The 57,671-nt window shown below is 63.1% G+C and carries 50 protein-coding genes (2 of these 50 running past the window's edge); 36 read left to right on the top strand and 14 right to left on the bottom strand.

What is annotated here, in order from left to right:
- A protein-coding gene (locus tag D7S86_RS23750; protein WP_121090030.1) for a tripartite tricarboxylate transporter permease crosses the window boundary here: on the top strand, positions 1 to 1,060 show its 3' portion. It extends 320 nt beyond the left edge of the window; 1,060 of the gene's 1,380 nt are visible here — the last part of the coding sequence; its start codon lies beyond the left edge, outside the window; it ends in the stop codon at positions 1,058 to 1,060.
- A 644-nt stretch (positions 1,061 to 1,704) separates the two neighbouring features.
- Positions 1,705 to 2,574 carry a spore germination YkwD domain-containing protein gene (locus D7S86_RS23745; protein ID WP_121090028.1) on the top strand — a complete coding sequence of 290 codons (870 nt, stop codon included), beginning with the start codon at positions 1,705 to 1,707 and terminating at the stop codon, positions 2,572 to 2,574.
- Positions 2,575 to 2,717: 143 nt separating this feature from the next.
- On the opposite strand, the gene D7S86_RS23740 is transcribed toward D7S86_RS23745, so the two are convergent.
- Positions 2,718 to 3,296 (bottom strand): YdeI/OmpD-associated family protein, encoded by a 579-nt coding sequence (locus tag D7S86_RS23740; protein ID WP_121090026.1) that lies wholly within the window; start codon positions 3,294 to 3,296, stop codon positions 2,718 to 2,720.
- A 508-nt stretch (positions 3,297 to 3,804) separates the two neighbouring features.
- Here D7S86_RS23740 and D7S86_RS23735 point away from each other — a divergent pair.
- The 3 genes from D7S86_RS23735 to D7S86_RS23725 are packed head-to-tail and all read left to right on the top strand — an operon-like array spanning position 3,805 to position 7,835.
- Positions 3,805 to 4,713 (top strand): hypothetical protein, encoded by a 909-nt coding sequence (locus D7S86_RS23735; RefSeq protein ID WP_121090024.1) that lies wholly within the window; start codon positions 3,805 to 3,807, stop codon positions 4,711 to 4,713.
- A gap of 48 nt (positions 4,714 to 4,761) precedes the next feature.
- On the top strand, positions 4,762 to 6,771 hold the full coding sequence (locus tag D7S86_RS23730) for a hypothetical protein (protein WP_121090021.1): 2,010 nt from the start codon (positions 4,762 to 4,764) through the stop codon (positions 6,769 to 6,771).
- Between the two features lie 44 nt (positions 6,772 to 6,815).
- Positions 6,816 to 7,835 carry a hypothetical protein gene (locus D7S86_RS23725; RefSeq protein WP_147432447.1) on the top strand — a complete coding sequence of 340 codons (1,020 nt, stop codon included), beginning with the start codon at positions 6,816 to 6,818 and terminating at the stop codon, positions 7,833 to 7,835.
- Between the two features lie 75 nt (positions 7,836 to 7,910).
- Here the strand turns inward: D7S86_RS23725 and D7S86_RS23720 are convergent, their stop codons facing one another.
- Positions 7,911 to 8,669, bottom strand: a complete 759-nt coding sequence (locus D7S86_RS23720) for an IclR family transcriptional regulator (RefSeq protein WP_240648378.1) — start codon at positions 8,667 to 8,669, stop codon at positions 7,911 to 7,913.
- 278 nt (positions 8,670 to 8,947) lie between these two features.
- Here D7S86_RS23720 and mhpA point away from each other — a divergent pair, with 278 nt between their 5' ends.
- The 3 genes from mhpA to D7S86_RS23705 all read left to right on the top strand — a co-directional run bounded on the left by mhpA (position 8,948) and on the right by D7S86_RS23705 (position 12,998).
- The gene (gene mhpA / locus D7S86_RS23715; RefSeq protein ID WP_121090090.1) at positions 8,948 to 10,462 is read left to right on the top strand and encodes a bifunctional 3-(3-hydroxy-phenyl)propionate/3-hydroxycinnamic acid hydroxylase MhpA; all 1,515 of its coding nucleotides are present in this window, start codon (positions 8,948 to 8,950) and stop codon (positions 10,460 to 10,462) included.
- Between the two features lie 183 nt (positions 10,463 to 10,645).
- Positions 10,646 to 11,989 carry an MFS transporter gene (locus tag D7S86_RS23710; RefSeq protein WP_121090017.1) on the top strand — a complete coding sequence of 448 codons (1,344 nt, stop codon included), beginning with the start codon at positions 10,646 to 10,648 and terminating at the stop codon, positions 11,987 to 11,989.
- A complete protein-coding gene (locus D7S86_RS23705; RefSeq protein ID WP_121090015.1) occupies positions 11,979 to 12,998 on the top strand; it encodes an NAD(P)H-quinone oxidoreductase in 1,020 nt (339 codons plus the stop codon). The genes D7S86_RS23710 and D7S86_RS23705 overlap by 11 nt, the downstream gene beginning before the upstream one ends.
- A gap of 153 nt (positions 12,999 to 13,151) precedes the next feature.
- Here D7S86_RS23705 and D7S86_RS23700 read toward each other — a convergent pair whose 3' ends face one another.
- On the bottom strand, positions 13,152 to 13,706 hold the full coding sequence (locus D7S86_RS23700; protein WP_121090013.1) for a VOC family protein: 555 nt from the start codon (positions 13,704 to 13,706) through the stop codon (positions 13,152 to 13,154).
- Positions 13,707 to 13,888: 182 nt separating this feature from the next.
- Between D7S86_RS23700 and D7S86_RS23695 the strand changes: the two genes are divergently transcribed.
- The 5 genes from D7S86_RS23695 (at position 13,889) to D7S86_RS23675 (ending at position 18,603) form a co-directional block, all read left to right on the top strand.
- Complete coding sequence (locus D7S86_RS23695) at positions 13,889 to 14,734, top strand: fumarylacetoacetate hydrolase family protein (RefSeq protein ID WP_121090011.1); 846 nt, start codon at positions 13,889 to 13,891, stop codon at positions 14,732 to 14,734.
- Positions 14,735 to 14,857: 123 nt separating this feature from the next.
- Positions 14,858 to 16,177 (top strand): MFS transporter, encoded by a 1,320-nt coding sequence (locus D7S86_RS23690; protein WP_338069198.1) that lies wholly within the window; start codon positions 14,858 to 14,860, stop codon positions 16,175 to 16,177.
- 194 nt (positions 16,178 to 16,371) lie between these two features.
- On the top strand, positions 16,372 to 17,154 hold the full coding sequence (locus D7S86_RS23685; protein ID WP_121090009.1) for an SDR family NAD(P)-dependent oxidoreductase: 783 nt from the start codon (positions 16,372 to 16,374) through the stop codon (positions 17,152 to 17,154).
- 63 nt (positions 17,155 to 17,217) lie between these two features.
- Entirely contained in the window at positions 17,218 to 17,967 is a 750-nt protein-coding gene (locus tag D7S86_RS23680; protein ID WP_121090007.1) for an IclR family transcriptional regulator, read from the top strand.
- Positions 17,968 to 18,054: 87 nt separating this feature from the next.
- A complete protein-coding gene (locus D7S86_RS23675) occupies positions 18,055 to 18,603 on the top strand; it encodes a hypothetical protein (protein WP_166444155.1) in 549 nt (182 codons plus the stop codon).
- A gap of 38 nt (positions 18,604 to 18,641) precedes the next feature.
- On the opposite strand, the gene D7S86_RS23670 is transcribed toward D7S86_RS23675, so the two are convergent.
- Positions 18,642 to 18,872, bottom strand: a complete 231-nt coding sequence (locus D7S86_RS23670) for a tautomerase family protein (protein ID WP_121090003.1) — start codon at positions 18,870 to 18,872, stop codon at positions 18,642 to 18,644.
- Positions 18,873 to 18,946: 74 nt separating this feature from the next.
- Here D7S86_RS23670 and D7S86_RS23665 point away from each other — a divergent pair, with 74 nt between their 5' ends.
- The gene (locus D7S86_RS23665) at positions 18,947 to 19,426 is read left to right on the top strand and encodes a winged helix-turn-helix transcriptional regulator (protein ID WP_158602072.1); all 480 of its coding nucleotides are present in this window, start codon (positions 18,947 to 18,949) and stop codon (positions 19,424 to 19,426) included.
- Between the two features lie 48 nt (positions 19,427 to 19,474).
- On the opposite strand, the gene D7S86_RS23660 is transcribed toward D7S86_RS23665, so the two are convergent.
- Positions 19,475 to 20,179, bottom strand: a complete 705-nt coding sequence (locus D7S86_RS23660) for a TetR/AcrR family transcriptional regulator (RefSeq protein WP_121089999.1) — start codon at positions 20,177 to 20,179, stop codon at positions 19,475 to 19,477.
- A 379-nt stretch (positions 20,180 to 20,558) separates the two neighbouring features.
- Between D7S86_RS23660 and D7S86_RS23655 the strand changes: the two genes are divergently transcribed.
- Positions 20,559 to 21,677, top strand: a complete 1,119-nt coding sequence (locus D7S86_RS23655; protein ID WP_121089997.1) for a porin — start codon at positions 20,559 to 20,561, stop codon at positions 21,675 to 21,677.
- A 180-nt stretch (positions 21,678 to 21,857) separates the two neighbouring features.
- Here the strand turns inward: D7S86_RS23655 and D7S86_RS23650 are convergent, their stop codons facing one another.
- Both D7S86_RS23650 and D7S86_RS23645 read right to left on the bottom strand, forming a co-directional pair.
- Positions 21,858 to 22,829, bottom strand: coding sequence for an alpha/beta hydrolase (locus D7S86_RS23650; protein ID WP_240648377.1), 972 nt, complete (start codon positions 22,827 to 22,829; stop codon positions 21,858 to 21,860).
- The gene (locus D7S86_RS23645) at positions 22,826 to 24,355 is read right to left on the bottom strand and encodes a flavin-containing monooxygenase (protein ID WP_121089995.1); all 1,530 of its coding nucleotides are present in this window, start codon (positions 24,353 to 24,355) and stop codon (positions 22,826 to 22,828) included. Before D7S86_RS23645 ends, D7S86_RS23650 begins: the two co-directional genes overlap by 4 nt.
- 96 nt (positions 24,356 to 24,451) lie before the next feature.
- Here D7S86_RS23645 and D7S86_RS23640 point away from each other — a divergent pair, with 96 nt between their 5' ends.
- A complete protein-coding gene (locus D7S86_RS23640) occupies positions 24,452 to 25,471 on the top strand; it encodes an AraC family transcriptional regulator (protein WP_121089993.1) in 1,020 nt (339 codons plus the stop codon).
- Between the two features lie 45 nt (positions 25,472 to 25,516).
- On the opposite strand, the gene D7S86_RS23635 is transcribed toward D7S86_RS23640, so the two are convergent.
- The 4 genes from D7S86_RS23635 to D7S86_RS23620 form a co-directional block, all read right to left on the bottom strand.
- Positions 25,517 to 26,869 (bottom strand): DUF1254 domain-containing protein, encoded by a 1,353-nt coding sequence (locus D7S86_RS23635; RefSeq protein ID WP_240648376.1) that lies wholly within the window; start codon positions 26,867 to 26,869, stop codon positions 25,517 to 25,519.
- A gap of 144 nt (positions 26,870 to 27,013) precedes the next feature.
- A complete protein-coding gene (locus D7S86_RS23630; RefSeq protein WP_147432446.1) occupies positions 27,014 to 27,793 on the bottom strand; it encodes a hypothetical protein in 780 nt (259 codons plus the stop codon).
- 110 nt (positions 27,794 to 27,903) lie between these two features.
- Positions 27,904 to 28,905, bottom strand: coding sequence for a DUF1254 domain-containing protein (locus tag D7S86_RS23625; RefSeq protein ID WP_240648375.1), 1,002 nt, complete (start codon positions 28,903 to 28,905; stop codon positions 27,904 to 27,906).
- A gap of 460 nt (positions 28,906 to 29,365) precedes the next feature.
- Positions 29,366 to 30,055 (bottom strand): Crp/Fnr family transcriptional regulator, encoded by a 690-nt coding sequence (locus D7S86_RS23620; protein WP_121089985.1) that lies wholly within the window; start codon positions 30,053 to 30,055, stop codon positions 29,366 to 29,368.
- Here D7S86_RS23620 and D7S86_RS29630 point away from each other — a divergent pair.
- The 8 genes from D7S86_RS29630 (at position 30,054) to D7S86_RS23585 (ending at position 39,523) form a co-directional block, all read left to right on the top strand.
- Positions 30,054 to 30,299, top strand: a complete 246-nt coding sequence (locus D7S86_RS29630; RefSeq protein ID WP_158602071.1) for a hypothetical protein — start codon at positions 30,054 to 30,056, stop codon at positions 30,297 to 30,299. The two genes, D7S86_RS23620 and D7S86_RS29630, sit on opposite strands and share 2 nt — an antisense overlap.
- A complete protein-coding gene (locus D7S86_RS23615) occupies positions 30,193 to 31,428 on the top strand; it encodes a transporter substrate-binding domain-containing protein (RefSeq protein ID WP_338069197.1) in 1,236 nt (411 codons plus the stop codon). The genes D7S86_RS29630 and D7S86_RS23615 overlap by 107 nt, the downstream gene beginning before the upstream one ends.
- Before the next feature lie 168 nt (positions 31,429 to 31,596).
- A complete protein-coding gene (locus D7S86_RS23610) occupies positions 31,597 to 33,288 on the top strand; it encodes a LuxR C-terminal-related transcriptional regulator (protein ID WP_121089981.1) in 1,692 nt (563 codons plus the stop codon).
- Positions 33,289 to 33,291: 3 nt separating this feature from the next.
- Positions 33,292 to 33,573, top strand: coding sequence for a YtcA family lipoprotein (locus D7S86_RS23605; protein ID WP_121089979.1), 282 nt, complete (start codon positions 33,292 to 33,294; stop codon positions 33,571 to 33,573).
- A gap of 2 nt (positions 33,574 to 33,575) precedes the next feature.
- Positions 33,576 to 34,664, top strand: a complete 1,089-nt coding sequence (gene mdtN / locus D7S86_RS23600; protein WP_121089977.1) for a multidrug transporter subunit MdtN — start codon at positions 33,576 to 33,578, stop codon at positions 34,662 to 34,664.
- Positions 34,661 to 36,805, top strand: coding sequence for an FUSC family protein (locus D7S86_RS23595; protein WP_121089975.1), 2,145 nt, complete (start codon positions 34,661 to 34,663; stop codon positions 36,803 to 36,805). Before mdtN ends, D7S86_RS23595 begins: the two co-directional genes overlap by 4 nt.
- Before the next feature lie 6 nt (positions 36,806 to 36,811).
- Positions 36,812 to 38,368: an MdtP family multidrug efflux transporter outer membrane subunit gene (locus D7S86_RS23590; protein WP_240648374.1), complete on the top strand. Its 1,557-nt coding sequence runs from the start codon at positions 36,812 to 36,814 to the stop codon at positions 38,366 to 38,368.
- 114 nt (positions 38,369 to 38,482) lie between these two features.
- Positions 38,483 to 39,523 carry a catalase family protein gene (locus D7S86_RS23585; RefSeq protein WP_147432445.1) on the top strand — a complete coding sequence of 347 codons (1,041 nt, stop codon included), beginning with the start codon at positions 38,483 to 38,485 and terminating at the stop codon, positions 39,521 to 39,523.
- Positions 39,524 to 39,632: 109 nt separating this feature from the next.
- Here the strand turns inward: D7S86_RS23585 and D7S86_RS23580 are convergent, their stop codons facing one another.
- On the bottom strand, positions 39,633 to 41,285 hold the full coding sequence (locus D7S86_RS23580) for an ATP-binding protein (protein WP_147432444.1): 1,653 nt from the start codon (positions 41,283 to 41,285) through the stop codon (positions 39,633 to 39,635).
- Between the two features lie 297 nt (positions 41,286 to 41,582).
- Between D7S86_RS23580 and D7S86_RS23575 the strand changes: the two genes are divergently transcribed.
- The 3 genes from D7S86_RS23575 to D7S86_RS23565 all read left to right on the top strand — a co-directional run bounded on the left by D7S86_RS23575 (position 41,583) and on the right by D7S86_RS23565 (position 45,178).
- The gene (locus D7S86_RS23575; RefSeq protein WP_158602069.1) at positions 41,583 to 42,800 is read left to right on the top strand and encodes an ABC transporter substrate-binding protein; all 1,218 of its coding nucleotides are present in this window, start codon (positions 41,583 to 41,585) and stop codon (positions 42,798 to 42,800) included.
- Between the two features lie 77 nt (positions 42,801 to 42,877).
- Positions 42,878 to 44,536, top strand: coding sequence for a histidine kinase (locus tag D7S86_RS23570; RefSeq protein ID WP_121089968.1), 1,659 nt, complete (start codon positions 42,878 to 42,880; stop codon positions 44,534 to 44,536).
- On the top strand, positions 44,537 to 45,178 hold the full coding sequence (locus D7S86_RS23565; RefSeq protein ID WP_121089966.1) for a response regulator: 642 nt from the start codon (positions 44,537 to 44,539) through the stop codon (positions 45,176 to 45,178).
- A gap of 55 nt (positions 45,179 to 45,233) precedes the next feature.
- On the opposite strand, the gene D7S86_RS23560 is transcribed toward D7S86_RS23565, so the two are convergent.
- Positions 45,234 to 46,943, bottom strand: coding sequence for a thiamine pyrophosphate-dependent enzyme (locus D7S86_RS23560; protein ID WP_121089964.1), 1,710 nt, complete (start codon positions 46,941 to 46,943; stop codon positions 45,234 to 45,236).
- 522 nt (positions 46,944 to 47,465) lie between these two features.
- Here D7S86_RS23560 and D7S86_RS23555 point away from each other — a divergent pair.
- On the top strand, positions 47,466 to 47,786 hold the full coding sequence (locus tag D7S86_RS23555) for a DUF3331 domain-containing protein (protein ID WP_158602068.1): 321 nt from the start codon (positions 47,466 to 47,468) through the stop codon (positions 47,784 to 47,786).
- A gap of 16 nt (positions 47,787 to 47,802) precedes the next feature.
- On the opposite strand, the gene D7S86_RS23550 is transcribed toward D7S86_RS23555, so the two are convergent.
- Positions 47,803 to 48,693: a LysR family transcriptional regulator gene (locus D7S86_RS23550; protein ID WP_121090082.1), complete on the bottom strand. Its 891-nt coding sequence runs from the start codon at positions 48,691 to 48,693 to the stop codon at positions 47,803 to 47,805.
- Positions 48,694 to 48,937: 244 nt separating this feature from the next.
- Here D7S86_RS23550 and D7S86_RS23545 point away from each other — a divergent pair, with 244 nt between their 5' ends.
- The 8 genes from D7S86_RS23545 to D7S86_RS23510 form a co-directional block, all read left to right on the top strand.
- Positions 48,938 to 49,864, top strand: coding sequence for a catechol 2,3-dioxygenase (locus tag D7S86_RS23545; protein ID WP_121089960.1), 927 nt, complete (start codon positions 48,938 to 48,940; stop codon positions 49,862 to 49,864).
- Positions 49,865 to 50,127: 263 nt separating this feature from the next.
- The gene (locus tag D7S86_RS23540; RefSeq protein ID WP_121089958.1) at positions 50,128 to 51,411 is read left to right on the top strand and encodes an ABC transporter substrate-binding protein; all 1,284 of its coding nucleotides are present in this window, start codon (positions 50,128 to 50,130) and stop codon (positions 51,409 to 51,411) included.
- A 32-nt stretch (positions 51,412 to 51,443) separates the two neighbouring features.
- Positions 51,444 to 52,175, top strand: a complete 732-nt coding sequence (locus tag D7S86_RS23535) for an ABC transporter ATP-binding protein (RefSeq protein WP_240648373.1) — start codon at positions 51,444 to 51,446, stop codon at positions 52,173 to 52,175.
- Positions 52,172 to 52,873, top strand: a complete 702-nt coding sequence (locus D7S86_RS23530) for an ABC transporter ATP-binding protein (protein ID WP_205962882.1) — start codon at positions 52,172 to 52,174, stop codon at positions 52,871 to 52,873. The genes D7S86_RS23535 and D7S86_RS23530 overlap by 4 nt, the downstream gene beginning before the upstream one ends.
- A gap of 4 nt (positions 52,874 to 52,877) precedes the next feature.
- Entirely contained in the window at positions 52,878 to 53,750 is an 873-nt protein-coding gene (locus D7S86_RS23525) for a branched-chain amino acid ABC transporter permease (RefSeq protein ID WP_121090078.1), read from the top strand.
- Positions 53,751 to 53,758: 8 nt separating this feature from the next.
- Entirely contained in the window at positions 53,759 to 54,877 is a 1,119-nt protein-coding gene (locus D7S86_RS23520; protein ID WP_121089954.1) for a branched-chain amino acid ABC transporter permease, read from the top strand.
- 334 nt (positions 54,878 to 55,211) lie between these two features.
- Entirely contained in the window at positions 55,212 to 56,210 is a 999-nt protein-coding gene (locus D7S86_RS23515; RefSeq protein WP_240648372.1) for a formylglycine-generating enzyme family protein, read from the top strand.
- Positions 56,211 to 56,294: 84 nt separating this feature from the next.
- Positions 56,295 to 57,671, top strand: the 5' portion of a protein-coding gene (locus tag D7S86_RS23510; RefSeq protein ID WP_121089952.1) for an arylsulfatase. The gene runs 135 nt beyond the window's last position; only the first 1,377 of its 1,512 coding nucleotides appear in the window; the start codon lies at positions 56,295 to 56,297; the stop codon falls past the right edge of the window.

Below are 57,671 nucleotides of genomic sequence, written 5' to 3'. Positions count from 1 at the left end.
GGTGTCGGGTGCGATCGTGGCCGCTTTCGTGGCCGTGCCGTTGGCCGTGTTGTTCGCCGTGCTGCTCGCACCGTTCGGCAGCGTCATCACGAAGGCCGCGCCGTGGGTGTTTCTCGCGGCTGCCGTCGGTATCGCATGGTTTTCCGCGGGCCGTTGGGCGTCGGTTCTGCTGCTTGTGCCGTTCGTGTTGCTGATCGTCGGCTTGCAGGCATTGACGGGCCATTACGGCGTCAAGCTGAGCGTCAGCTATTTCCTCGGCATCGCGATCGGTCCGTTGATCGCCGATCTGTTCGCGGTGCTCTCGCCGGTCGAGCGCCGTCGTATGCGTCGCGAGCAGCGTTCGACGTTTTCGCTGGCGCCCGATGTGAAGGGCTGGAAGGGGACCTTCCCGAACCCGCTGCGTGTGCTCGATCGGCAACAGGCGGCTTGGACCGTCGGCACTGCCGCGATCTCCAGCGCGACATTCGTGTTCAGTCCGGTGGCGACGACCGTCGTGATGGGCGAAATCGTCGGGGCGCGCATCAAACACGCGTATCAACGTCTGACGACGGTCATTGCCGCGCGCAATGGCGTGACTGAAGCGACCTATATCGCCGAAGCGCTTATTCCGCTCATCGCGTTCGGCTTGCCGTTGAGCCCGGTCTCGGCAGGACCCGCGGCCCCGCTTTTCAATGCGCCGCCGCGCTTTTCCGTCGATGCCGCGACAGGTCAGATCCACAACCTTCACACGCTCATGTCGAGCTGGGAATTTCTCGGCTATGGCCTGCTGTCGGTGTTGCTCGCGGCCCTGATTGCCTATCCGCTTGCGATGAACCATGCGCATCGCGCGGCCTCGTTCGTTGCCCGCCGCCTGAGTCACGAAGCCATTATCGCGACGTTCACCGGGCTGATCGTCGTGATCAGCGTATGGGAAGGACAACTGCTCGGGCTCGCCGTCATTCTGACCGTGGGGCTGTTCGGCGGTCTGCTCTCGCGCGTCTTTGCGTTCAATACCGGCGTGCAATTCATGGGGTATTACGTCGCCGTGTTAAGCGTGCCGGCGCTCACCAAGCTGTTTTAAAGCACGTCTTTCGACACGACGAGGGGCACGTTCCATTGGGGATACCGGTGGACGTGCCCTTGTGCTTTTGGGCATCCGTGCTTGAGGGGTGCTGCCCGAAGCGCCGCTTCGTGATCCGCTTGGAGATGCGTTCAGGGATGCGTTTAGGGATCCACTGAAAGACGGGCCTAAAGATCTGCTTAAGGGCGCTGACGAAGGCGGTCGACGAAGGGTGCCGACGAAGGGGGCCGACTAAGAAGGCTGACTAAGAAGGCTGACTAAGAAGGCTGACTAAGAAGGCTGACTAAGAAGGCTGACTAAGAAGGCTGACTAAGAAGGCTGACTAAGGAGGGCGACTGAGGAGGGCGACTAAGGAGGGCGACTAAGCAGCAGCCTGACTAAGCAGGTTGACCAAGGCGCTGCCTAAAGAACGGCCCGGTGTGCTGCCTAAATTTTTTTGTAAGGATAGTGCTAAAGAACGCCCGATCGTATGTCGTTAAGCACATACATAACACCCCGTTCATTCGAGCGGAGTGTTCATTCGAGGAGGCGTATCCGTGCTGAGCAACAAGGCGTTTTATCCCCTGATGTCCATCGGAGCGGCGGCGGTTCTGGCTGCACTGGGCGGTTGCGGCGGGGGTGACGGGAATGGAAGTGGAACAGCGGTGACGTCGTCGCAGGCGGCACCCGCGGCGATTGACGGTACGTTGAGCGCGGCCCAATACACGGGCATCGAGGCCGCGATCTTTGCGCAATTGAATACCCAGCGCACGCACTGCGGACTCTCGGCCTTTCGCGAGAACACGATTCTCGACGCGGCAGCGGTCGCGCACGCGCAGCACAACGCCGATCTCGACATCAACGAGGCCACGGAGACCTCGACCGATGCGGGATATACGGGCGACACGTATCAGACGCGCGCCGAAGCGCAGGGCATGCCGTCGTCGATCACGGTGACGGGCTACAACACCGAGTATTACGCCGTGGATCCGACCCAGACGACGGTGATCGGCGACGGGATCGCGAACAGCTTGCTGGCCGGCGTCTATAACAGCGTACTGGCTGCTTCGCTCAACACGGACATCGGTTTGGGCGACGTCACGGCGTCGTCGATCGTCTACAGCATCGGATCGCTCGCCAACGCGCAAGCCGTCACGGGCACGGCGCCGTTGACCTTCCCCTGCCAGGGCACGACGGGTGTCAATATCGGCGGTCGCCTCGATGCCGCGATGGCGCCCGGCGTGGGCGGTCCGACCTGGGGGGCGCCGATCGCGATCACGGGGACGAGCCCGTCCGACACGATCACGTTGCAGTCGGGCTCGATCACGGATCCCTCGAATGCGGTCACGACGCTGAACCTCGTCGATTCGACGACGGACACGAATCACATTCTGTCGGCCTATCAAGCGGTGGCCTTCCCTTCGCTGGCGTTGAGTCCCAACACGACGTATTCGGTCTCGCTGACGGGCACCTACAACGGCCAGGCCTTCACGAAGGCCTTTACGTTCACGACGGTCAACAGCTCGACGTTTTAAGTCGATCGGATCGTTGGCCGGCGCGCATCTCGTCGATTCGTCGATCGGGCGGACTGCGCGCTTGCCGGCGCGATGGTCTAAGCGCTTGAGCGTCTCGGGGTGACAAGGATTTAAGGCGCTACCGGGTAGCGGCCAGGTCGCTGTCAGTCGTCGAGCCCCAGCCCCTTGAGAATTCTCGGCGCATGTTTCTCGACGCGCGCCGCGCGCGTGGCCGATTGTTTGGCCCCGGCGAAATGCAGCAGATAGGCTTTTTGTCTTCCGGGCGTAAGCGCGTGAAACGCGTCGGCCAAGGCGCGGTCCTCATCGAGGCGCTTTTGAAATTCCGCGGGCACATCGAATTGCGCCGCGCTTTTCATCTCTACCTTTGCACCCGATCGCTCGACGGAAATGGCCTCGCCGAGATAGGCCGTGATCGAGGCGTTCTGCCGTTCGATATCCGCAAGCGAGGTAAACCGGATTTGCCTCGCGGCTTGCACGTTATGCGTTTGCTGAACAAGGATGCCTTTGGGATCCGTCAGCAACGCGCCTTTGATGAACAGCAAGGCACAGTAGTCCTTGAAGCCGTGAATCAACACCACGTTGCCGCCGTTCAACGTGTAGCACGCCTTGCCCCATTTCACTTCTTCATCGAGTTCCGATGCGAGGCAGAGCCGTCGAAGCGCGGCATATTCCGCGTTCCAGCGCGTCTCGCCGTCATGAATCTCGCTCACGCGTGGATTCATTTTCTGCTCGATTCGGTCCGAAGGTCGGTGAGGCATCGTTGCGACTCGCTGGCTCAAGAAGGCCGTTGTCGCAATCCGCGCGACGTATCGATCTCCATGATGCCATGGCAATCGTGTCCCGCCGTATGCGCGGGTCATGCACCGCCCGATGGCGTCGGGATCGAACGCTCGAACATGCGATCGCCCGAGATGGAAGGAACGGCGATCGGCGCCGCGCATGCACGTTGAACGTCATGCTTTCGAAAGGCAATCGTCATGCAATCCAAATGAATTTGCATGAGGCATCGCCGGGTTCCGATCGCGCTTTTCCGGCCCGACATCCGACACCGAAGTGTCGTGCGTCGTCGAGCATGACCGTACGCCCGTTTCGATACCTCATTTGAGGAATGGACCGGTGCGGACCCCGGGATTTAGATTCGCGTCAAGCCGATCCATGGCGCGGGGAGGCCGGCGGGCGCATCCGGCGGCACGGCAGAAAAAACATCAAACAAGATTGTCGGGGTGAGGGATGACAACAATCCATCAGTGGCTGCTGTCCACGTTGCTGATCTGCGTGGCGACCGGCGCGGTCGCTCAGCAGAAACCGGGAACACGCACGGTATCCGACAGCAAACCCTCACTCAATGCGACGCTCGCATTGATCCAGAAAAAACAGAATGCGCAGGGGCTGCTTTCCGCGGATTTCCATGTTTCCGATTCAAGCAGCAACTCGAATTTCGAGGTGACGGAAACGTGGTCCAACCATCTCATACCCGATGCTTCGACTTGCCGCATTACGAACCAGCATACCGATCAGGCTGTAAAAAACAGAGCGGGCGGTTCGAGCCCGCTCAATAGTCAAAGCTACGTCCTTGACCTGCGCGCCGTCACGAAGGTCAGTGTCATGACGTGGGCTCAGGCGGCGACCGAAGACAATGCATCGCAGGGCTTGGCGTACATCACGATGCTGGACTCGGATCCGGTGTTTTTCGCGGCGAAGATCTATAAGAAGAACGACAAGCCCACCGAATACATATTCCGTGACATCGACACCGCGAATCAGGTCGCCAAAGCCGTCGTGCATGCCGTCGAACTCTGTGGTGGCGGCGGCGACGATGACCCGGCGCAAGCGGCGAACGTCAACGAGCCCGATCCGCGCGCCGCGGCTCAAGCGCAACTCGACGCACAACGCGCGAGCGATCAGCTCGCGCAGGCACAGGCGAATCAACAGCGCGTCGCCGCATGCAACGCAGGGTGCGACACGGCCCAAACGCAATGCAACCAGGCTGCCGCGAGCCAGTTGGGCACGACGCTCGGATCGATCATCGGTAACACAATCAGTCACAATTTCGCGGCCGCGCAGCAGAGCGCGGCCGAGATCGGCGATCCCAATGCCTGCCAGCAGCAATTCGATCAGTGCACGAGCACCTGCCAGTGACGTTCCCCACGAATCCCTTTCTCGCGACACGTAACGGGGCTGACTCAAATGAAAACAACCATACGTTGGACCTACGTCGGCCTGCTCGTCTTGCCTGCGGGCGCATGGGCTTTTTGCCCGCCGACCAATCCGCCGAGTCTTCAGCAGGCGTGCGAACGCGCTGAACAGCAGCAACAGGAAGCGCAACGGCGTCAGCAAGAGCAGCAGGCCCAGCAAGAGGCGCAGCGTCAGCAAGAAGCCCAGCGTCAGCAACAGGCCCAAATGCAGCGCCAGCAAGAAGCCCAGCGTCAGCAACAGGCGCAGCGCCAGCAGCAGTCCGCATCGCCGTCGATGAATGATCGCGCGGCCGCGGGCAATGGCGGATCGACCACGACCTTTACGCCGCACACGTACACACCCAATAGCGCTCAGGCAAGGCAGCCGGCGGAACGATCGTCCGGCGGCGTGCAGACCGAAAACGGCGTCACGACGTACACGCCGCACGCGTCGAACGTGCCGCGAAGCAATCCGGCGACAACCGAAGCGAGGCCGAGCCGATCCTCCGACGAGGGGGTGACGTCGAATGGCGTGACGACGTTTACGCCGCATGCGGTGAATTCAAATCGCGCCGGTTTCGGCGCGGACGAAAACAATGCCGCCGGCCGCACGCCGGGCTCGCAGTCCGCCACGTTCAATCCCGGTCGCGTCGCGCCGGCGGATACGCGCGAGACGCGTCCGACCCTCGCGAACGGTGCGGGCGCCGCGCCATCGCGTCAGCAGATCAATGCTGTCAGAACGAATCTCACGGGCATCAACCAGCATCCGGTTCCGCGCGGCACGGTGACCTCGCAGGCCAACGGCGCCGTCACGCTCAAGGCCGTCGACGGGCGGCAGTATCGTCTTCGGTCCGACGGTACGCTCGCGTCGTATGCCGGCCATGGCACGCATGCGACGCTCTACGCGGACGGCCGCGTCCGTTCGCTTCACACGACCGCGCTCGATATCAATCGAGGCCCGCATGACGGCCGCATCGTCGTCGAGCATCGCGCTGACCATACCGTCGTGGTCAGCGCGACCGCGCACGGCGGCTACGTCGAACGTCCGATTCAGTGGCACGGCCATCCGTTCGTGCAACGCACCTACGTGTCCGGGACACAGGTCTATACGCGCGTCTATGCGTCATACGGTTATCACGGCGTGACGCTGAACAGCTATGTCCCGGCCGTGCGCTACGACCCGGCCTTCTACGGCTGGGCGTATTACCCGTGGCCCGGTACGATCGCTTACGGCTGGGCGTGGACCGGAAGCCCGTGGTACGCCGCCGATGCGAGCTACTTCGCGGTCGCGCCGTTCTATGGGAGCCCGGCCCTGTGGCTGGCCGACTTCATGTTGGCGGGCACGCTTCAAGCAGCGTACGCCGAGCAGCAAGCGGACGCGGCGGCCGCGGCCGAGGCCGCGCAAGCGCAGTCGTCCGATGGCGATCCGGGCGGCGACGTCGCGTACGCGCAGACGGATACGCCGATCACGCCCGAACTCAAACAAGCCATCTCGGATGAAGTGACACAGCAACTCGCGGCCGAGAACGCCGCCGCGCAGCAACCCGACGCCGCCACGACGTTGACCGGTTTGCCGCAGGTCCTGCAGCCCAATCATCTGTTCGTCGTCGACAACCCGATCAACGTCACGACCGACGACAACCGGACCTGCGGGCTGACGCCCGGCGATGTCCTGAAGCTCGTCGCGACGCCCGACGGCCACGCGATCACCGCCGATCTGACCGTGACCGCGACGCGCAAGGCGGATTGCCCGGCGGGCACGCAGGTCTCGGTGTCGCTCGAAGATCTGCAGGAGATGCATAACGGTTTTCGTGCTCAGCTCGATGCGGGGCTGCAGACATTGCACGACCAGCAGGGACATAACGGCTTGCCGACGGCGCCGCTCTCCGTGATTGCGCCGCCGCCGCGCCCGGTCGACGATCTGCCGCCGCCGGCCGGAGACGCGCAGGCACTCGTGAGCGGCGCGCAGCAACGCGCGGATCAGACGGAGCAACAGTTGTCGCAGACCGCCTTTAGCGATTGATGCGGCGTCGATACGTGCAGGCTTTGAGAAGGGGAGCGCTGAACATGGACGGTAAATGGCCCGGCACCGGGATTTTTATAACGGCGCGATGGATTTTGGGCGCGTTGGCGCTGTCGGCGATCGTGAGCGGATGTGGAGGCTTGCCTCCGCAAACGGCGCAGGAACTTCAGCAGAGTTGCTCCAAAGAGATTCAGGCCATGAACGACAAGGTCGGGTCGCGCGCCGTCGTGGGATATGGCTACGAGAGCACGGGCGGAGGCGCCGCGTGCTTTAGCAGCTCGGAGAAGCCCACAAAGCAAGCCGCGATCGATACGGCCGTGGCGGCGTGCCGCAATGCGGGTGCGCAATTCTGCATCGTCGCATGGACGGCGGACAGCACACCCGAGCGAGATCAAGCGCTGAGACAGGCCGAGGCCGAGAAGAAGGCGGCCGAGCAAAGAAAGGCTCAGGCCGATCTTCTCAAAGCTCAGCAGGAACAAGCCGCGCGCTTGAAGGCCATCGCGAAGACCGCCAAGATCCCCGGACCCTCGATCGAGGTCACGTCGGGCTTCATCGACCGTAAGCTGCAAGAGAATAAAGATGCGACGATCGTCATGACGCAACATTGGATCGGCGAAAACAATCCGTCCGATAGCTCGACATCATTATCGCCGAACGTGCTTGCGGACTATGTTCCGAGCGTACCTTGTACGATCGGCGGTCACGATCTTAGAGATCTGTCCAAGATCCAGATCGACAGTTACGCGAACCTCGAACAGACAATCAAGAGTCTCGGCGGCTCCGGTGTTGTCACATCCAACGTAGGGGACTCCGTCGATCAAATCTCCTACGCGCCGAACTATTCCACGCTATTCCTTCAGTTCCGAAAGAACTCGCCTCGATACGACACCTTGATCAAGACGAATAAGGTCTCCGCGGACGTGCTTCGCATCTGGCAGGTCGACGCCAAATTGCTGCTTGTCTCGGTGATCAATAGCGACGATGCGAATCGTTTGGCCAGCGCCATCACGCATGCCGCGGAGTTGTGCGGGGCAGGTGCGGAGGACGCCGATTCGCCTTTTTGAACGTGTGCGACGATCATCGCCATCCGCGACGATCCGCGATGTGCACGACGCTCCGCGATATGCGCATCACGCTCGCTACGTCGTCCCGATTCCACGCTCCGCCACGGCAACCGCGATGCGGTCGGCCGTGGCTTTCAGCTGCTTGAGCAGCTTGCCGTGGTCCATGAACTCGAACCGGCCGAGCGACGTGACGAGCGCGAGCGCCGCATGCGTTTGCGAGCCTTCGACGACGAGCGGCACGCCGAGCGACGCGACCTGCTTTTCGAGTTCACCGCGTGAAATGTAATAACCGTCCTTACGGATCTTCTGGATCCGTTGCAGGAATGCTTCGAGCGTCGTTCCCATCTCCGCGTCGCGGACGTCGGCTTCGTATTTGTCGAACAGGCGCTTGAGTCGCGCGCGCGGCAGTTCGGCGAGGATGACCTTCGGCGCCGCGCCGAGAAACAGCGGCCGGGGTCGGCCTCGCCCGTATGAAAGCCCGAGCGCGCCGCCCGTGCTCTCCCGATGCGTGTCGACGATCTCGTCGTCGAACATCCGCGTCATCACGCAATCGCACCCCGTCTGCTCCGAGAGTTCATGCATCCACGCATGGCCTTCGCGAACGAACGGGTCGACGGTGCGCAACTGATAGTCGAGCGTCATGATCCGCGGGCCCAAGGTGTAGCTGCCGTTCCCCAAGCGCGCAAGAAGTCCCGCATCGACGAGGTCTCGGAGGTAACGGTAGGCGGTCGGCGCGGAACATCCGATCACCGTGCAGACCGTATCGAGGGACCAGACCGGTTGCTCGACCGAGAAGAGATCGAGAATCGATAGCATTTTGGACGAGCTGGACATCGTATCGGCTAAGTCGGACGTGAGGTGCGAACCGCCGCCATTGTAGCGAACGCCTTGCGGCGCACGCGACGCGCGGCGGTCGCGACACGCCGGGCTTCGCGCCCGCTCGGACACGTCCGCACATCGATCCGGAGGGTGTCGACAGCCGCATCGCGGTGTACGACAGTTTATTCTTAAAAAATCACATAGTGATAATTTAAATACAAAAACGTTGACATTGTGCGGATCGTATCGATATCGTTCTCATATTGAGATATTGATATTGGAGACGGATGGCCATGTTCGATGTGGCAATCATTGGGCTGGGTCCGGTCGGCGCGACCCTTGCCAATCTGCTGGCGACGTATGGATTGAAGGTCGCGGTGCTTGAGCGGGAGCCCGCTCCGTACGCGCTGCCGCGAGCCGTGCATTTCGACGGTGAGTGCATGCGCGTGTTCGATGCGATCGGTGTCGCGGAGGAGGTCGCCGCGTCGTGCCACATTTCACCCGGCATGAAGTTCGTCAACGCGGAGGGTCGATTGCTGGTCGATTGGCCGCGACCGCAAGGGATCGGCGCACAAGGCTGGAATTCGAGTTATCGCTTCCATCAGCCCGACCTCGAGCGCGTGTTGCGCGCGAGGCTCGACAGCCAAGCCAATGTATCGGTCAAATTGCGCAGCGAGGTCTATGCGATCGAGACCGCGGCACGTCACGTCACGGTCCGCTTCGAGGACCTCACGTGCGGCAGGCTCGAATCGATCGATGCCGCTTATGTGATCGGTGCGGATGGCGCGCGCTCGCTGGTGCGGCGGCTGATCGGCAGCGAAATGACCGATCTGGGCCTGCATGAACGCTGGCTGGTGTTTGACGTTGTGCTCAAGCGCCCATGGTCCGTGCTCGGCGATCACAGTGTCCAGTTCTGCGATCCCTCCAGGCCGCTGACCTATGTGCGCGGTGTCGGCGATCGTCGTCGCTTCGAGATCATGCTTCACGCGAACGAAGACGCGGCGGACATGGTGCGGCCCGAAACAGTGTGGTCGCTGATTCAGCGATGGATGACCCCTGACGACGCCGATCTCGAACGGGCCGCCGTCTACACGTTTCACGCGCTGGTCGCGCAGCGCTGGCGGCGCGGCAGGTTGATGCTCGCGGGAGACTCTGCGCATCAGACGCCGCCGTTCCTCGGCCAGGGATTGTGCGCAGGCATACGCGACGCCGCGAATCTCGCATGGAAACTCAAGGCCGTCTGTCTGCTCGGCGCGAGCGATGCGCTGCTCGATACGTATCAGGACGAGCGTGCGCCGCACGCGCGCGAGTACATCCAGCTCGCCGTCGAACTCGGACGCATCATCCAGGCGCGCGATCCGCACGAGGTGGCCGAGCGCGATCGTACGTTGGCCGCCGCGCCGCGCATGCTGCGTAGCCTGAGTCCCCGCCTTGGCGAGAGCGCGCTGCGGCTCGCGCAATCGGCGAGCGGCATCGTGGCGCCGCAGCCGAGCCTGGCAACGGGCACACGCATCGATGCGATCGCCGGACAGACGTTCACGATCCTCGCGAAACCGAATTTGATCGATACGGCATCCGCCGCGGCGTTGCGCGCCCGCTTGCCGTTTCCGATGACGGTGCTCGATGACGGCAGCGCCGAAATCATCGATTGCCTCACGGAGTTCAAGGCCGCGGCGATCGTGATTCGCCCCGATCGCTACGTCTTCGGCGTGGCCTCCGATTTGTCGCAGTTGTACGGTCTGCTCGACGATTTGGGCAGCGTGCTCAACACCGGGAAGCGTGGGGTCGAGGTGCTCCAGTCGACTTGATCGCCGACCGTAAAACCATCGCGCAGTCATGGTGAGCCGCAGCTTGAAAAAAGGACCGATCCGGTCGAGTGACGCCACGAAGCACGCGTTCGTCGTGCAGGCGCGCTCGCCGAGCATGGACGGTCGGTTGCTTCACGAATCGGGCAACCGCACGAAAACAATCAGGAGACAGGAGACACCCTCATGGACATTCGTGAAGCGATACGGAACCAGCCGATGCGCTGGAAGCAGATCGTCGTTGTCTTGATATGCGTTGTGCTGTCGATGATCGACGGGTACGAGATCATTGTGTTGCCGTTTGTGATGCCGCATCTGTCCAAGGTCTGGAATTTGCAGCATGTCGAAGTCGGCTATCTGCTGAGCGCGAGCGTGCTCGGCATGGCGGTGGGCGCCGTGGCGATCTCGCCGCTCGCGGATCGGATCGGGCGGCGCAATCAGATCCTGCTGTGCCTGACGTTCGTATCGGTCGGGATGTTCTTTTCGGCGCGCTCCGATTCCTTGATGGAGTTGCTGGTCTTCCGCGCGTTCGCGGGATTGTTTATCGGCGCCTTGATCTCGAGCGTCAACGTCCTCGTGTCCGAGTACAGTTCGGAGAAACGACGCGGCTTCGTCATGGGCTTGTACGGCATCGGCTTGCCGCTGGGCTCCGCGCTCGCGGGCAGCGTCGTCGGGCCGCTCGTGGCGGCGTACGGATGGCGAGGCCCGATCATGTTCGGCGCACTGCTGACGCTGGCCATGATCGCGATCGTACTCGCGGCGCTGCCGGAGTCGGTCGAGTACCTGATCGAGCGACGGCCCAAACGGGCGCTCGACGCCTATAACAAGATCGCGCGCGCGTTGGGGTACGACGAAGCGACGGCGCTGCCCGAGGCCTTGCGTCACGCGAGTCAGCTGCGATTCTCCGCCGCATTGAAGCTGATTTTCGGCGGCGCGATGCTACGGCGTACGCTGTTGCTCTGGGTCGGCTATGCGGGATTGATCGCCGCGTTCTATTTCGCCAATACATGGACGGCCAAGCTGGTGGCCGATGCGAGCGGCAGCCCGGCCTATGGCGTGCGTATCGGTACGCTGATCATGATCGGCGGCGTCATCGGATCGCTGCTGTTCGCGGTGCTGTCGCTGAAGGCGCGTCCGATCGTCGTGACGGTCGGGATCCTGGCCGGCGGCGCTATCGTCTACGTGCTGTATTCGATGTGTTTTCGCGTCGTCGAGCTCGCCATTCCGCTGTCGATGCTCGTGGGCGTGTGCGCGAGCGGAGGCGTGTGCGCTTTCTATGCGATCAGTCCGCCGCTGTATCCCGCCGTCGCGCGCGGTACGGGCGTGGGCCTGATGATGGGCTTCGGTCGCGCGATCTCCGTGATCGTTCCGATCTGGACCGGCTATATGCTTACGCTCGGCTGGACGCCTTCGATGCTGTATGGCGTATTTGGCGCCATACTCGCCGCATCCGCGTTTTTTATTCTCTTGCTCGATCGCGCATGCCTTGTGCGATCGACGAATCATTCGCTTGTTCACGATGCCACTTGATCCCACGTTCGCCGTACCCGCATGCCATGCTGAAATCCACATCACGGCGGCCGGCGGTCCCGATGTCTTGCAACGGATCGAGCGGCCGGTTCCGCGGTGCGGTGCGTCCGATGTCCTGATACGCGTCGCGTCCGCGGGCGTGAATCGTCACGATGTCAATCAGCGTCGACGCGGGCCGGACACCGTGCACAGTCCCGTTCCGGGCTTGGAAGTTTCGGGCGTCGTGGTGCGTGTCGGCGACGATGTCACGGACGTTCGGATCGGCGACGCGGTCTGTGCGCTCGTCAATGGCGGCGGATACGCCGAATACGCGCTCGCCGATCATGCTCAGGTGCTGCCTGTTCCGGCGGGACTCTCGCTACGCGACGCCGCAGCGCTTCCCGAAGCGTTGTTCACGACCGCGCATAACTTCTTCAATGTCGCGCGGCTCGCGCCGGGCGAGTCGGTCCTGATTCACGGCGGCACGAGCGGCGTCGGCAGTCTGGCGATTCAGGTGCTGACCGCGCGCGGTCACGCCGTGTACGCGACATGCGGCAGCGACGAGAAATGCGCGATATCGCGGACGCTGGGCGCGGTCGATGCATTCAACTACCGGACGGGTGCGTTCGCGGATGCCTTGAAAGCGGCCCGCGGAGGCGAGGGCGTGGACGTCATTCTCGACATGGCGGGTGTCGTCTACGGGCGGCAGAACGTCGACGCGCTGAACCGCCGTGGACGCATCGTCCATCTGTCGCCGGGCGGCGGCGCCGATCTGTCTTTCCCGTTGCGCGAATTGATGCGCAAGGAGGCCGTCGTGACGGGTTCGCTCCTGCGTCCGTTGCCGGACATCGAAAAGGCGGCGATCGCGCAATGGCTGCGCGCTCAGGTGTGGCCGCTGATCGGCACGCGGGTCAAGCCGATCATTGCGCAGCGTCTGCCGTTGGCGCAGGCGAGCCAAGCGCACGAGATCCTCGAAGCGGGCGACGTCGCGGGCAAGATTCTGCTCGACGTCGCGCATGCGTTCGATTGAGCTTGCAGCAGGTCGTGCAGGTCGTGCAGGTCGGACAGATAACAGGTCGGATGTCTGTCGGAGCGGGTCGACGCAGATCGTCGACCCGTTCGAACCTCGAATGAAGTCTCGGATTAAGCCTCGGATCCGGATCGCGTGTCCGGATCCATGCGGCTAGGCCGTCTCTACCCCCATCCATCCGGCCATGCGCGCGCGCCAGACAGCTCGCGGCTCGAAGCCCGGCAAACTCCGCGCATGCGCTTCGATCTGTTCCATCAGCAGATCCTGCGGCAGGTCGAGATCGATATCGACCTTCATCGGCTGCGACACGTACCACGGCGTGTCGATAAACAACTCGAGCCGATTGCCTTCGGGGTCGCGCACATACAGCGAAATCGCATTGCCGTGCGTGACAGGTTGCAGTCCCTGCACGCCGAGTTCGCGCAAGCGCCGATAAAAATCGCGAAGCGTCGCGAGACTGTCGGCGCGCAATGAAATCTGATTGATCACGTTGAAGTGTTCGCCGTCGGGTCGTCCCGACGCGAGCACGATCTGATGGTGCTCGTCCGGGTCGCGGCTCAGGAAGACGAGGTCGACCCAACCCGCCGCGCCGGGCAGCCGCCCGCGATCCGTGACCGTGAAGTCCAGCACATCGCGATAGAAGCGCTCCATCGTCGCGAGGTCCCGAACGTAGACGCCGACATGGCTGAAACTCAATCCGACTCTCACGTATTTCTCCTTGATTTGTCTTTTGGTGACAATACATCAAGAAAAACGTTGAAGTAAAGAACTTCGATATGTATATTTTCGCAAATTAGTCGTCGGCGCCGGGTGGTGCCGCGATCGCTCACGCATGCGGACCGTCGGTCAAGCCGATCGCGCGAACGCATATTCATCGAGGAGAAGCCGCAGTGAAGTTCATCAGTTTCGTGCGTCAAGGAAAGCCTGCAATCGGTACGGTTGTCGGGGAGGGTGTCGTCGATTTGTCGAGACGGACGGGTCACGTTGAGCTTGGCGCCGCGTTGCGCACGCTCGGTCTTGATGCGTTGAAGGACACGGCGGCCAAGGCGAGCGCGGACTTCGCGCTTGCCGATATCGAGGCATGGCGTCCCGTCGTCGCCGATCCGGGTCTGATCGCATGCGCGGGCCTCAACTACGCGGCGCATGTGGCCGAAACCAAGCGCGAGGCCACCGAGCGTCCGACGATTTTTCTGCGCGTCGCGGAGTCGCAGCTCGGTCACGAGCAAGCGATCAAGATTCCGCCCGAATCGGCAAAGCTCGATTACGAAGGCGAGATTGCCGTCGTGATCGGCAAGCGCGGCCGGCGCATCAGCGAAGACCGCGCGTTCGACCATATCGCGGGGTATAGCTGCTACAACGACGGTTCGATTCGCGACTGGCAACTGCATACGTCGCAATGGATCCCGGGCAAGAACTTTCAGGGCACGGGCGCATTCGGCCCTTGGCTCGTCACGACCGACGAGATCGGCGAGCGCGATGTGCTCACGCTCGAAACGCGACTGAACGGCGAAGTCATGCAGCACGCGAACACGGACTTGCTGCTGTTCCCGATCGCGACGCTGATTGCCTACGTGTCGACGTTCGTCACGCTCAATCCGGGCGATGTGATCGTGACCGGCACGCCGGGTGGCGTCGGCGCGAAGCGTCAGCCGCCGGTGTTCATGAAGGCGGGCGATGTCGTCGAGATAGAGGTCAGCAAGGTTGGCGTGCTGCGCAATCGCATCGAGGCCGAATAAGGCTTGTGAACGTGAAACGCGTGTCGCCGCAGGGCGGCACGACCGGCGATCCGGCCTCGATGGATGTGCGTGGGATCGCCGAGTCCGAAGTCACTAAAAAATACAGATGATTGGAGCGAGACAATGAGCGATATGACGGCGGACCGCTCGCCCGGCAAGGCCGGCGAGACGGTCCAAGGCATGACGCGCGCGCAGTGGAGGATGGTAGTGCTGGCCAGCCTGGGCGGCGCGCTCGAGTACTACGATTTCGTGGTGTACGGCTTCTTCGCGCATGCCATCGCGAAGCAGTTTTTTCCCGAGGCCTCGACGTTCATCGGCCTCATGTTGTCGTTCTCGGTCATGGCGATCGGGTATTTCATTCGCCCGCTCGGCGGCATCGTGCTCAGCAGCATCGGTGATCGGTACGGCCGGCGCAAAGTCTTTCTCGTATCGATTGCGGGTGTCAGCGCGGTGACGTTCTGCCTGAGCGTCTTGCCGAGCTATGCGACGCTCGGACTCGCCGCGCCCATTTTGCTTGTGCTGTTGCGTGCCATACAGGGCTTCTGCATCGGCGGCGAAATGCCGGGTGCGATCACATACGCGGTCGAAGCCACGCCGACCCGCGCGGGACTCGCGGTCGGGGTCATCATCGCGACGCTCAATTTCGCGGGCTTGCTCGCGAATGGTGTGAACGTCGCGGTCCAGTCGCTGCTCTCGGCGGAGAACGCGTCGCTCTACGGCTGGCGAATCGCGTTTTTCCTCGGTGGCGTATTCGGTCTGATTTCGTACTGGATGCGCCGCAATCTCGAGGAATCGCCTGAATTCCAGAAGATGCAGGGGGCGGTCGTCAAGCAGCCGTTTCGCGAAACGATCCGGTCGCATGGCGGCGCCGTGCTGATCGGCGGTCTGTCGATCGCGACGATGGGGGGCTTCACGGGCATTTTCTACGGCCATATGCCGACGTATCTCGTCCAGCAGGCCGGCTATGCGCCGCGTGCCGCCGCGATTGCGCAGAACGTCGCGTTGATCGTCGGCGCCGTGGGTCTGCTGGTGGCCGCATGGCTCGGCGATTGGATCCCGCGCCGCTACATTCTGCGTGTCTCCGCGGTATTGCTTGCGGTGTTGAGCTGGCCGTTCTATGCCGCGCTCACCGCGCACAGCATGAACCTCATCGTGTTGTGTTCGCTCGCGTGGCTCGCGTTCTCGCTGGCGTCGGGCACGTGGGGGGCGGTCCTCGCGGATCTGTTTCCCGTTCATGTGCGCTTTAGCGGCATTGCGCTTTGCTACAACGTGTCGGTCGTGCTGTTCAGCAGCTTCGCGCCCATCGTCGCTTCGCTCCTGACGCGTGTGACGGGGTCGCCGAATGCACCCGCGCTTTACGTGAGCGCCGTATCGGTGATCGCCTTGCTCGCGAGCTTCGGCATCAAAGGCGCGCAGGCGCGAGCCAAGCGCGCGGGTGCATAGGGATGGATGCTTAGGCTTAGGCGCGGATGCTTAAAGCGCCGGAATACGCGCGCTGAGAGGCCGCGCATCGGGGCGTCGCGCGATCTCGTCGATACCGGGGTGCGGCGCCGCTTCGCGCGAGCGTCGTCGGAGTGCATGCGCCATGGGGCGCACAGGCTTGCGTGCTGGATCTTGTGGACGGTAAGGGAATGTCAATGAAGCGATATGAAGGGAAAGTGGCGTTGATTACGGGCGGGCTCGGTGCGTTCGGCAAGGCGATTGCCGCGCGTCTCGTGGAAGAAGGGGCCCGCGCGATGCTCGGCGATTTATCCGTGCCTTCGGCCGATACGCTTGAGGGCGCGTTCGGCGAGGCGGCGGAGCGGATCGCCGGCGTGCGGCTCGACGTCACGAGCGCGGAAAGTTGGGACCAGGCCGTGGCCGAGACCTACCGCCGGTTCGGACGATTCGACGTGCTCGTGAATAACGCCGGGACGCTGTCGCCGGCGCCCGCGGTGTTCGATGAGATCGGCCTCGACGAATGGCGGCGTGTCTTCGCCGTCAACGTCGACGGGTGTTTCCTGGGCGTGCAGGCCGCGCTGCGTGCGATGAAGAGCGCGCCCGACGGCGGCGTTATCGTGAACATGGGATCAATCGCGGGCTATGTCGGTTCGAAGGACAACGGCGCTTATGGCGCGAGCAAGAGCGCCGTGCGCAATCTGACCAAGCAGGCGGCGATTTCGGCGGCGCGTCTTGGGTACAATGTCCGCGTCAATGCCGTTCACCCGGGCTATGCGTGGACCCCGCTCGTCGAAGCGAAGCTCACCGAGCAATACGGCAGCCGCGAGGCGGCGATGCAGTTCATGCGCTCGCTGAACCCGCTGGGTCGGATCGTCGAACCTCGCGATGTGGCCGCGGCCGTCGCGTTCCTCGGATCCGACGACGCGCGCATGATCACGGGCGGCGATTTGATTGTCGATGCGGGGCGGCTGGCGCAGTGAGCGGCGGGGCGGAGCCGCCGTATCGATCGTGCGGCCAGGGTCGCGTCGCTAACGAAGAATTTCATGTCCGCATTCAATAAGCTTCTGTCGATTCTGGATCTGTTCACCGAGCAGACGCCCTATCTGACGGCCGAACAGATCGGCACGCAACTCGAGTGCTCGGCCTCGACCGCCTATCGCTACGTGCGCGAGCTGCTCGCGGTCGGCCTGCTTGCGAAGCGTGTCAGCGGCGAATACGTATTGGGTCCGCGCATCATTCGGCTCGACTATCAGATCCGCAACACCGATCCCGTGCTGTCGATCGCGCAGCCGATCATGGCCGAACTGGTCGAGCGCGTCGGATTCGACGTGGTCATCTCGCACTGGTTCGGCGAGGAATTCGTCGATACGCATCGCGAAACCAAGGACACGTCGCTTGCGTTGAAGTACGGGCGTGGGCGACCGCGACTGCTTTTCAAGGGCGCGGCGCCGAAGGCCGTCATGTCGACGTTTCCTCGGGCGAGATTGTTGACGCTCTACGAATCTCATGAGCCGCAGATACGCGCAAGCGGCATGGCTCAGACCTTCGACGAGTTTCGTGCCGCGTTGTGGACCGTACGTAAGGAGGGGTATTACATTTCGGAGGGTGAGGTCGAGCCCGACGTCGTGGCCATTGCGGTGCCCGTGTATTCGGACAATTCGGGGGTCGCCTCGGCCGCGTTGCAGATCGTCATGCCGCTGTCGCGGCTCGAATTCGTGAATCGCGCGCGTCTCGTCGAGGCGCTCAAGGAAGCCGCGGCGCGCATCGGCGCGCGGCTCTCGGGCGCGGATTGAATCGGGTCTCGCCGCTGCCATCGATGCGGTCCATGCGCGATGGTCTCGTTGCTTGACACGCATGTCATAAGGTGCGGAGCAATACGGATGCCGCTGATCGACGACTATCTCCCTCGCTATGATTTTCGCGAACGACATGTGGCGCGCGTGCGCGCGCCGGCGAACGTGATTCTGGATTGCGTGATGCGTCAGCGTGCGCAAGACGATCCGCTCGTCAGACTCGCGATTCGCCTGCGCGAATGGCCCGCGCGGCTCATGAACCTATCGAGCCGGCCTCCGCTCGATCTCGACGATTTCACGGTTCTGGGTCGCGAGGGTGACACCGAAGTCGCATTCGGACTGATCGGTGCATTTTGGCGGGCCGATTACGGTTTGCTCGATATTGAATCGGCCGCAGCCTTCAAGGCGGTCGTCGACGAGGGCGTGTGCCGTCTCGTCATGAATTATCAAGTCGATGCCGATCCCTCAGGCGCGTTCGTGCTGAGCACGGAGACACGCGTGGGGTGTCCGACCGCGACCGTGCGTCGCCGATTCGCGCCTTATTGGTACTTCATTCGTCCGGTCAGCGGCTTGATCAGGCGACGCATGCTGGCGAGGATACGGCGAGAAGCCGAACGTCTCGCGAACGAACGCTAGGCGGTTTCTGAAGTGACGTCCGTCTTCAAGCTGACGGCCTAATCGATGGCCGGAAACTTCGCCGCGATCATCTCCGCGGTCGGGATCAGGCCGCCGAGGCTCCAATTCGATGGGGCGTGCTCGTCGATTTTGACCCAGACCGAACCGCGAAACGATGGATCGCCGCGCCCCTCGATCTCGACCATAACGTCCGTGATGCGTTTGAGCATCTCGGTCTTTTGATCGTTCGAGAGGATGCCGGCAATCGTCTGCACATGAACAAAAGGCATGGGGTGTCACCTGGAAGTTGGGTAGACTGTCTGAGTCTTGATTTGAGACTCAGATTATCAGTGGAGAATACGACGTGTCAAAGGCCGCATCGAACAAAGGAAAGCCGCCGCTCAATCGACCGCTCGTCGCCATCGAGGCATGCGGGCTTGCGCATGCGGCGGACCTGCTCGGCGATCGCTGGGTGTTGTTGATCCTGCGCGAAGCGTTCTACGGCGTGACGCGCTTCGATGCGATACGCGAGGATATCGGCGCATCGAGACAGGCGTTGAGCAGCCGGCTCGAACAATTGACGCAAGCCGGCATCCTGATCGCGCGTGCCTATCAGGAGCCGGGTGCGCGAGCGCGCAATGAATATGTGCTGACCGCAAAGGGCGCAAGTCTTGCGCCGATCCTGCTCGCGCTTTTAGAGTGGGGGCAGACGCATTGCTTGAGCGCTAAAGCACGCGTCCGTGTGGTCGAACGCGCGTCGGGACGACATGTGACATGCCAATTCGCCACGGCGGACGGACGCGTTGTTTCGGGCAAGGACCTTGAATTGCAGTTGTGCGCGTAGGCGCTGTGATCGCGATATCGCGTCGTTATTCCGCTGTCGACGATGCGATCACGCATTCGCCCCTTGCTTCTTGCCCGCCTTAAACGCCTTGGCCAATCCGGGAATACTCGCTTCGGCATACGCGACCACCGCCGTGACCGCTTGTGCGCGAATGGCGGGCGTAATGCCGCCTTCCTGGTGATAGCCGTGCTTCATGCACGCAAACGCAATTTCGACGGCAAGCGTGGCGACGTCCGGCGACTGCGGCACGCGCACGCCCGGGATCTTCAATTCCGTCGCCGACCGCAGCACGCCGCCGATCGTCGCCATCATATTGGCCTGCGCGAGATAGGCGGCATGACTATACGGTCCGCCGAGCACAAGAATGCGGGCGGCCGGATGCGTGTCGTAATAGTTCGCCGTCGCATCGATCAGCGCACCGATCCAGTCTGAATACGAGGACTCCGTGCTCTGCTTGAGCGCGCGTTCCGCAAGCGCTTCCGTCAGGCGCGTCAGATGCATCTCCGTGATGCGCGCAAGCAGCGCGTATTTGTCGGGGAAAAACTGATAAAGACTCGCACGCGGAACGTCGGCGGCTTTAGCGATTTCCGGAATCGAAATCCGCTCGGGGCCCCACGCTTCGACCATGCGCTCCGCGACCGCCAGTGCGGCCTCCACACGCTGCTGCGACCGCTGCTGCACCGGCATGCGCGGCACGTTTGTCTCCGATGGTTCGTTTTCGGACGACGTCGACGCCACCTTCGTTGATTTCATATCTTTCAAAAGTCGGTTTAATGCCATGCCCAGACGGCATTGTACGCGCGCGCCTCCAGGCCGTTTCATTCGCGTATCGATCGGCGGTGCCGGCACATGACGCCCGCGCAGGTCGATTTTTCAGGGCGATTCATGCACGTATGTCATGCACAGACCGCCATAGGTGAAACCCCAATTCTCTCCACATCTCTCAAACGTAGAATCCAATAACCGACAAATGTTGGTTTTAAGGCGGCGACTCGATCGATAAACGCGGATGCCCACGACCCGATGCTCCGACGGCAAAACGCGGAGGGCCGCGTCTCGGTCCTGGATTCCATTTCGATCGGATTCCTGATTGCGCACGGCTGCCGATACACAATGAAAACAGGAGCGGGTAATGCGAAAAGTGAGTCAGGGCGTCGTGAGCGCGACGTTGGCGTTCGTGGCGGGGAGCGCGGTAGCGGCGGATTCGAGCGTGACGCTATACGGCGTGGCCGATACCTACCTTCAATATCTCGACAACGGCGGCACGCATGCTTTTTCCGAAAAAAGCGGCGGGTCGACAGGATCGATGTTCGGCCTCAAGGGCGTCGAGGATCTCGGCGGGGGACTGGCCGTCAAATACGACCTTGAAGGCGGCATCAACCTCAATAACGGCACGCTCTACGCCGACACGACGGCGCTGTTTTATCGGCAGTCTTGGGTGGGGCTGACCGATACGCATCTTGGTTCGGTCACCGTGGGGCGTCAGTACGAGCCGAGCTTCTTCATCACCTATCCGACCGATCCGTTCTACTTGAACGAAAACCTGTCGCTCGTCGCGGCGGATATTCTCGCGGTGGACCGCGCCACGCTGTCCACGCAATACGACAGCGGCCGCGCGAGCAATTCGGTCCTGTATCAATCCCCGAATCTCGCCGGCCTGCGCCTGTACGCGATGTATGCGCTGTCCGCGACGGTCACGCAGCCGGTGCCGGCGACGACGGGCAATCAGCTCAATCTGGGTGCGAGCTATACGGGCGGCGATTTCTATATCGGCATCGCGTATGTGAATCAGCACCCGGGCGTCGAAACCGTCGCCGGATTGCCTACGACGCTCGATCTCGTCCAGACGCAGCATTTCATCGGGGCGCTGTCGTATCGCATCGGCCTCGTGGACCTGCAGTTCAACTACTCTTACGTGCGTCCCGATACGGCTCCCGAGGGATCGCTCGCCGCGCGTCTCGGCACGGCGCATGCGTACGACACGATCCAGCTCGGGGCGACGATTCAAGCGAGCGCGGCGGATACGATCGAGATCGCGGCGTCGGAGCGCGACGTACGCGGCATTCACGACAACGCGCCGGCGGTGGAACTCGGTGTCGATCACGCTTTGTCCAAACGCACGAGCGTCTACACGCGCCTCGGATACATCAAGAACAATGGATCCGCGACGATCAGCTGGCCCGGCATTTCGGTCGATACGCCTCAGGCCACACAGGTCCTCGCCGTCGTCGGCGTGACCCACGCGTTCTAAGCGCACCCGATGAAAACGCGCATGAGGCGCCTGACACGCGGCAGGCGTCTCATGCGATATGCATCATGGACTGATACCGATCGACGCGTCGCGGCGGATGGTTCGCCTGCTCGCCGATCGGCAAGCATGTTCGATTGCGTGATCGTGCATCGACATGCACGATCACCCGGATCACTCGAATCACGAATGGGCTTGCGGATCTGTTTCCGTCGCGGCCTTGAGCTCGACGCCGAGATGTCGGCGCAGAAAGTCGATCTGGATGGCGATATTCGTCGCGAAAGCGTGTTCATCGTGCAGGTGCATCTGGAAATGGTTGCCGTCGACAAGATGAAATTCGCCGTTCCGCATGCGCTGAGCTGCGCGACGCGCCGCATGCGCGGGCGTGATCGTGTCCCGGCGTCCGGCCACGATCAAGGTCGGCGCCGATACGCGGCGCGCATGCCGAATCGGGCTGTACAGCGGGACCTCGAGAAAGACACGGGACAGCATGCGATTGTCCCAGGGCATCCCCGCGGGCAGCAGTCGGACGTAGCCGTGCGACGCATCGTCACCGGTCAGCGCGGCCAGTTCGCCGGGTTGCCCGACGATCGGGCTGTAATGCGGTTTTCCGAACACGCTGCCCACGATATCGCGCATCGCGGCGAGCGTCATGCGCAGCGACAGGCCGATCGGCGTGCGCATGAGGCTGACGAGACCGCTCACGTGCGGGACCTGAGCCACGACGGCTCGAATCTCGCGATCGAACGCGGCCGTCCGGATCACATGTCCGCCCGAGAACGACGTGCCCCACAACACGATGCGTGCCGCGTCGATCTGCGAAAGCGAGCGGACATGCGCGACGGCCGCCGACCAGTCTTGCAGATGCCTGCGCGGACTCACCCAATGGCGAGGTTCGCCGTCGCTGTCGCCGAAGTTCCGATAATCGAATACATAGGCCGCGTAACCTTCGGCGACGAAGCGCTCGGCAAAGGCGAGCAGTCCCGCGGCACGCGGCGCGCCGAATCCGTGCGCCATCACGATAACGGGCGGACGCGCGCGCCCCGCGGGGAGCAGGAGCGTCCCGGCACAACGCTCGCCACGGCTTTCAAAGGACGTATGCACGCACGTCACGCCGGACGTGCCGATATCGAGGTCGACGTGAAACGGCATCATGCGACCCGATCGTTTGCGCCGTCCATCGAGCTCGACGGACCGGCGTTCATGGCCGATGACGTTCGCGCGGCACGTGCACGCGTGAATTCGAGCGCGTCGTCTTCGATCAGATGCCGGGTCAGCATGTCGCTGTCCGTGACGAAGTCGTGCATCACGCGCCATGGAAGCGCGTGTCCCTGGCGCGGCAGACCGTCGCGGCCCCGTTTCACATATCCCGATTGCAGCGAATCCATGATCGTTTCATCGAGCATGTCGTCGGCCGCCGCGCGCGGCGTGACGGTCGTGTAACCGTGGTGTTCCATATGTTCGAGCAATCGACAGATATAGCCTGCCGCGAGGTCGACCTTCAAAGTCCAGGGCGCGTTCGTATAGCCGAACACGTTGGCCATGTTCGGCACGTCCTGCATGAGCACGCTCTTGTACGTCATCGAATGGCCGACGCGATGCGACCGTCCGTCGATCTTGATGTCCATGCCGCCCAGCGACTGGAGCTGGAGCCCGGTGGCGGTGACGATGATGTCGGCTTCGATGGTTTTGCCCGATTTGAGCCGGATTCCGGTTTCGGTAAAGGTCTCGATATGGTCGGTGACGACCGAGGCCTTGCCGTCGCGGATGACCTTGAACAGATCGCCGTCCGGGACCGCGCACAAGCGCTCGTCCCATGGGTTGTATGCGGGTGTGAAGTGGGGCATATGGCCCGCGTCGCCGAGTTGTCGCCGAACATGGGACAGCAGGCCCGCGCGGACGCGTTTAGGCCATCGTTTCGCGGCCTTGTAGATCAGGCGCTGCAGATGAATGTTGCGCCACCGTGCGATCCGGTAGACCCACGAGACAGGCAGCAGCCGCTGCATCGCGGCGGAGATCGCGTCGTAGGCCGGCACGGAGAAGATATAGCTCGGCGAACGCTGCAGCATGGTCACATGCGCCGCCTGATTCGACAGCGCCGGCACGAGCGTGACCGCCGTGGCGCCGCTGCCGATCACGACGACGCGTTTGTCGCGATAGTCGAGGTTTTCGGGCCAGTGCTGCGGATGCACGCATGGACCGGTAAATCGCTCGACGCCCGGAAAAGCCGGCAAATATCCGTGGTCGTAGTTGTAGTAGCCGGTACAGGAAACGAGAAAGCGCGTGGTCAGCGCGATCGTCTCGTTGTTCGCTTCGTTCAATACGCGGATCGTCCAGCATTGGAGATCGCTCGACCACGACGCGTCGAGCACCTTGAGCCCGAATCGAATCCACCGGTCGACGCCGTATTCGCGCGCGGTCTCGGCGATATAGCGGCGAATCGACGCGCCGTCTGCGAGCACCTTCAATTCGTGCCAAGGCCGGAACGCGTAGCCGAAACTGAACATGTCGGAATCCGAGCGAATGCCGGGGTATCGGAACAGATCCCATGTGCCGCCGATGGCGCCGCGCCGCTCGACGATTCCGACGCGCTTGCCCGGGCATGTCTTCGCAAGGTGACACGCCATGCCGATGCCGGACAGTCCGGCGCCAATGATCAGTACGTCGTAATCGATGTTCAAGCGATGTCTCCCGATATCGTGCGTTGTTCAACGACTCTAACGAGGACCGGCGTCGAAGTCTTGACGTCACGAGACAGTCTCTTCACATGACGAGCCATGGATGATTGGGTAAGAGCAAGCGGGATACGCGGCTATGCCGCGCTGATGCGATCGTTAGGCCATTCGCCGACCGCGCAACTACGCCGCTATGGCATCGACGAAAACGCGTTGGGCCGTGACGACGCCATGGTGTCGTTGCGTGCCGTGATGCACCTGCTCGAAGCGAGCGCCGCGCAAACGGCATGCGACGATTTCGGTTTGCGTCTGTCGCGGTATCACGATATCGACGTGTTGGGACCTCTGAGCATCGCATTGCAAAACGCGCCGACCGTTCGCGACGCGATGGCGTTCGCCGCCCAGCATGCATGCGTACAGAGCCCGTGCCTCGCCTATGCCGTTCACGCGTCCAGTGAGATCGTGAAGGACGCGGTCGAGGTCTCGATCGAAATCGGGCTCGCGCATCGTCCCGCGCAGCGACAAACGATCGATCTCTGTCTTGCCGACAGTCATACGTTCACGCGTCTGCTTGCCGATGACCGGTATCGATTGCTGGGTGTGTCGTTGCCGCATACGCCGCTCGCGGCGGTTTCCACCTACGAGCGTTTCTTCGGTGCGCGGGTCTGGGTCGATCAACCGAGGGCCAGCCTTCATCTCGCGCGAAGTACGCTGTCGGCCGATCTGCGCAGCGTCAACGCGACGCTTCGACGCATCGCCGAGGACTATATCGCGCGTCACTTCGAGCGTGGCGAGGCAAGCGTCGCGGATCGCGTCAGACAGGTGTTGAGGCAGACGCTCGGCCTGTCCGAACACAGCAAGCAACGTGTGGCCGACGGGCTCGCGATGCACCCGCGCACGATGCAGCGTCGTCTTGCGGCCGAATCGACCGACTTCGAGACCGTGCGCGACGAGCTGCGCAAGGAACTCGCCTTGCACTATCTATGCGAAACGACGTTGCCGCTTGCGCAGGTCGCAATGCGGCTCGGCTTTCCGGCGCAGTCGGCTTTATCGAGGGCGTGCCGTCAGTGGTACGGCGTCACGCCCATGGCCTTGAGGCGTCAAGCGATCACGCGGCCTTAGCGGCGGGCGCCGATGCGAGGGCGCCATGCGATTCGCGGAGATGCCTTATTGCGCACGCAACATCTTGGGTGCGTTCCACTCGCCCTCGAGTACGGACGGCTTGGGCCAATACAGGCGCATGATCGAGAAGAATGCGCCGTCGGGCGCCGGAAGCCAGTTGGATTCGAGCGCGGCGCCCGGCGAATCGTGCTGGACGTATAGCGTGATGCCGCCGTCCGCATCGCGCTTGAGCGTGGGCAGGTTCGACGAATTGATCAGATAGCGGTTCAGTACGTTGGCGTAGAGCAGGCTCGACGGCAGTTCATACAGCGTCAGCGACCAGAACGCATTGACCGGAGGAAGCTGACCCGGTGCGAAGCGAATCGTATAGCGATGCGCGCCTTCGAGCTTCTGGCCGTCCGCATCGACGAAATACGCCGGATAGACCGCCTCCGCCTTGGAGTTGCCGTAGATGCCCAGCACGGCGGAGGCCATGCGAGCCATATAGTTGTTGTTCAGAAACGCGCGGTCGCCGAAGCCGTCGGCGCTCGACAGCTTGCCGGTGTCGAGTTCGGTTTTCTTGAAGTCGGCAAACTCGGTCCACGCGTCCGACATGCCGTCTTCAAGGGCTTTTCGCATCTCCGGGGATAGCGCGTTCGAGTCGAAAGGCTTGCCCGGCACAATGCCGATCTGCGCGAAGCGCGCCATCAAGGCCGTCTCGGACGGATCGTTCGGGCAGTACCGAAGCACGAAATTCAACACGTCGAAGAAGCGCAGCGAACTCCGCTCCTGCTCGCTCGTCAGCGGTTCGATAAAATCGCTCGGCTGCGTCGCCGCCGAAGTGTGTTGGCCGATATATGCGGAAAGCGGCTCGACCCTGTAACTCGCCTGGATACGTTTCACTCGATCGATGTCGTCGGGCGAGAACAATTGCGTCCGATAGAGGACGAAGGCGAATTGCGTGTCCGAACGAATCACGGCCGTGATCCCGCGCGGCACCTTGCCGTGCCAGCCGGGCCCCGCGAGCAGGTAACGGCCGGCGCCGTTGCCCGTCGTCCGCGTGCCGACATACGCGAAGTTAAACGTGTACGCGTCGATGAACTGGAGCGAGTAATAGCGCGCCTTCTCGATCTTCGGTACGGTCAGCACGAGCGGTTCGGCACGCAGGTCCGCGCCGAGGAACGAATACGGGGTATCGGAATTGGGTGTTTGAATCGCCTTGTCTTCAGGCGTGAATACGCGTGCGGTACTCGCGAGCGTATTCCACGGCGCCTTGAAATCGGCATTGTTGCGATCGACGAAGTACGCGTATTGGATTCGATAGTTGTCGACGAGCGGGAATCCGTAGATCGTGGCGTCCCTGGCGATGGCCCGCGCCTGCTCGACGGACACCGATTGCGCATGCGCCGCGACGCTCACGCACGTGGTCGCGATGCAGGCGAGCGCGTAGACAGATAAGGTTCGAAGGCGACGCCGCACAAGGGCAAGCCGCCTCGACGCTCCAAGTATGAGGAGGAGCGGGGCCGTGACATCCATAGCGATCTCCAATGAGGTGTTCCGCTGCTAGAAACTGATGCGTGCGCTGAGTTGCGGGCCTTGCTCGTGGACGTCATACAGAAACCCGCCGTCGCGATGATGGACGTCCAGATATCGATAGCCCGCGTACGCCGTGAGCCAGGACTTGAAGCGATAACCGACGCCGCCATAGATCTGCCATGTCCAGTCGGACGATATGCCGAATCCGCCGACGTCCGCATACGCGTTGAACAGGAATCCGTCCGGCAAAGGCGCATTGACGCGAGCGCCCGCGATGGCGTTGGCCCACGTATCGCCGAGACTGGCGCTGCGCGACGGTATGGCCGCGGCGCTGAGGTCGATCCGGTTGTCGACGTAGAAAATGCGCGTCCCGACGAACGCGTCGACCGAGACTTGCGGCGCATCGACGACCCGGTAAGCGCCCGCGAGAGTGCTGTTGAAGTTCCACTGCTTGAGCGTGGCGCCGCTGAATTGCGGACCTGGCGTCGAGGCATTCGCTTTGAGCGTCAGATATTCGACGTCGCCCAGCAGACCCCATTGGCCGTGCCACGCTTCGCCGGCCACGAACGCAGGAAGTCCGTCGAGATGACTGAAGATGTCCGCGAAGCTCACGTCGATCGACGAGGGCGGAAGCGCGCTGAAGGCGCCGACGTCGCCCTTGAGGCCCGCCATCCAGAAGTACGGAGTCACGCTGAAGCGCCAGCCCGGCGCAGTCGAATCGTCGAGCGCTTGCGCGTCGGCCTGCTGAACGCCGAGCACGCACAGGAGGATGCCGAGCGTTTGGCGCGTAGTGAATGGACGCCGCATCATTGCATTCCTTTGACGGAAAAACCGGGCGCGCCGGAACGTCATGAAATTCGCGCGCATGACCTGCGCCGCGTGTGCCGCGGCACGCGCGCGTCAGGCGTCACGAGGGCTCAGCCAACGGGTTTCGCCTGCGGAAACGACCACTTGCCGTCGAGAATCTCCTTGTGCGGACGATAGAGCCGCACCATGTAATTCCACCCCTTCGTAATGGGCAGGCAATTGGGTGTCTTGCCGTCGCACCCGCCGAACTGGATCGTGACGGATCCGTCCGCGCTCTTGTTTGCCGTGATGTTGTTCAGCGAGTAGGCGTTCTCGGGATTCGCTTCGTAGTAGCCCTTTTCGTCGTAGACGCTCACCGACCAGAAGCCGTCGACGGGAACATGCCCGACCTCGAGCGTGTAGACCGTCTTGCCGTCGTTATGCTCGGGTTCGACGTTCAGATAGAGCGCTTGTTCGGGCGGGTTGGCACCCCATCCGAGTGCGGCGCCGATCAGAAACCGCACCGGATCCACGTCCGCACGGGCGCCATACATATGTCGCGTATCCGGCAACGTCGAGCCCAAGGTCAGCAGCGCGTCGCGGACCTTTTTTTGACTGACCGGATCCCAGTTCGGCACGTCGAACGTCCCCGGCTGACGTTGCGTGGAACCGATCTGGTCCTGCAGCGCATGGACCGCGTCGAGATCCTTGGGGTCGCCCGGCGCGACGAGTGTCCGTATCGCCACGATGACGTATCGCGTCCCGATGCTCTGGCGCGTGAGCGTGTGCTTGCCGGCCCCATAGAACACGCCGTGCGTGTACTGGTCTTCGTCGATGACCTGCATGGACATGAATCGCTTACCGGCGTCGGGCAGCGAGATCGTGACGGGGCCCGCATCGAGATCGAAGACGGCCGACGAATAGAGCGTATCGCGATTCAAGCGGATAACGCTCTGGTTATCGATCGGCGCGGGCTCGCGCGTGTGATTGAACTTGCCGAAGCCGCCCATCTTGACCGCGCCGCTGAAATACATATCCGACTCGGCGCGCGCGAAATTATCGGGCGTGACGGGGACGACCGTCGTCGTTTGAGCGGTCGACGCAGGCGGCGCCGATTGCGCGGAAGCCCACATGGAAAAGGCGCTGAAAATCAGAAAGGCGATTGTTGTTGCGCGGCTTCGACGGACGATTTTCATGGGGGTGATCAATCGAGGGTGAGGCGCTCGGCGCCGATAGGTTTACGTGCGGCTTGCAGGCCGTCGGCGTCGTCGCCGTCAACGGGCTTTAAACAGGCCTTACCGTCCATGCTATGAACAGCCGAGGTCTTTGTTGAGATCGATTCATGCCAGATCGTTGGCGCGATAAGTATTTCCGGCTGAGTGCATCGGCATGAGCGCTTTGCCTGACTTGTGTCGGATAGCGCGGTATCGAATATAAGGCTTGCTCAACACCGACTTTGTCCGGAAACGGACAATGACGGGCGATGCGCGTCAAGCGACGCCGACATGAGGTTCGACAGGCTTGAAACACGCAGCGGCGTTTGCGGAGCGCCGTCCGTGCTTCGCGTCGCGCGGAGGCCGGGACATCGTCGCGTCAGTCGGCCCCGTCTCCTTCGGCGAAGTGGCGCAGCGCGGCCGGGTCGACGACGTGGATCGAGCGATAGGTGCTCGTCAGCCATCCGGCCTCGGAAAACCGCTTGATCGCGGCATTGACCTGCTTGCGCGACGCATTCGTCATGATCCCGATGTCGCTCTGCGTCAGCGGGATCGGAACTTCGCCGATCCACGTCATGCGCTGCAGCGCGGATGCGATCCGGCGGTCGGCCTCGGGCTTTTGCAAATCGTGTATCACGCTAAACAATAGTTCGACGTTCATCATGAGCATCAGCGAAACATAGCGGACCACTTCCGGATCGCGCGCGGCCATCTGATCGAGCACGTTGAGCGGAAGCTGGAGCATCGTGGTGTCGACGACGGCCCTGAGTTCGCCTCTGCGCGGCTGTCGCGTGAGAAAGCAGCCTTCGCCGGTCCAGTAACCGGGTCGCCCCAGAAGAATCAGGCGCGGCGTTGCGCCGGCCGGAGCGATGCTGACGCTGAGCGTTCCCGCGACGAGCCCGTAGACGCCGCCGATCGGGTCGTTGGAACGGAAGACCGCTTCATTGGGCGCGAAGTGCAGCAAGGTGGCCTGCCGCAACACGTCGCGGCGAAAGGCTTCCGGCAGCACGGGCAGCCAACCGCGCTCGCTCATGATCTGGTCGGCTTGCGCTTTTGTAATGTGCCCCATGAAACAGCTCTCCGGCTTTGTCCGATTCCGGACAAATACCGCGTTTTTCGTCGTTAGACTAGCGTCCGCGCTCGCGCGCGTGTCTGTTTCTTGCTTGCCGCCGGCATTCGATGCCCTGGCCGACTACGCGCACGCCTATGCAGAACACATCGCGAGCGGTTATCGTGCGTGGATGCAAGCCTGCCGTGCGGGCAGACTCGAGGCGAGAAAAGATGAAGACTTGGCCGGGGACTTTCGCGCGTGACATCACGCGTGCAATCGTGTGTGCGGGGCGCACAGTTGGACGGTGTCGGGCCGTTGTATGGGCCATTGCGGCCGTCTGCTGCGCATCGTTGTGCAGTCAGTCGTTCGCGGCGCCGGCTGCGCCGAGCGAAATCACCGTCGGCGCGTTTGTCCTGTCTCCTTTCGTCATGGAGCAGGACAGCAAGTTGAGCGGCTTTAGCGTGGATTTGTGGACGGATATCGCCGCGCGCTTGCATGTGCCGTATCGCTACCAGGTTCTGTCCGACGTCGGCACGCTGTTTCAGACCATGCGGGACGGGCAGACGGATATCGCCGTATCGGGCTTGTTCTACAGCGCGCAGCGCGATCGCGAATTCGACTTTTCCTATCCGATCATGGAGGCCGGGCTCAGGGTGATGGTGGCGGATAGCGGCGAGACGGCGCCCGTCTCGCCGCTACACAGCCTCGCGAGTCAGCTGGTGTCGCGCACAACGCTGATCTGGGGCGGCGTGGCGCTGTTGATGACGATTCTCGCGGGGCATGTCGTGTGGCTCGTCGAGCGGCTGCAGACAAGCACGGGCGAGCGTGGCGAAGCCTATTTTCCAGGCGTTTTCCGCGCGACGTATTGGGCTGCGACCACGCTGCTGTCGCAAGGCGATCAGCCGCCGAGGCGCTGGATCGGCAGGGTGCTCGCGGTGCTTTGGATGTTTCTCGGGATTTTGTTTGTCGCGTCGTATACCGCGCAACTCGCGAGTACGTTGACGATCGAGCACATGCATGGCGCGATCAACGGTCCCGACGATCTCTCGGGCAAGCGTGTCGCGACGTTGAAGGGCGGATCCGCGGTGGCCGACCTCGTCAATCGGGGCGCGACGGTCGTCGAATACCCGAAGAACAGCCAGGTGTTCGATGCGCTCGTGCAAGGCGACGTCGATGCGGTCGTGCAGGGTTCGGCGGGACTCGACTACTACGCCACGCATGAGGGAAAAGGGCGCGTCAAGATGGTCGGGCCGGAATTCAATGTGAACGACGTCGGTTTTGTTTTTCCGATCAATAGTGCGTTGCGCAAGCGTGTCGATGGCGCATTGCTTTCGATGCGCGAGGACGGCACGTATCAGCGCATCTATAACAAGTGGTTCGGATCGCCGTGATGAAGGCGCGCGCTCGGTCTCGCGGGCTGAGCTAAAAGGCACACGCACCACCCGGCTTTTACCGAAAAACAACCCAGTCTTCACGTTTCTCGATCCGCTCATGACTAGGCTAGACGCCTGAACGATTTTCGTACGGTGGCGACAATCGATGGTCCGACGGAGCATGGCATGAACGAGGCGTGGGTCGGAGAGGCACAGGCGAGGCGGGCAGACCCTCGCTTCGCGCAGTCGGCGCGCGCCGATACGCGAATCGCCTATGGATTCCCCGCGGATCATGCGGCGACGCTCGGCATCGAGGAGACGGTGTCGTCGCGGACTCCCCCATGCGGCCGGCCGTCGACACGCACCGTGCGCGTCCGGTTTGAACTTGCGCGCGCATGGGCCATGCTGATCCGACTCGACGCGGACGAAGCGCTTGCCGTTGTGCAGCGCATCGAACGGCAGATCGCCGCCTTACCCGGCCCCGACGTGCTGGCCGTGCTGAGCGAGGTCGCTGCGATGCGTGCCGCGGCGCTGCTGCTGCAGGACGACGGAGCGGCGGCCCTGCCTGCCGCGCTGTCGGCCTTGCGGCTCGATGCGCACGCGCCGACCGCGCATGTCGCGCGCACCGTATGCCGTTATGTGTATTGGCAGCTCGGCGACGTCGATGGGCTCGATGCGTTCGCGCGCTGCGAGCCCGGCGAGCGGGCCGATCGCCTGCGCACGGCCACCGCGGTGTTCGATCGCACGCTCGATGCGATGCTCGAACTCTCGCGATCGCATCTGAATACGGCGCGTACGCTCGCTGACGACGCGCTCGAACTCGCGGGGCAGCTTGCCGGCGACGCGTCGGCGCTCGAAGCGCTGCCGGCGAGCGTCGCGGCGCAGGTGCTCTACGAACAAGGATGCCTCGACGAGGCGCAGGCCTTGATCGCGTCGCGACTGCCGTCCTTGCGCGAGAGCGGCACGATCGAGGGCGCGCTACGCTGCTACGGCGTACTCGCGCGTATCGCCGCGGCACGCGGACTGCCGGGTCATGCGCTCGTCCTGCTCGCGGAGGCTGATGCGCTCGGTCTGAGGCGTCGATGGCCGCGCCTGCGCGCGGCGGCGATTGCGCAACAGATCGAGTTACATATCGCCGCGCGATCCTTCGACGCGGCCGAAGTCTGCCTGCGGACGCTGGCGGCGCTCGCGGCCGAATCCACGGCGCCCGGCTATCCGCCGCGTTTCGAGATCGCCCGGTACCACGCGACGGCCCAGGCGCGGCTCGCACTCGCGCAGGGCCGCGATGCGACTGGGCTCAGCGAACTTCAGTGGCTTCTTGAGGACAGCATGCAGCGGCGTGACCCGTTGAGCGCGGTCTCGATCGAGCTTTTGCTCGTCGAGGCCATGCTCAACGCGCAGCGGTATGACGACGCGTTCGACAGGCTTGTCGCGTTGATGCGGCGCGCGGTGTCGATCGGTCTGCTGCAAACGCTTGTCGACTGTAGCGACGGTGTGAGCGCGTTGATTGAGAGCGTGATCGAGACCGGCGTGCGCGCGTCTCACGACATTCGCGACTTGCAGCCCTACGCGAGCGCGATCCTCGCGCGTCGCGCACGCATACGACATGCGATTCGCGCGGATCTCAAGACGTCGGATGAAACAAGCGCGCACGCGGCGCCCGTCGCGATGGCGCAGTTGAGCGACCGTGAACGCACGGTCGTCGCATTGATGGGACAAGGGATGACCAACAAGCAGATCGCGATTCGTCTGTGCATCGCGCCCGAAACCGTCAAATCGCACGCCAAGCACGTGTACACGAAGCTGGCCGTCAGAAACCGCACGGAGGCGGCGACGCTCGCCGGCCGGCTCGGTCTTGTCGAACGCGTGGAGGCCTGATCGATGAGGGTGATCGCGATACGCGCGCTGGCCGCGCTGATCGGATGCGCGTCGCTCGCCGGCTGTCGCGGCGCACCGTCGATCGGCGTACTTGGCGCTTATTTTCCGGACTGGATGTTTTCGATCGTCGGCGGCGTCGTGCTCGTCGTCGGCCTACACATCACGCTCCGGCGGCGCGGGCTCGGTGCCTGGCTGAATCCGCCCGCGCTCGTCTATCCCGCGCTGACGATCCTGCTGTCGATCGTCGTATGGGCCGTGGCGTTCAATCTGACATTGACTCTGTAACCATGAACGTGACACATGCGAGTCCTCCGGACCGGCCGCGCACGCGAATCTGGCCGGCCACGCTGCTGATTGTCTTCGCCGCGCTCGCGGTGCTTGCCGTGATCTGGCGCGTCGATACGGCGCCGCGCACCGATGACGCCTATGCCTATGCCGATACGATCGGCGTGTCGCCCGAAGTCGGCGGCAAGATCGTCAACCTTGCCGTGCGCGACAATCAGGCGGTCAAGCAGGGCGATTTGCTGTTCGAGATCGATCCGCGGCCCTATCGGTACGCGTTGCAGCGCGCCCAGGCCGCGCTCGCGCAACTCGACGCGCAGATCCCGCTGACGCAGCGTTCGGTCAACGCGCAGAACTATAGTGCTTCTGCCGCGAAAGCCGCTGTCCTGCGCGCGCAGGCTGCCGCAAAACAGACGAGCGACACGCTCGCGCGCATGGAGCCGTTGATCGCGAAAGGATATGTGTCGGCCGATGAACTCGATCGTGCGCGCACCGCGCAGCGCTCGGCGCAGGCCGAACTGGATGCGGCGCGCTCGCAGTCGCAGGAGGCGCAAGCCGCCGTCAGCGGCGTCGAAGCGCTGGTTGCGCAACGCGGGGTGCTCGAAGCCGACATCGCGAACGCGCGCCTGAACCTCGAATACGCCACAGTGCGCGCGCCGTTCGACGGCCGGATCGCGGGACTCAAGACGTCGGTCGGTCAATATGTCTCTGCGCAGAAACCGGTCTTTACGTTGATCGACACGCGTCATTGGTATGTGATCGCGAATTTCCGCGAGAACGAGCTCACGCATATTCGACCCGGCACGCGCGCCACGGTCTATCTGATGAGCAATACGGGTCAACGTTTCGACGGTACCGTCGATTCGATCGGCTTCGGTGTCGATCCGCAGGACGGCGGCGAGTCGGCGAACGGCCTGCCGAATATTCAGCGCAGCATCAATTGGGTGCATGTCGCGCAACGCTTTCCCGTCAAGATTCGGGTCGAAGCCCCCAATGCGGATCTGTTTCGAGTCGGGACGTCGGCGGTCGCCGTGCTGCGTACGACACGCGACGCGAGCGATGCGGACGCATCGCATCCGGGGGCGCCGTCATGAGCGCGCGTGCCGGCCTGTATCGCGGTCTCGCCTGGCCTGCATCGCTCGTGACGCTGGCGGGCTTCCTGCGCACGCAGCTTGCGGCGTTTCCCGGCCGCGGCAACGTCACCTTGCGTTGCGTGCTCGGCGCGGCGATCGTGATCACGACGTCGATGGCATTGCAGGTGCCCGAACTCCCGCTTTCGTTGATGGTCGTGTTCTACGTCACGCAGTCGAATATCGTGCTGACGCGTGTGATCGCGATCAACTTGATGATCGGCGTAACGTGCTCGATCGCGATGACGATCTGCGTGTATGCGCTGACGTTCGACGATCCCTTGCTGCGCATCGTGATCGCGAGCGCGATTTTTTTCTGCGGTGTGTATCTGATGCGCGCCGTGACGAAATTCGCGCTCGTGTTCTATCTCGTCTCGCTGATCGTCATCTACGCGCAGAGTTTCGCGGACTTGACCGATAACGCGGAGGCGCTGGTCCGCGCGTGTCTGTGGGTCTGGGCCGCGGTGAGCTATGCGGTCGCGGTGTCGCTCGTGATCAACACGGTGTTATTGCCCGCCGAGCCCGAGCGCCAACTGCGTGATGCGATGCGAGGTCAGCTTGCCATGGTTGCGGCGCGTCTCGCATCGCTGAGCGATTCCGACGCGCCGACGGTGCGCGTCGGTGCGCTCGATGTCGAGCGCAGCGTGCTGGCCTTGCAGAAGTTGTTGCGCTTCGCGAGTATGCGTCGGCACTACGATGCGTCCGACGCGGCCGCCGCATTGGCATGCGTGACGGCCGTCTCGCGCCTTGTCGAAGCCGCGGCGGACTTGCCCGACGAAGCGGTGACGCACGATCTGTCGTCGCTCGATGCGATACGTATGCTGCAAGGCGAACTCGCGGCGACTGCGCGCGCCATCGACGACGATCTGCAATGGCCTCGGTTACGGTTGCCGGCGGTCGCGTTGCCGCACACCCCAGTGACGGGCCTCGCGGCGATGCAGCGCGCGCTCGATGCGCTCGGGGACGCATCCGCGATCGATACGCCCCGCGTCGCGACGCCGTCCGTGCTATCGCGCGATGTCTTCACGAATCCCCGCTACGCGCGGTTTGCGTTGCGCACGCTGCTGTCGGTGCTGCTTTGCTATGTGTTTTATAACGCGGTCAACTGGCCGGGCATCCACACGATCATGCTGACGTGCCTCGTGGTCGCGCTGCCGAGTATCGGCGCGTCGAGCCGTCATGGTCTGTTGCGGATCAGCGGCGCGCTGACCGGCAGCGCGCTCGCGCTGTTGATGGTCTCGTTCGTGATCCCGCAGCTCGAAAGCATCACGGGACTGCTGCTGATGAGCTTGCCCGTGATCGCGCTCGGTGCTTGGGTGTCGGCGGGTTCCGAGCGCATCGGCTATGCGGGTATTCAGATCATGTTTACATTTGCGCTCGCCTTGCTGAGTTCGTTTGCGCCGCCCTCCGACTTGACCGAAATTCGCGACCGCATGGTCGGCATTCTGCTCGGTGTCGGCGTCGCGACAGGGATGCAGATGGCGCTCTGGCCCGAAGGCGAGGCCGATACCCTGCGTGCGCAGCTCGCCGCGGTGCTGCGCGACATCGCGGGGCTCGCGCGCGCGAGCGCGGCGCGTCTCGTGGCGGACGGCGCGCCGGATGCCGAATCGACGACGAATGTGGGCCGCGCACCGATGCCGCCTTCGACGGCCGCGACATGGGCGCATCTGGCCGAATGCGAGGCCATGCTCGCGCGCGTCGCGCTGGAACCCGACTGGCGCGAGGGGGAAACGGCGCGCGTCACGCTGCTGTCTCAGACGATACTCGCCCAGGCCCGCACGGTGCTCGCCGGTCTCGGCGCGTTCGGGGACGAAGCCCTCGAAACGGGGCCGCGTTCCGAGCTTCGCCGGCAAGCCGCCGATTTCGAATCGCATATCGCCGATACGCTCGATCGTTATGCGATGCAACTCGCGGCCGAGCAGCCGATCGCGCGGTCCGTCGCGACGCTCGACGAGGCGAAACTGCGCGCGACATGGACACGGTTCGAGGAGCGTGCGGCACGCGCGTTGTCGGTGCGGGCGCAACGTCTGGACGCCGCACTTGCGGGGCTGCCGCGCTGGTCGCTCGATGCGGTGTCGGTCAACGGTCCGGCGACGGCGGAGTAAGGGCTCATGACGCAAGGGCTCGTGAAGCAAGGAACGCTGAAGCAGCGGTTCATCAAGCAAGCGCTCATGACGCATTCGTCCAGGATGACGATCCGGCGCATGGTCGTGGCCGTCGCGCTGCCCGCGTTCGCCGCGTGCGCGATGATTCATCACGACACGCCGCCCGCCGCGATGATCGCGCCCGAGCAGATCCGTCTGGCCGACGACGTGCATCTTGCCGGCGAGGGCTGGCCATCGGCGCGCTGGTGGTCGCAGTATCACGATGTGCAACTCGATGCGCTCATCGATCTCGCACTGGCGCATGCACCGACGCTCGCGATTGCGAACGCGCATGTCTCGCAGGCACGCGCGCAAGTCGAACTCATTCGCGCGGTATCGGGCCTGCAAATGTCGGCACGAGCCGAGGCCGATCGCGAGCGCGTGTCGGGTCATGGCTTTCTGAGCGCCTATGCGAATCAGGATCCGGCGATCGGCGCGTATGGCCCGTGGTACTGGACGGGCCTCGTCGGCGTCGAGGCGCACTACGACATCGATATCTGGGGCAAGCAGCGCGATCTCGTGCGCGCCGCGATCGGGGCGCAGAACGCGCAGCGCGCGGAAGCGGCGCAGGCCGAGCTCGAGGTGTCGTCGGATGTCGCGTGGCTCTATTACACGATCCAGATCGCCGATGCGACGCTCGATCTGCTCGAACGCTTGCGCGACGAGTCCGCGTTCGAGGTGGAAACGCGCGAGGCGCGGCACGCGCGCGGTCTCGAATCGCTGACGCAGACACAACAAGCCCGTTCGCAGCAGCTTGCCGTCGATCAGCAGATCGCGCAGACGCGCGAGCAGATCGTTCATGTGCGCGAAGCCTTGCGCGCGCTCGCGGGTGTCGGCGCTGATGCGTTGCCGGAGATCCGGCCCGTGCCGCTGCCCGCGCCCTCGGTGTCGATGCCGTCGTCGCTCTCGTATGAATTGCTCGCGCGACGCCCCGATCTGCAGGCGATGCGCTGGCTCGTCCAGGCGTCGCTCGATCGTGTGGACGCGGCCAAGGCCGAGTTCTATCCGAGCTTCGATATCACGGCGTTTTTCGGCTTCAACGCACTCCGCATGCGCGATCTGTTTCTTCATTCGGCGCAGCAGATCAATCTGATTCCGGGCCTGTCGCTGCCGATCTTCGATAGCGGCCGACTCAATGCGAATCTGCATGGCGCACGCACGGCGAGCGATACGCTGATCGATCAATACAACCAGGCCGTGCTCGACGCGGTCCGCGACGTCGCGCAGAGCGCGAGTCAGATCGACGATCTCGACCATCGTGTGCAGCTTCAACGCGCGCGTATCGATGCCTTGCGCTTTGCGAGCGACAGCGCGCAAGCGGGCTATCAAACCGGTCTGGCCGACCGTTTGGCCGCGACGCAAGCCGAAGAGCCCGTCACGCAGGCGCGCATTGCGCTGGTCGAGCTCAGCGGCGACGAGCTCGAAGCGGGTATCGTGCTGATCCGGAATCTCGGCGGCGGCTATCGCGACGACGCGCTGCCAGGTTCTGCCGCGCACGATGCGAAGCCCGAACCGGATCGTTAGTCGACTCGCCTGTCGACGCTGATTTGCGCGGTGTGCGTCGCGCACCATACGGATGCGCACGCGAGGCGGACCGGACATGCGAACCCGCAATACAAACACAAGAGGATGAAAGCGATGAGCGCGCCAAACTGGGAAGAGGTCTACGACGGCGGGTCGCCCGAAGCGGAGACGGCGATTTTTCTCGAACTCGCCGATCAGATGCTCGCGATTCAGGAGGCCAATCGGCAAAAGGCCGGCCGCGATCACGCGGATCGCACGCTGCACGCGAAGATGACCGTGGGGGTGACGGATGCCGTATTGAGCGTCGATGCGACGATACCCGATGCGTTCCGAACCGCGCACTTCGAGCCGGGCGCGCGTCTGCGCACTGCCGTCCGGTTTTCGAATGCGAGCGCGTTGGCGCAAGCGGATACGAGTCCCGATATGCGCGGCGCGGCGCTCAAGATCTGGCTGGGCGCGGATGCAGAGGATGTCCCGTGGGACGAGGTCATCCGTGCGCAGCCCGAGCAACACACGCATGACCTGCTGATGACGAGCTATCCCGTTTCGCACGCGCGCAACGCGCGGCAATTCGTGGACTTCGCGGTCGCGGCGCAGGGACCTCGCGAGACGCTCGTCGAGCGGCTCGTCGCGAAGTTCGGGCAAAGCGAGACGCAACGCATGCTGGCGAACATCCAGCAGGGCGCGCGCTCTTGCGAGAGTCTCGCATTGCAGCGTTTCTGGAGTCGTGGCGCGGTGCTATGGGGAACACAGCCCGTGCGTTTCGATCTGCGGCCGATCGATGCCGCGCCGGCGGCCACGCGCGCCTTCGATGGCCCGGACGCGCTGCGTGACGAATTCGCGGAACGTCTGCGCGCGTGCGATGTGCGGTTTCGCCTTGCGGTGCAGCCGTTCGTCGATCTGACGCGGACACCGATCGAAGATGCGGCCGTGGCGTGGAGCGAAGACGCATCGGCGCCTGTCGAGATCGCGACGCTGACGATCGCGCGCAGGTCGCTCGAATCGGCCGACGCGAAGCGGCAAGCCGACACCGTTGCGGCGATGGCGTTCAATCCATGGCATGCGCCCGCGGCCTGTCGCCCGCTCGGCAATCTGAATCGTGTGCGCGGCGTGGTCTACGGCAAGAGCGCGCAACGGTGGCAGCGCGGGGGCTGACGTGCCTGGCGTGGCATGCCGAAGCGCGTGTCGCGTCGGAGACGCGCTTCGGTCACGGCGTGTGGCGCGCTTTGCGCGTTTACGCGACAAGCATGCGAATCGGGCTCGCCTACGCGCGTGAGCGCGACGCCGCTGGCCGAAGCCGATGCGTCGAGGTCGTAACGGCCACCGTTTCACCGAGGCCGACGCGTGGACGGACCGTTTCGTCAGCGGTCTGCGCGATGCGCTGCGTCATGCGTTCGCGCCGGATCGGGCTTTGGCGTTCATAGCAAACCTGACGATAGAGCACGTGCCGGAATTGATATGCGTGGACGTCGCATGGATCCGATGACCGCGACCGTTCGACGCGCGCGATAAAGCACCCTTGACGACAGAGCGCCTCGCAGACGTCTTCGACCGTTTCTATGGCGATGCCCGCGGCGCGCGCGGCCGATTCGGCCTCGAACGTGTCGCCCGTCAAGCTCGCCGCTTCGAGCACGCGTTGCGGCAGATCGCCGAGCCGTGCGATCCGACGTTCGATCACGCGTGCGATCAGCGGCGGCACATGAGTCGGAAACTCGCCGTCGTGCGGCGCTCGGCGAACCGAGATCGGGCGCGCGTCGTCCCGCGTTTGCAGGACCTCGTTGAGCATCGCGACCATAAAGCTTGCGTTGCCGCCCGAGCGCTCGGCGATAAAGCGTGCGAGCCGGTCGAGATGCTCGGGCGGATCGTTCGGTGCGCGCATCTGAAGATACGTGCGGACATCGTCGTCCTTGAGCGCATTCAAGGGTACGTCGCGGCACAGCGCGCGGATCGCGAGGTCCTGATGAAGCGCGCCGATCGGATGGTCGGCGACGCAGGCATCTTCTGGGCGATAGGTGACGATCAGCATGAGGCGGGTGTGACGGGCGCGATGCGCTTGACTCGCCGTCGCCGCGATCCAGTCGATTGTCGAATGATCGGCGCTGTGTGCGTCTTCGAGCACGAGCACGATCGGACAGTCGAGTGTGAGCCGTTCGAGCAGCGCCTGGATTTCACGCAAGACGGGGCGTGCGGATATCGCCGCGCCGGTATGCGAAGCGTGCGGGTTCGCGACGAGTCCGGGAATATGCCGTGCCCAACTCGGTGCGAGCGTGGCGAGTTCCTGGCGCACCGCGCCGGCGTGCTCGCCGCGACTCAACTGCGTGAGCAGGGTCAGCACCGGATAGTAAGGCTCCACATCGGCATAGCCGTCGAGGCAGTGGCCGATCGCCGTCTGCGCATTCGACGTCGCGAGCGTGTCGATGAACTGATCGACGAGCGCCGATTTTCCCGAGCCGATTTCTCCGGGGACAAAGACGATTTGCGGCGTGCCGCTTGACGCTTGACCGAAGTATTCGCGCAGTTGCGCGAATTCGGACTCGCGTCCGACGAGGTTCGCTGGACGGCGGATGCTCGAACCCTGCGGCGCGGCGTCGGAATCGGGTGCGTCAAGCGCGGCGATGAAACGATACCCGCGACCTCGGTGCGTTTCGACATAGCGCGGTTCGCGCGCATCGTCGTCGAGCACCGACCGGATCGATTTGATGTGCGATTTGAGCACTTCGGGCTGCACCCACTGATTGGGCCAGACGGCGCCGAGCAGTTCCTCGTGCGTGACCAGGCGTCCGTGGTTGTATATCAGGTGCTGTAACATTTCGAATGGCCGCGGTCCGACGGCGAGCGTGCGTATTTCGCCGTCGGGCATGCACTTCGACAGGCTCTGATTGACGGGGTCCAGCCGGAAAGGAAAAAAATGGATCATCTCGGCGTTCCGTATCGGCACGGCGAGAGCGTGCACTTGGGCGTCATGGGCCCCGCCGATGCAAAGCGGGCCGGTCTATCGATGCATCCGGATGGTAAGTTCGCCGTTATAGGCTGCCTATCGGTGTTCGACGCATGATTCGCGGTAATTTTCCTTAGATTTTCCGTAGGGAAATTCCTACCCAAAGCCGCGCGACGTCGAGCGCGTTTTTTGTTCTATTCGCAGTGGGTTTTGAAATGATTGATGCACATGCGAGACGTGTTTAAGCGCTTGTGGGGAAAGCGAACCGGATTTGCCGTGCTGGCCGTCATCCTTGTCGCGGGGATCGCTGTAGGCCGTGTGATGCTCGTGCCGCACGACGCGATGAGCCTGAATCTCGTGACATGGTGGACTTCGCCATCGGAGGCCGGCGCGCTGAACCGGATCGTGTCCGCGTTCGAGGCGTCGGGCGGCACATTGACCGTGCAGTCCGTGCAGGGCGCGCTTGCGGCCGAGCAGACGACGATTCGCATGATGAATGAAGGTCATGCGCCGAGCGTCGCGCAGTTCAATATCTCGCGCCAATTCGATCTGCTGGTCGAGGACGGACAACTTCGTCATATCGACGCCGTCGCGGACAAAAACAAGTGGACGACGGTGTTTCCGGTCTATGTTCAAAGTACCATTCGTCGCAACGGCCATTTCTATGCGGTACCGCTCGCGATTCATAACTATGGTGCGATTTTTTATTCGCAAGCGGCCTTTGCAAAGATCGGTGTCGCGACGGTGCCGAATACGATCGACGACCTGATCGCGGATCTGCGCAAGATGCGCGAGCAGGGCGTGATTCCCGTGGCCGTCGGACAATCGGACTGGGAACTCAAGACGATCTTCGACACGGTGCTGTTGGGCGTGCTCGGCAAGGACGCGTTTCTGAAGCTGTACCGCGATCACGATCTGGCATTGGCCGGCGCGCCGGAACTCACGCGCGTGTTGACGTATGTCGCGGCGCTGAGGGATTTGACGCAGCCGTCGCCTGAGATCGCGACCTGGGATGACGCGACGCGCCAGGTCATGGACAATCAAGCGGGCGTGCAGTTTATGGGGGACTGGGCCGACGGCGAATTTATTGCGCGGGGGCTGTCGGCGGACAAGGACTTCGGATGTTTGCCGGGACTCGGCGCCACGCCGACGGCGATTATCGGCGGCGACGTCTGGGTGTTTCCGAAGACCGACGATCCGTCGACCATGCGCGCGCAGGACGCGCTCGCGGAAGTCGCGACCAATCCGCGCGTGCAAGTCGCGTTTTCGCGCGACAAGGGTTCGATTCCGGCGCGCATGGACGTCGACGCGGGGCAACTCGATGCATGTCAGCGGCGCACGACCGCGCTGGTCAGACGCGGCGATGCGGTGTCGAATGCGGAGGTATTCGAGTCACCCGAGGAAAGCCATGCAATTCGCGCGGTCCTGATGCGCTTCTGGCATCGCGAACTCGACGTGGCCGGCGTGCAAAAGGCTTTGCAGAATATCCTGTGACCGTGCGGTCACGATGACTCAGGCGCAGGTGGCGCGGCGATTCGACGCCGCGCGGGCGTTCCTTTTTTGGCGGCTCGATGGCAAAGGAATATCCGCAAGGTTATCTCGTGGTGCTGTTCGTCACGCTCGTGTGCGTCTGTCTGCTCGGTATCGAGGGATGGCGCAACTGGACGGTGCGGCGTGAAGAGTTGCATGCGATGGAAGATCGCGGACGCGAACTCGCGAAGCTGGCCGCGCAACAGGCCAACGACGTGTTTTTCCAGGCGTGGCTGGTTTCGTCATGGGTGGCCGACGAGAACGGCGATGCCATTTCGAATGATCGGGACGCACTCGAAAGGACGATCTCGACGATCAAGCGACGCGTCCCGGCGATCGATTCGATCGCGATCGTCGATGCGAACGGTCACAGTCTCGCCGTCGACGAAGGCTCGGCCGCGGCGATGTCGGCGATGGGCGGCGCGCGGGCGCCGCTTTCGCTGCCGGACTCGATCGCCGAATTCGACTGCGCGCACGCGTGCATTCAACGGCCGATCATCAGTCCGTGGACCGGCAAACTCGTGATTCCGATGTCGATGCATGTGCCTGCGCACGGCACACGTTCGGATTCGGTTGCGGGCGCGAGCGCGAGCCGCCTCGTGCTTGTGACGATCGATATCGAAGTGTTCAAGGAATATTACAGATCGCTATCGATCGGGCCTTCCGACAAAATTTTTCTCAATTCGGATCGGGACTTCACGTTTGTCGCGCGTCCGTCGGATAACACGCTGAGCGGGCACCCGATCGTCAATCGCACGCTCTTCGCGTCGTATCAGGCGCAGGGCCCGGTCGGCAGTGTGCTTGTGAGGTCCGCGTCGGACGGAGAGCAGCGTCTGATCAGTTATCGGCGGCTCGCCGATTTTCCGGTGTTCGTCGCGGTCGGCTTGTCGCGCGACGACTTGCTGGCACGCTGGTGGCGCGATGTCGCGTGGCATTTCGGCGCGACGCTCACGTTCATGTCGGCGGTCGCGCTGATCGCATTGCATTTCATGCGGCAATCGAAGTTGCGCGCGGGCGCCGAAAGGAAGACCGAGGCCGCATTGCAGTTGAGCGGCGAGATCAGCGGCCTGTCCGCGTATCTCGAAGCCGCGCGCGAGCAGGAGCGCAAGCGCATTGCCATGGAAGTGCATGATCAATTGGGTCAATCGCTGACGGCGCTCAAGATCGAGGCATTTTTGCTCAAGCGATCGAATGTCTCGGCGGCGGATGCGGCGCGCACGGCCGACGAAATGATCGATCTGATCGACGGGACGATCACGACGGTGCGCAACGTCTCGAACGATCTGCGTCCCGTTGCGCTCGACTACGGCATCGTCGCCGCGCTTCAATGGCTGACGGCGGATTTCGCGAAACGCAAAGGCATTGCATGCGCGTTTTATCCGCGCGGCGACGAACCCGCGCTCGACGACACACGCGCCACGGCGATCTTCCGGCTCGCGCAGGGTGCGCTGACCAATATCGTGCGCCATGCGCAGGCGCGGTCGATCGACGTGTTTTGGACCAACGACGGTGCGACGCTGCGTCTGACGATTGTCGACGACGGGCGCGGCTTCGATGTCGACGCGTTGCGCAAGTCTCAGTCGTATGGCTTGCTGAGCATGCGCGAACGCGCGCGGATCTGCGGCGGCGATCTGTCGATTGAAAGTACACAGGGCTCCGGTACGACCGTGAGCTTAACCCTCCCTTTACGGACGAATTGAATGGTCAAGCTGATTATCGTTGACGATCATGCGATCGTGCGTCGCGGGCTCCGGCGCATCTGTGAAACCGATCCGAATCTGACCGTGTCGGCGGAAGCGAGCAGCGGCGCCGAAGCGCTGGCATGGCTCGGGGCTCATGCGGTCGATGTCGTGCTGCTCGATCTGACGATGCCCGGCATGCAGGGCATGGATCTGATCAAGCATCTCGTATCCGTTCGACCGGCGCCGCGCATTCTCGTGTTGAGCATGCATGCGGAGGCCGAGGTCGCGGCGCGCGCCTTGCGCGTCGGCGCGCATGGCTACCTGACCAAGGACGCGGACCCCGACGTGCTGATCACGGCCGTGCACAAGGTCGCGTCGGGCGGCAAGTTCATCGACCCGATGCTTGCCGAAGCGCTGGTGTTCGCGAAGCTCGGCAGCGAGACGCCGACGATGTCGGCGTTGACGGACCGCGAATTCGAAGTGTTTCGCCTGCTTGCGTCGGGCGCGTCCGTCACCGAGATTGCCGAGCGGTTTTCGCTAAGCGCTAAAACGATCAGCACGCACAAGACACGGCTCATGCAAAAGCTCGGGCTGCGCAGCAATGCCGATATCGTGCGGCTCGCGATGACCGAAGGGCTTGTCCGGAACGACGGGCGTTAGGAACGACGGATGTTGGCGGTCGGCGGCCCGCGGTGCATCCGCGGGCCGCTTCGCCTTAGATATTTTCCCGAATCATTTCGAGCACGTCGGCGCCGCGTCCGTTCAGAAATGCGCGGACCGAATACAGCGCAAGACCGAATGCGGGCTTGAACTCGATAAACGGCGGCTTGACGAGTTCGAGCGGATTGACCTGCACGTTGAGCAGCGCGGGTCCGGGCTGGGCGAGCCATTCGCCGATCGCGTCGTCGAGTTCGGAGGCTTGACGTACCGTGCGTCCCCAGAGTCCGACGGCTTGCGCGACTTTGCCGAAGTCCGGGTTCTTGAGCTTCGTGAACGTATCGAGCATGCCCTCGGACTTCTGTTCGAGTTCGACGAAGCCGAGCTTGCTGTTGTCGTAGACGCAAATCTTGATCGGCAGATCTTCCTGGACCGTCGTGAGCAGTTCGCCGAGCAGCATCGACAAGCCGCCGTCGCCGCAGAGCGCGAGGACCTGACGTCCGGGATGGGACTTTTGCAGACCGATCGCGCTCGGCAGGCCGCTGGCCATCGTGCCGTGCAGCAGACTGCCGAAAATGCGCTTCCGGCCGTTCGAGCGAACGAAGCGCAGCGCCCAGACGATCGGTGAACCGTCGTCCGCGCAGATCAAGGCGTCGGGGTCGAGTCGCGCATCGATCATCGCGGTCAGCCACGAGGCCGGAATCGTGTCGTCGTGACCCGCGTGCAATTGTTTGGCCCAGCCTTCCATCGAGCGTGCGTAGAGCGCCGTATGGTGGTCGAGAAACGACGTATCGGTTTTCTGTTCGAGTCGCGGAATCAGCGCTTCGAGCGTGGGCCGGATATCGCCGACGACGCCCATCGCGACCGGATGCCGGCGGCCGAGGTGCAGCGCGTTCGCATCGATCTGGATGATCTGCGCGTGGTCGGGATAGAACTGTTTCCACGCGAAATCGGCGCCGAGCAGCAGCAGCGTGTCGCAGTCGAGCACCGCGCGATAACCGGCCTCGCTGCCGAGTATCCCCGTCATGCCGACGTTGAACGGATTGTCGTGTTCGAGAAAGCACTTCGCGCGCGAGGTATGCGCCATCGGCGCGCCGAGGGTCCGCGCGACGGTCTTGATCTCTTCGAGCGCATGTTCGCTGCCCGCGCCCGCGTAGATCGCGACCTTCTGGCCGGCATTGAGGATGCGCGCGATCTCGTCGAGCTCGATGTCGTTCGGGCGCACGAGCGGCCGGCTTTGCTGAATCCGGTAAGGCAGATCGTCCTTGATATCGGCGTGCGACATATCGACGGGCACGATCAGGACGGCCACGCCCTGCTTGGCGATCGCGGCCTGGCAGGCCAGCACGGTTTTGCGTCGCGCTTGCTCGGGTGTCAGGATCATTTCGCAGAACACCGAGCAGCCTTGAAAGACGCTCTGAAAATCGACTTCCTGGATGAACTCGAAGCCGATCTCGGTCATGGCGACCTGACTCGCGATCACGACGACCGGCGAGCGATTGCGATTGGCTTCGTAGAGGCCGTTGATGAAGTGCAGGCTGCCCGGACCGCAACTGCCCGCGCACGCGGTCAATTGACCCGTGTAGTGCGATTCGGCCCCTGCGGCGAAGGCGCCGGCTTCCTCATGTCGGACATTGACCCAGTCGATCGAACTCCGATCGAGATGTTCGGCGATCAGGTTCAGCGTGTCGCCGACGATGCCGTAGCAGCGCTTGACACCGGCCTGTTCGAGCACTTCGACGATCACTTCGGCTACTTTTTTGCTCATGGGGGTTCGATCTGAATGAAGGGTTGCGCGTTCGGGAATGCGCGGGCACGCGCATCGCGACGTGAGGTGTGCGTTTGAACGGTGTGCATCGGCGCGTCGCATCGGCAAAAAAGCACACGATGGCGTACGACGGCGCACGATCGTCGGACGTGATCGAAGTGTGCTGCCGCGATACCTGGCGGGTATATCCCTCATCTGGGGGAGAAGGCGCTTCGGCGAGCGCCTGTGCGGGGGATGGAGCGCGAGCCGCGGACATGGCAACATCGATCGGCGGTCGGCGTCTGTCGCGACCGTCCGCCGAGCGACGCCGATCATGGGTGCGCGCGCTCGGCGGAAAACAACCGGCGCCAGCCATCGACATAGGTTACCGACGCCAAACAGTCGACGCAGTCCATCGGCGGCGTCCGGGCGCCGATCTTCGACGAGCAAGCCGTCTCAGTGATGCGGGGGGATGCGATGTTATCCGATGCACCGGCAACGTTTCGCTTTGCGTTTCTCGTTCGGCAGTTATCCGCGGCGCCGATGCCGGACGACGTCACGCGGCAGGATGGCGCGGCGTCGGACGCGACCCCGCGATGGCGCGACCCCGAGATCGTCGTCATGGACCGTCTGTCGCCGTTGACGGCTTCGCTGACGTGGCGCGATTCGACCTCGGGGTGCTATTACGACCAGATCTGGCGCATCGGCATTGCACGCAAGCACGGCGTATGTCCGCTCACGGGCCGGCCGGTCCATCTCGGCGACGCGGTGTTCAGACCGATCCACTCGATGGTGCGGCCGAGCAATGCCGACGCGATGATCCACGCGGATGCGATCGATGCACTGAAGCCCTGCGAGCGTTAGCGCGGCGCGGTGCCGCTCATTGCGTCGCGCTGAACGCGCGCACGACATCGAGAAACGCCAGCAGCACCGGCGCGCGGTCGTCCTTGCGATACAGACAGTTCAGCTCGATATGACGGAGCTGACGCGAATGTAACGGCCGATAGACAAGCCCCGGCAGCGTGAGATTCGCCGCGGACGCCGTCGTGATGCACGCGCCGAATCCGCTCGCTGCAAGCCCGAGCGCCGTCACGACATCTTCGACTTCCTGCTCGACGACAAGCGTGAGCTTCTCCTCGGTGAACGCGTTGGCGACCTCCTGAGCGAGTCCGAACAAGGCGGCGTTCGGATAGAGGATCATCGGTTCGCCGTCGAGATCGCGCAATCGCACGACCTCGCGCTTCGATAACGGATGCGTCTCGTGCAGCGCGACGAGATACGGTTCCTTTTGCACGGTCTCGACGACGATGTCGTCTTCGGGCGGCACGAGGCGATTGAACCCGATCGTGATCCGCCTTTCGCGCAGGGCCTCGATTTGCTCGGCTTTCGATAGATTGTGCAGGCCGATCTTGATGCCCGGACGTTGCGCATGGAACGTCGCAAGAAGCTTCGGGATCGCATGCAGGACGCCCGACGTAAAGATGCCGACATCGAGCCGGCCGAGCAGACCGCGTCCGGCCAACTGCGTCTGTTCGGCGGCGCGACGCGTGAGCGCGAGGATATTGGGCACCTCGGCCAGCAAGGTGCGTCCCGCATCCGTGAGCTCGGCGCCTTTCGACGTTCGAACGAACAGCTCGGCGCCGAGTTCTTCTTCGAGCGCATGAATGTGCCGCGTCAGCGGCGGCTGCGCCATATGCAGCCGCTGCGCCGCGCGGCCGAAATTCTGCTCCTCCGCGACAGCGAGGAAATACCGCATCTGCTTGAGGTCCATGCGCGAGGTCTCCATCCGTATGGATTCAGTATCGCAACGAGTCGATCCGGGCCTTGATCTGGATCACGGATTGTATGCGCAGCGACGCGCAAGATGGACGGGATCGCGTGCCCGTGGCGGGTATGCATGCTCATACCGATTCGGTATCGACATCGCGCGTAACGGTATTGGACACGGAATCGAGCGCGTTCGTATAGTGGCGCGCAGTCAACAATAAACTCACGCAGCCATCGGAGGAGAGACTATGGCGCTTACCGGCGTACTACGGCCCGGCCACGTACAGATTCGCGTGCTCGATCTCGACGAAGCCGTCGCCTTTTATACACAGATCCTGGGACTCGTCGAGACCGGGCGCGATGCATCGGGCCGCGTCTATCTCAAGGCCTGCGACGAACGCGATCACCATAGCGTGATCTTGCGCAAGGCCGATCGCGCGGGGACCGATTTCTACGGCTTCAAGGTGCTCAATGCACGTACGCTCGATCTGCTCGAAACCGATCTGCGCGCCTATGGCGTACAGACCGAACGCGTGCGCGCCGGCGATCTGCTCGAAACGGGCGAACGCGTGCGTTTCCACGCACCGACCGGGCACCTGTTCGAGCTCTATGCCGAGAAGACCGAGATCGGCGATACGCTCGGGTATCTGAATCCCGACGTCATCATCGAAGATCGCAAGGGCATCTCGCCCGTGCGTCTCGATCATTGGCAGATCCACGGCGAAGATCTCGACGGCAGCCGCGATCTGTTCGTCAACGTGCTCGGCTTCAGTCTGACCGAACGCATTCTGTGCGAGGACGGCAAGACCGATATGGCCGTCTGGCTCACGTGTTCGAACAAGGCGCACGACATCGCATTCGTGCGCGATGCGCGCAGCGACACGTCGCATCACGCGGCCTTTCTTATCGAAACCTGGAAGAAGCTGCTCTACGCGGCGGACCTGATGGCGAAACGGCGCGTGTCGATCGACATCGGGCCCTTGCGTCACGGGATCACGCGCGGCACGTCGATCTATTTCTTCGATCCGTCGGGCAACCGCATCGAGACGTTTTGCGGCGGATACAGCTTCTATCCCGACATGAAGCCTTATACGTGGACCTGGGAAGAGATGGGGGCCGCGATCTTTTATCACACGCGCGAACTCAACGAGCGCTTCTTGAGCGTCGTGACCTGAGCGCGTTCAGGTAGGCCGCGTGCGCGCGGCTTGCCGAGTCTTCAAACGGATCGTTCGACGAACGGATCGCGGCTTCGATGCGGCGCCGCGATCGATAACGCACGTCCGCGCGAATCGTCGCACTGCATCTTGAACGTCGATCCGCGTTGATCGATTTTCATCACTAAGAATAAGCGCCGCATTGGATACATGCCATGCGCGGCAGGCGCGCGATCGCCTTCGCACGGCGTCGCGCATGACTACCGAGGAGACAGTAGACCACCATGAGCGATTCAAAAAGCCCGCTCGACAACCCGGGGCGACGCGCGGCGATGCGCGTCGCGACCGGCGCCGCACTTGCGTCGGCGTTTCCCCTGCGCGCATTTTCCGCGCAGGGTTCGACGATCAAGATCGGGTGCGTGAGCCCGCAAACGGGCCCGCTTGCCGCATTCGCCGAACCCGACGCGTTCACGCTCGAACAGATCCGTCGCGTGATCGGATCGGGCATCAAGGTCGGCGGCCGCACATATGCGGTCGAGATCGTCTACAAGGACTCTCAATCGGATTCGAATCGAGCCGCCGATGTGACGTCCGAGCTGATCCTGAACGACAAGGTCCATCTCGTGATCGCCGCGCATACGCCGGCGACGACCAATCCCGTCGCCGATCAGTGCGAACTCAACGGCGTGCCCTGCATTACGACCGACACGCCGTGGCAGGCCCATTTCTTCGGAAGAAACGGCGATCCCGGCAAGGGCTTCGACTGGACCTATCATTTCTTCTGGGGTCTCGAAGACATTATCGGCACCTATACGAGCATGTGGGCGCAGGTGTCGTCGAACAAGACGGTCGGCGCGCTCTGGCCGAACGATTCGGACGGCAATATCTGGGGCGACGCGAAAAAGGGCTTCCCGCCCGTGCTCGCGCAAAAAGGCTTCAGCCTGGTCGACAAAGGCCGCTTCCATTCGCCGGCCGACAACTTCTCGACCTATATCAGCGAATTCAAGCGGCGCGACGTCGCGATCGTCACAGGCGTGGTGCCGCCGCCGGATTTCGCGAACTTCTGGTCGCAAGCGGGGCAGCAGGGTCTCAAGCCCAAAGTCGTGACGGTCGCCAAGGCGTCGGAATTTCCGGCCGTGATCCAGACCTTCGGCGATCGCGCGCAAGGCTTGTCCGTCGAGGTCTGGTGGTCGCCGTCGCACCCGTTCAAGTCGAGCCTCACCGATACGAGTTGTCTGCAGCTGGCCCAGCAATACACGCAGACGACGAGCCGGCCATGGAGCATGCCGCTCGGCTTCAAGCACGCGTTGTTCGAAGTCGCGATCGACGCGCTGCGGCGTTCGGCCGATCTCAAGCCCGAGTCGATCCGCAACGCGATTCGCGAGACGGATCTCGCGACGATCGTCGGCCGCGTCAATTTCAGCAAGGGTCCGGTGCCGAATATCGCCAAGACGCCCTTGGTCGGCGGTCAATGGAAAAAGCGGGGCAAGGCGTTCGATCTGCGTTTGGTCGACAACAGTCAGGCACCGATCGTACCGGTGCAAGAACGGCTCGACCCCTTGGCTTGAGATCGGCGCGACGCCGACGGGAGACATGCGCAGTGCATCGTAACAACGACATCCTCGAACTCGATCGGATCTCGCGATCGTTCGGCTCCGTCTGCGTCGCCGATCAGCTTTCGCTGAACGTACGCAATGGCGAAGCCCTCGGCATCATCGGTCCGAACGGCGCCGGCAAGACCAGCTTGTTCAATATGATCACGGGCGCGATCCGCGTCGACGGCGGCGCGATTCGCTTCGACGGCGTGCCGATCACCGATCTTCCGCCGCATCGGCGCTGCCGGATCGGCATCGCGCGTTCGCATCAGGTGCCGCGACCGTTCGCGGACATGACGGTGTTCGAAAATGTGCTCGTCGGTGCGACATTTGGCGCCGATCCGCATTCGGGCGCCGCGACGGTGCCCGCGCTGCGCGCGCTCGAACGCACGGGCTTGCTCGCGAAGGCGAACCAGCGCGCGGGCGCCTTGCCGCTGCTCGACCGCAAGCGGCTCGAACTCGCGCGCGCGCTCGCCACCGGGCCTTCGCTGTTGCTGCTCGATGAAATCGCGGGCGGACTGACCGAGCACGAAGTCGCCGAGCTGATTCAAACGATCCGCGCCCTGCGTGCCGAGGGCCTGACGATCGTCTGGATCGAACATATCGTGCACGCATTGCTGGCGGTCGTCGATCGGCTCGTCGTGCTGAATCTCGGCAAGGTGCTGCTCGACGGCGATCCGCATGAGGTGATGGCGAGCGAGCAGGTGCGCGAAATCTATCTGGGAGCCGACGCATGACGACCGTGCTCGATGTGGAAGATCTCGTCGTGCATTACGGCGATTTTCAAGCCCTGTTCGGGATCGATTTCACGCTGGCCGAAGGCGAAGTCGTCGCGCTCGTCGGCGCGAACGGCGCGGGAAAATCGACGTTCTTCAATGCGCTCGCGGGATGGTTGCCGCCGACGTCGGGACGCATCCGGCTCGCCGGAGAATCGATCGCCAGGGTGTCCGCGGCGCATATCGTCGCGCGCGGCTTGTCGATGGTGCCCGAAGGCCGGCGGCTGTTTCCGAGCCTGAGCGTCGAAGAGAATCTGCGGATCGGCGCGGAGTCCCGGCGCAAGGGGCCCTGGACGCTCGAACGTCTCTATGCGCTGTTTCCGGTGCTCGAGACGCTGCGCAAGCGGCCCGCGACGCTGCTGTCGGGCGGACAGCAGCAGATGGTCGCGATCGGCCGCGCGCTGATGTCGAATCCGCGCGTGATGCTGTGCGACGAGGTGTCGCTCGGTCTCGCACCGCGCGTCGTGCGCGACATCTATGCGGCGCTGCCCGGCATCCGTCGCGAAGGCACGACGATGGTCGTCGTCGAGCAGGACATCGGCCAGGCGATGAAGGTCGCCGACCGGCTCGTCTGCTTTCAGGAGGGGCGCGTGACGCTGAGCGGAACGCCGGCGGAACTGACGCGCGATCAAATCTCGGCTGCTTACTTTGGTGTTTGACATCATGTCCGACTGGATCAATGTGCTGATCGAGGGTCTGCTGCTCGGCGGACTCTATGCGCTGTTCGCGACGGGGTTGTCGCTCGCGTTCGGCATCATGCGTATCGTCAACATCGGTCATGGCGACCTCGCGGTGCTCGGCGCGTTCGTCGCGATCACGCTTAGCGAGCGCTTCGGCCTGAGTCCGTGGATGGCGCTGCTGCTCGGCATTCCGTTGATGGGCGCGCTCGGCTATGTCATGCAGCGCACATTGCTCGAACGCACGCTCGGATCGGACATTTTGCCGCCGATCCTCGTGACGTTCGGGATATCGATCATCTTGCGCAACACGCTGCTCGAAGTGTATTCGGCCGATCCGCGCAGTCTCGGCGACGGCGCGTTGACGACGGCCAGCATCGCGTTGCCGGGCGATATCGCGATCGGCGTGCTGCCGCTGACGATCATGATCGTGGCGATCGTCGTGCTGGCCGCGCTGCAATGGATGTTTTCATCGACGCGGCTCGGCCGCGCGTTTCGCGCGACGTCCGACGATCCCGCGACGGCGCAACTCATGGGCTTGAATCACAAGCGCGTGTACGGCGTCGCGATGGCGATCGCCGTGGCCGTCGCGGGCGTGGCGGGGGTCTTTCTGGCGTTGCGCGCGAACGTGAGTCCGTCCGAGGGACAGGCGCGACTGCTCTATGCATTCGAGGCGGTCATCATCGGCGGTCTCGGGTCGCTCTGGGGCACGCTCGCCGGCGGCGCGATTCTCGGTGTCGCACAGACCGCGGGCATGAAGCTCGATCCGGGCTGGGGCATTCTCGCCGGCCACCTCGTATTTTTCGTCGTGCTGCTCGCGCGGCCGAACGGACTTTTCCCCAGAACGCGTGATCGTTGAGACTGTCTATGGAAACGCTTATCGTCAAACGCGCGACCCGCGCGAGCCGCATGGGTGCGCTCGCCGGCATCGTCGTGCTCGCCGTGGTCTGTTCGATGCCGTGGTGGGCGGAAGTCGCGCATCAGCATCTCGTCGCCGAGATTTTTTACACGATCGCGCTCGCGCAGATGTGGAATCTGCTCGCGGGTTACGGCGGTGTCGTCTCGGTCGGACAGCAGGCTTATCTGGGAATCGGAGCCTATAGCCTCGTGCTGTTCGGGCTCGACGCGGGAGTCAATCCGTTTGTCGTGATCGTGACCGCGGGCGTCGTCAGCGCGCTGATCGCGTTGCCGATGGCGGGCGTGTTGTTTAGGCTCAAGGGCGCGCATCTCGCGGTGGGGACCTGGGTGCTCGCCGAGGTGTTTCGCCTGCTCGTCGCGAATACCGATGCCCTGGGCGGCGGGTCGGGTACGTCGGTCATGGCGACGATGCGCGGGATTGCGCCCTGGTGGCGCGAATCGCTGACGCTCTGGATCGCTGTCGCACTCGGGGCCGGTGGATGCCTGTTCGTCTATGTCCTGTTGATTTCGCGTTATGGTCTCGCGCTGATGGCGGTGCGCGACAACGATGCGGGCGCGGGCAGCCTCGGCGTGTCGGTACGCGCGGTGCGCTGGCTCGTCTATGTGTGTTCGGCGGCGGGCTGCGGCATGACGGGGGCGCTGATCTTCGTGACGAAGCTGCGTGTCTCGCCTGAAGCGGCGTTTTCGGTCGACTGGAGCGCGTTGATGTTGTTTGTCGTCGTCATCGGGGGCATCGGCTCGATCGAGGGACCGATCATCGGCACCTTGCTGTACTTTGTCTTGCGTCAGTCGCTCAGCGATTGGGGCGTCTGGTATCAGATCGTGCTCGGCGCGGTCGCGATCGGCTTCATGATCCTGCGGCCGCGAGGTATCTGGGGTGCGGTGTCCGCGCGCCTGGGACTGTCGGTGTTCCCGACCGAGCGGCGGCTGTTCGGGTTGGGCTCCGATACGCACAGCGCGCACAACACGTTCGATATGCACGATATGCACGATATGCGCGATGTGAAGGATGCGGGCGCGCCGCTTCGATACGATGCGCTCGACGCGGCGAAAGCAAGGGATTGTTGAAGCACGGGCCGCGCCACGCATCGATGTATGCCGTGGTCACTATGATGGGCATAACGTTACGCGTTCGATTGCTTATCGCGGCAGCCGAAAGGGCGAAATCCGTGTGACGCGTGCTTTGCGTGTGCAAGACGGAATCCTAGACTCCACGCCATCGACGCAGATCAGGATGTTCGATCGCGATTGCCCGATGGCGGCGTGAATCGTTTGCATCGGTCGCGCGGCCCGCACGCAACGCGGGTCGGCCGATGCGCGTCCAAGACCGCTTTTGAAACGTCCCGGGTGTGCACCGGAGCGGACACGCAGGGTCTTCGCCGATTCACGGATGCCAACGTTCATGACCGATTCTGCACGCGATACGACCCCTGACATGGGGGCCGAAGTGGATGCCGATGTGCTGCGTGACATGGTATGCATTCCCGCCGGCACGTTCGTCATGGGATCGAATCACCATTACCCCGAAGAGGCCCCCGCGCACGCCGTGCGCGTGCGCGGTTTCTGGATCGATCGCTATGCGGTGACGAACGCCGAGTTCAAGCGATTCGTCGATGCGACCGGATACCGGACGTCGGCCGAGCGTCCCGCGAATCCCGACGATTATCCGGGGGCGCAACCCGATATGCTCGCGCCCGCGTCCGTGATGTTTGCGAAGCCGCCGCGTCGCGTCGATTTGCGCAATCACTATAACTGGTGGGTCTATACGCGCGGCGCCGACTGGCGGCATCCGCGCGGACCCGAGAGCACGCTCGATGGTCTTTGGGATCATCCCGTCGTGCACGTTACTTATGACGACGCGCTGCGATACGCGCGATGGGCGGGCAAGGATCTGCCGACCGAGGCCGAATGGGAGTTTGCCGCGCGCGGCGGAATCGACGGCGCGGAATTTGTCTGGGGCGATCAGCTCGCGCCCGGCGGCAAGCCGATGGCCAATACGTGGCAAGGCGAATTTCCCTGGCACAACCTGCTTGAAGACGGCTATGAGTGGACCGCACCCGTCGGATCGTTTCCGCCGAACGGATATGGACTCTTCGATATGGCCGGCAACGTCTGGGAATGGACGCGCGACTGGTATCAGGACCATAGCAAGATCGTGAAGGCGTGCTGCACGCTCGACAATCCGCGCGGCGGTTCCGCGGATGCGAGCACGGATGCGCGAACGCCGCAGATCAAGATTCCGCGCAAGGTCATGAAAGGGGGCTCGTTTCTCTGCGCACCGAATTATTGCAGGCGTTATCGGCCCGCCGCGCGCATGGCGCAGCCGGTCGATACGTCGACTTGCCACGTCGGCTTTCGCTGCGTGATTCGCGAGATCGCTCACGACGCCATACAGACGTGATGGCCTCTCCCGTCGACCCGTCGACGACGGGTCCGGAGGAGATCTGCCGCCGGCCACGGCGGCGTGACGCAAAAGGAGTGTTCCATGGCGGGCAAAAAGAAACCGAATTTCCTGATCCTCTGGGGGGACGACATCGGACAGTCGAACCTCAGCATCTTCACAAAAGGGGTGATGGGATACCGCACACCGCATATCGACAGCATCGGCGAGCAGGGCATGGTGTTCACCGATTACTACGGCGAGCAAAGCTGCACGGCGGGCCGCGCCTCGTTCATCACGGGACAGTGCGGGCTGCGCACGGGTCTCACGAAGGTCGGGCTCCCCGGCGCGCCGCTCGGGATGCGGGCCGAGGATCCGAATATCCCTGAATTGCTCAAGGATCTCGGTTACACGACGGGGCAGTTCGGCAAGAACCATTTCGGCGATCGCGACGAACATCTTCCGACCGCGCATGGCTTCGACGAATTCTTCGGCAATCTCTACCACCTCAACGCCGAGGAGGAGCCCGAGTTGCCCGATTATCCGGATCCCAAGGAATTCCCCGAATTTCGCAAGAAATACGGTCCGCGCGGCGTATTGCATTGTTGGGCGGACGGCAAGGGCGGGCAAAAGATCGAGAACACCGGACCGTTGACGAAAGAGCGCATGAAGACGGTCGATACCGAATTTCTCGCGGCCGCCAAGACATTCATCAAGCAAGCACACGACAGTGACAAGCCGTTCTTTGTCTGGTTCAACACGTCGCATATGCATTTCCGCACGCATATCGAAGACCGGATTCGCGGTCAGGCCGGACGATGGCAATCCGAGTACCACGACTGCATGGTCGAGCACGACAAACATATCGGCGAGATGCTCGCCTTGCTTGACGAGCTGGGCATCGCCGACGATACGATGGTCATGTACAGCACCGATAACGGTCCGCATATGAATTCGTGGCCCGATGCCGGCATGACGCCGTTCAGAAACGAAAAGAATTCGAACTGGGAAGGCGCCTATCGCGTGCCGTGTCTCGTGCGATGGCCGGGCGTCATTCAACCGGGCTCCGTATGCAACGACATCGTCAGCCATCTCGACTGGCTGCCGACGATCGTCGACGCGGCCGGCGATCCTGACGCCAAGGACAAGCTCGCCAAGGGGGCCGAGGCCAACGGCAAGACGTTCAAGGTCCATCTCGACGGCTTTAGCCTGATGCCGTATTTCACGGGAAAGGCACCGAAGCCGCAGCGCCGGGGCTTTTTCTATTTCACCGACGACGGCGATCTCGCGTGTCTGCGCTTCGACAACTGGAAGGTCGTGTTCATGGAGCAACGCACGGCCGGCACGCTCAGGATCTGGGCCGAGCCGCTTGTTACGCTGCGCGTGCCGAAGATATTCAATTTGCGTACCGACCCGTATGAGCGCGCGGACATCACGTCGAATACGTACTACGACTGGTTGCTCGATCACGTGTTTATTCTC

This window comes from Pararobbsia silviterrae, from assembly GCF_003628125.1.
Classification (GTDB): domain Bacteria; phylum Pseudomonadota; class Gammaproteobacteria; order Burkholderiales; family Burkholderiaceae; genus Pararobbsia; species Pararobbsia silviterrae.
This window is presented reverse-complemented; position numbering and strand designations above follow the sequence as displayed.

Bases quoted from the DNA above. Each gene is read 5' to 3' on its own strand.
- D7S86_RS23625 (WP_240648375.1), bottom strand. From the start codon at position 28,905: ATGTGGGCTTCCGCGCAATCGGCGCCGCCTGCGTCGACCGCTCAAACG.
- D7S86_RS23570 (WP_121089968.1), top strand. From the start codon at position 42,878: ATGGCAAAGGAATATCCGCAAGGTTATCTCGTGGTGCTGTTCGTCACG.
- mdtN (WP_121089977.1), top strand. From the start codon at position 33,576: ATGAACGTGACACATGCGAGTCCTCCGGACCGGCCGCGCACGCGAATC.
- D7S86_RS23580 (WP_147432444.1), bottom strand. From the start codon at position 41,285: ATGATCCATTTTTTTCCTTTCCGGCTGGACCCCGTCAATCAGAGCCTG.
- D7S86_RS23685 (WP_121090009.1), top strand. From the start codon at position 16,372: ATGAAGCGATATGAAGGGAAAGTGGCGTTGATTACGGGCGGGCTCGGT.
- D7S86_RS23690 (WP_338069198.1), top strand. From the start codon at position 14,858: ATGAGCGATATGACGGCGGACCGCTCGCCCGGCAAGGCCGGCGAGACG.
- D7S86_RS23565 (WP_121089966.1), top strand. From the start codon at position 44,537: ATGGTCAAGCTGATTATCGTTGACGATCATGCGATCGTGCGTCGCGGG.
- D7S86_RS23595 (WP_121089975.1), top strand. From the start codon at position 34,661: ATGAGCGCGCGTGCCGGCCTGTATCGCGGTCTCGCCTGGCCTGCATCG.
- D7S86_RS29630 (WP_158602071.1), top strand. From the start codon at position 30,054: ATGAAACAGCTCTCCGGCTTTGTCCGATTCCGGACAAATACCGCGTTT.
- D7S86_RS23540 (WP_121089958.1), top strand. From the start codon at position 50,128: ATGAGCGATTCAAAAAGCCCGCTCGACAACCCGGGGCGACGCGCGGCG.
- D7S86_RS23730 (WP_121090021.1), top strand. From the start codon at position 4,762: ATGAAAACAACCATACGTTGGACCTACGTCGGCCTGCTCGTCTTGCCT.
- D7S86_RS23520 (WP_121089954.1), top strand. From the start codon at position 53,759: ATGGAAACGCTTATCGTCAAACGCGCGACCCGCGCGAGCCGCATGGGT.
- D7S86_RS23640 (WP_121089993.1), top strand. From the start codon at position 24,452: ATGGATGATTGGGTAAGAGCAAGCGGGATACGCGGCTATGCCGCGCTG.
- D7S86_RS23555 (WP_158602068.1), top strand. From the start codon at position 47,466: ATGCCGGACGACGTCACGCGGCAGGATGGCGCGGCGTCGGACGCGACC.
- D7S86_RS23615 (WP_338069197.1), top strand. From the start codon at position 30,193: ATGCAGAACACATCGCGAGCGGTTATCGTGCGTGGATGCAAGCCTGCC.
- D7S86_RS23610 (WP_121089981.1), top strand. From the start codon at position 31,597: ATGAACGAGGCGTGGGTCGGAGAGGCACAGGCGAGGCGGGCAGACCCT.
- D7S86_RS23590 (WP_240648374.1), top strand. From the start codon at position 36,812: ATGACGCAAGGGCTCGTGAAGCAAGGAACGCTGAAGCAGCGGTTCATC.
- D7S86_RS23660 (WP_121089999.1), bottom strand. From the start codon at position 20,179: ATGAAATCAACGAAGGTGGCGTCGACGTCGTCCGAAAACGAACCATCG.
- D7S86_RS23655 (WP_121089997.1), top strand. From the start codon at position 20,559: ATGCGAAAAGTGAGTCAGGGCGTCGTGAGCGCGACGTTGGCGTTCGTG.
- D7S86_RS23720 (WP_240648378.1), bottom strand. From the start codon at position 8,669: ATGTCCAGCTCGTCCAAAATGCTATCGATTCTCGATCTCTTCTCGGTC.
- D7S86_RS23630 (WP_147432446.1), bottom strand. From the start codon at position 27,793: ATGCGGCGTCCATTCACTACGCGCCAAACGCTCGGCATCCTCCTGTGC.
- D7S86_RS23725 (WP_147432447.1), top strand. From the start codon at position 6,816: ATGGACGGTAAATGGCCCGGCACCGGGATTTTTATAACGGCGCGATGG.
- D7S86_RS23620 (WP_121089985.1), bottom strand. From the start codon at position 30,055: ATGGGGCACATTACAAAAGCGCAAGCCGACCAGATCATGAGCGAGCGC.
- D7S86_RS23525 (WP_121090078.1), top strand. From the start codon at position 52,878: ATGTCCGACTGGATCAATGTGCTGATCGAGGGTCTGCTGCTCGGCGGA.
- D7S86_RS23705 (WP_121090015.1), top strand. From the start codon at position 11,979: ATGCCACTTGATCCCACGTTCGCCGTACCCGCATGCCATGCTGAAATC.
- D7S86_RS23515 (WP_240648372.1), top strand. From the start codon at position 55,212: ATGACCGATTCTGCACGCGATACGACCCCTGACATGGGGGCCGAAGTG.
- D7S86_RS23675 (WP_166444155.1), top strand. From the start codon at position 18,055: ATGCCGCTGATCGACGACTATCTCCCTCGCTATGATTTTCGCGAACGA.
- D7S86_RS23560 (WP_121089964.1), bottom strand. From the start codon at position 46,943: ATGAGCAAAAAAGTAGCCGAAGTGATCGTCGAAGTGCTCGAACAGGCC.
- D7S86_RS23650 (WP_240648377.1), bottom strand. From the start codon at position 22,829: ATGATGCCGTTTCACGTCGACCTCGATATCGGCACGTCCGGCGTGACG.
- D7S86_RS23680 (WP_121090007.1), top strand. From the start codon at position 17,218: ATGTCCGCATTCAATAAGCTTCTGTCGATTCTGGATCTGTTCACCGAG.
- D7S86_RS23550 (WP_121090082.1), bottom strand. From the start codon at position 48,693: ATGGACCTCAAGCAGATGCGGTATTTCCTCGCTGTCGCGGAGGAGCAG.
- D7S86_RS23605 (WP_121089979.1), top strand. From the start codon at position 33,292: ATGAGGGTGATCGCGATACGCGCGCTGGCCGCGCTGATCGGATGCGCG.
- D7S86_RS23585 (WP_147432445.1), top strand. From the start codon at position 38,483: ATGAGCGCGCCAAACTGGGAAGAGGTCTACGACGGCGGGTCGCCCGAA.
- D7S86_RS23545 (WP_121089960.1), top strand. From the start codon at position 48,938: ATGGCGCTTACCGGCGTACTACGGCCCGGCCACGTACAGATTCGCGTG.
- D7S86_RS23670 (WP_121090003.1), bottom strand. From the start codon at position 18,872: ATGCCTTTTGTTCATGTGCAGACGATTGCCGGCATCCTCTCGAACGAT.
- D7S86_RS23710 (WP_121090017.1), top strand. From the start codon at position 10,646: ATGGACATTCGTGAAGCGATACGGAACCAGCCGATGCGCTGGAAGCAG.
- D7S86_RS23740 (WP_121090026.1), bottom strand. From the start codon at position 3,296: ATGAATCCACGCGTGAGCGAGATTCATGACGGCGAGACGCGCTGGAAC.
- mhpA (WP_121090090.1), top strand. From the start codon at position 8,948: ATGTTCGATGTGGCAATCATTGGGCTGGGTCCGGTCGGCGCGACCCTT.
- D7S86_RS23530 (WP_205962882.1), top strand. From the start codon at position 52,172: ATGACGACCGTGCTCGATGTGGAAGATCTCGTCGTGCATTACGGCGAT.
- D7S86_RS23735 (WP_121090024.1), top strand. From the start codon at position 3,805: ATGACAACAATCCATCAGTGGCTGCTGTCCACGTTGCTGATCTGCGTG.